This window comes from Kitasatospora sp. NPDC058063 (assembly GCF_042885395.1).
Lineage (GTDB): Bacteria > Actinomycetota > Actinomycetes > Streptomycetales > Streptomycetaceae > Kitasatospora > Kitasatospora lactacystinica.
This window is the reverse complement of the sequence record NZ_JBHVSD010000033.1, coordinates 1-48,596: the sequence shown is the minus strand read 5'-3', so window position 1 is coordinate 48,596 and position 48,596 is coordinate 1. Positions and strand designations below refer to the sequence as shown.

Annotated in this window: 43 protein-coding genes; 15 read left to right on the top strand and 28 right to left on the bottom strand. The window is 72.8% G+C overall.

Annotated elements, in window-relative coordinates; all coding sequences use genetic code 11:
* Window positions 1–347 precede the first annotated feature (347 nt).
* The 20 genes from ACFVUY_RS38080 to ACFVUY_RS37985 form a co-directional block, all read right to left on the bottom strand.
* The gene (locus ACFVUY_RS38080) at window positions 348–848 is read right to left on the bottom strand and encodes a hypothetical protein (RefSeq protein WP_387736682.1); all 501 of its coding nucleotides are present in this window, start codon (window positions 846–848) and stop codon (window positions 348–350) included.
* Between the two features lie 80 nt (window positions 849–928).
* Window positions 929–2,110, bottom strand: a complete 1,182-nt coding sequence (locus ACFVUY_RS38075; protein ID WP_387736681.1) for a hypothetical protein — start codon at window positions 2,108–2,110, stop codon at window positions 929–931.
* Window positions 2,111–2,209: 99 nt separating this feature from the next.
* Window positions 2,210–2,551, bottom strand: coding sequence for a hypothetical protein (locus ACFVUY_RS38070; protein ID WP_387736680.1), 342 nt, complete (start codon window positions 2,549–2,551; stop codon window positions 2,210–2,212).
* Between the two features lie 124 nt (window positions 2,552–2,675).
* Window positions 2,676–3,590, bottom strand: a complete 915-nt coding sequence (locus ACFVUY_RS38065) for a hypothetical protein (protein WP_387736679.1) — start codon at window positions 3,588–3,590, stop codon at window positions 2,676–2,678.
* A gap of 132 nt (window positions 3,591–3,722) precedes the next feature.
* Window positions 3,723–4,280 carry a hypothetical protein gene (locus tag ACFVUY_RS38060; RefSeq protein WP_387736678.1) on the bottom strand — a complete coding sequence of 186 codons (558 nt, stop codon included), beginning with the start codon at window positions 4,278–4,280 and terminating at the stop codon, window positions 3,723–3,725.
* 96 nt (window positions 4,281–4,376) lie between these two features.
* The gene (locus ACFVUY_RS38055; protein ID WP_387736677.1) at window positions 4,377–4,931 is read right to left on the bottom strand and encodes a hypothetical protein; all 555 of its coding nucleotides are present in this window, start codon (window positions 4,929–4,931) and stop codon (window positions 4,377–4,379) included.
* 23 nt (window positions 4,932–4,954) lie between these two features.
* Window positions 4,955–5,275, bottom strand: coding sequence for a hypothetical protein (locus ACFVUY_RS38050; RefSeq protein WP_387736676.1), 321 nt, complete (start codon window positions 5,273–5,275; stop codon window positions 4,955–4,957).
* 94 nt (window positions 5,276–5,369) lie between these two features.
* On the bottom strand, window positions 5,370–6,197 hold the full coding sequence (locus ACFVUY_RS38045) for an AAA family ATPase (protein WP_387736675.1): 828 nt from the start codon (window positions 6,195–6,197) through the stop codon (window positions 5,370–5,372).
* A 146-nt stretch (window positions 6,198–6,343) separates the two neighbouring features.
* Window positions 6,344–6,688 carry a hypothetical protein gene (locus ACFVUY_RS38040; protein ID WP_387736674.1) on the bottom strand — a complete coding sequence of 115 codons (345 nt, stop codon included), beginning with the start codon at window positions 6,686–6,688 and terminating at the stop codon, window positions 6,344–6,346.
* A gap of 59 nt (window positions 6,689–6,747) precedes the next feature.
* Window positions 6,748–6,930, bottom strand: a complete 183-nt coding sequence (locus ACFVUY_RS38035) for a hypothetical protein (RefSeq protein ID WP_387736673.1) — start codon at window positions 6,928–6,930, stop codon at window positions 6,748–6,750.
* Window positions 6,927–7,712 (bottom strand): hypothetical protein, encoded by a 786-nt coding sequence (locus ACFVUY_RS38030; RefSeq protein ID WP_387736672.1) that lies wholly within the window; start codon window positions 7,710–7,712, stop codon window positions 6,927–6,929. The genes ACFVUY_RS38035 and ACFVUY_RS38030 overlap by 4 nt, the downstream gene beginning before the upstream one ends.
* Window positions 7,713–7,736: 24 nt before the next feature.
* Window positions 7,737–7,883, bottom strand: coding sequence for a hypothetical protein (locus tag ACFVUY_RS38025; protein ID WP_387736671.1), 147 nt, complete (start codon window positions 7,881–7,883; stop codon window positions 7,737–7,739).
* 163 nt (window positions 7,884–8,046) lie between these two features.
* The gene (locus ACFVUY_RS38020) at window positions 8,047–10,377 is read right to left on the bottom strand and encodes a hypothetical protein (protein WP_387736670.1); all 2,331 of its coding nucleotides are present in this window, start codon (window positions 10,375–10,377) and stop codon (window positions 8,047–8,049) included.
* A gap of 14 nt (window positions 10,378–10,391) precedes the next feature.
* Entirely contained in the window at window positions 10,392–10,802 is a 411-nt protein-coding gene (locus ACFVUY_RS38015) for a hypothetical protein (RefSeq protein ID WP_387736669.1), read from the bottom strand.
* Between the two features lie 8 nt (window positions 10,803–10,810).
* The gene (locus ACFVUY_RS38010) at window positions 10,811–13,249 is read right to left on the bottom strand and encodes a hypothetical protein (protein WP_387736668.1); all 2,439 of its coding nucleotides are present in this window, start codon (window positions 13,247–13,249) and stop codon (window positions 10,811–10,813) included.
* Window positions 13,250–13,578: 329 nt separating this feature from the next.
* On the bottom strand, window positions 13,579–14,112 hold the full coding sequence (locus tag ACFVUY_RS38005) for a hypothetical protein (protein ID WP_387736667.1): 534 nt from the start codon (window positions 14,110–14,112) through the stop codon (window positions 13,579–13,581).
* 304 nt (window positions 14,113–14,416) lie between these two features.
* Complete coding sequence (locus tag ACFVUY_RS38000) at window positions 14,417–16,177, bottom strand: DUF2637 domain-containing protein (protein WP_387736666.1); 1,761 nt, start codon at window positions 16,175–16,177, stop codon at window positions 14,417–14,419.
* 443 nt (window positions 16,178–16,620) lie between these two features.
* Entirely contained in the window at window positions 16,621–17,442 is an 822-nt protein-coding gene (locus tag ACFVUY_RS37995; protein WP_387736665.1) for a hypothetical protein, read from the bottom strand.
* Complete coding sequence (locus ACFVUY_RS37990; protein WP_387736664.1) at window positions 17,439–17,777, bottom strand: hypothetical protein; 339 nt, start codon at window positions 17,775–17,777, stop codon at window positions 17,439–17,441. The genes ACFVUY_RS37995 and ACFVUY_RS37990 overlap by 4 nt, the downstream gene beginning before the upstream one ends.
* On the bottom strand, window positions 17,777–18,433 hold the full coding sequence (locus tag ACFVUY_RS37985; protein WP_387736663.1) for a hypothetical protein: 657 nt from the start codon (window positions 18,431–18,433) through the stop codon (window positions 17,777–17,779). Before ACFVUY_RS37985 ends, ACFVUY_RS37990 begins: the two co-directional genes overlap by 1 nt.
* Window positions 18,434–18,714: 281 nt before the next feature.
* Between ACFVUY_RS37985 and ACFVUY_RS37980 the strand changes: the two genes are divergently transcribed.
* The 15 genes from ACFVUY_RS37980 to ACFVUY_RS37910 all read left to right on the top strand — a co-directional run bounded on the left by ACFVUY_RS37980 (window position 18,715) and on the right by ACFVUY_RS37910 (window position 32,364).
* Entirely contained in the window at window positions 18,715–19,455 is a 741-nt protein-coding gene (locus ACFVUY_RS37980) for a GntR family transcriptional regulator (RefSeq protein ID WP_387736662.1), read from the top strand.
* Between the two features lie 178 nt (window positions 19,456–19,633).
* Window positions 19,634–19,930 (top strand): helix-turn-helix domain-containing protein, encoded by a 297-nt coding sequence (locus ACFVUY_RS37975; RefSeq protein ID WP_387736661.1) that lies wholly within the window; start codon window positions 19,634–19,636, stop codon window positions 19,928–19,930.
* A 207-nt stretch (window positions 19,931–20,137) separates the two neighbouring features.
* Window positions 20,138–21,106 carry a hypothetical protein gene (locus ACFVUY_RS37970; RefSeq protein WP_387736660.1) on the top strand — a complete coding sequence of 323 codons (969 nt, stop codon included), beginning with the start codon at window positions 20,138–20,140 and terminating at the stop codon, window positions 21,104–21,106.
* A gap of 16 nt (window positions 21,107–21,122) precedes the next feature.
* Window positions 21,123–21,686, top strand: coding sequence for a telomere-protecting terminal protein Tpg (gene tpg / locus ACFVUY_RS37965; protein WP_387736659.1), 564 nt, complete (start codon window positions 21,123–21,125; stop codon window positions 21,684–21,686).
* Between the two features lie 4 nt (window positions 21,687–21,690).
* Window positions 21,691–23,427, top strand: a complete 1,737-nt coding sequence (gene tap, locus ACFVUY_RS37960) for a telomere-associated protein Tap (protein ID WP_387736658.1) — start codon at window positions 21,691–21,693, stop codon at window positions 23,425–23,427.
* 87 nt (window positions 23,428–23,514) lie between these two features.
* Window positions 23,515–23,937, top strand: coding sequence for a hypothetical protein (locus ACFVUY_RS37955; protein WP_387736657.1), 423 nt, complete (start codon window positions 23,515–23,517; stop codon window positions 23,935–23,937).
* Between the two features lie 3 nt (window positions 23,938–23,940).
* Window positions 23,941–24,441, top strand: coding sequence for a hypothetical protein (locus tag ACFVUY_RS37950; protein WP_387736656.1), 501 nt, complete (start codon window positions 23,941–23,943; stop codon window positions 24,439–24,441).
* Between the two features lie 242 nt (window positions 24,442–24,683).
* Window positions 24,684–25,322 (top strand): hypothetical protein, encoded by a 639-nt coding sequence (locus tag ACFVUY_RS37945; RefSeq protein ID WP_387736655.1) that lies wholly within the window; start codon window positions 24,684–24,686, stop codon window positions 25,320–25,322.
* A gap of 81 nt (window positions 25,323–25,403) precedes the next feature.
* On the top strand, window positions 25,404–26,918 hold the full coding sequence (locus tag ACFVUY_RS37940; RefSeq protein WP_387736654.1) for a hypothetical protein: 1,515 nt from the start codon (window positions 25,404–25,406) through the stop codon (window positions 26,916–26,918).
* Between the two features lie 188 nt (window positions 26,919–27,106).
* Window positions 27,107–28,042: a hypothetical protein gene (locus tag ACFVUY_RS37935; protein WP_387736653.1), complete on the top strand. Its 936-nt coding sequence runs from the start codon at window positions 27,107–27,109 to the stop codon at window positions 28,040–28,042.
* 622 nt (window positions 28,043–28,664) lie between these two features.
* Window positions 28,665–29,378 carry a hypothetical protein gene (locus tag ACFVUY_RS37930; RefSeq protein WP_387736652.1) on the top strand — a complete coding sequence of 238 codons (714 nt, stop codon included), beginning with the start codon at window positions 28,665–28,667 and terminating at the stop codon, window positions 29,376–29,378.
* Window positions 29,379–29,395: 17 nt separating this feature from the next.
* On the top strand, window positions 29,396–30,400 hold the full coding sequence (locus ACFVUY_RS37925) for a hypothetical protein (protein WP_387736651.1): 1,005 nt from the start codon (window positions 29,396–29,398) through the stop codon (window positions 30,398–30,400).
* Between the two features lie 222 nt (window positions 30,401–30,622).
* Entirely contained in the window at window positions 30,623–30,937 is a 315-nt protein-coding gene (locus tag ACFVUY_RS37920) for a hypothetical protein (RefSeq protein ID WP_387736650.1), read from the top strand.
* Entirely contained in the window at window positions 30,934–31,647 is a 714-nt protein-coding gene (locus ACFVUY_RS37915) for a hypothetical protein (RefSeq protein ID WP_387736649.1), read from the top strand. Before ACFVUY_RS37920 ends, ACFVUY_RS37915 begins: the two co-directional genes overlap by 4 nt.
* A 39-nt stretch (window positions 31,648–31,686) precedes the next feature.
* Complete coding sequence (locus ACFVUY_RS37910) at window positions 31,687–32,364, top strand: hypothetical protein (RefSeq protein ID WP_387736648.1); 678 nt, start codon at window positions 31,687–31,689, stop codon at window positions 32,362–32,364.
* 97 nt (window positions 32,365–32,461) lie between these two features.
* Here ACFVUY_RS37910 and ACFVUY_RS37905 read toward each other — a convergent pair whose 3' ends face one another.
* The 8 genes from ACFVUY_RS37905 to ACFVUY_RS37870 form a co-directional block, all read right to left on the bottom strand.
* The gene (locus ACFVUY_RS37905; RefSeq protein ID WP_387736647.1) at window positions 32,462–33,742 is read right to left on the bottom strand and encodes a 3'-5' exonuclease; all 1,281 of its coding nucleotides are present in this window, start codon (window positions 33,740–33,742) and stop codon (window positions 32,462–32,464) included.
* A gap of 226 nt (window positions 33,743–33,968) precedes the next feature.
* Complete coding sequence (locus tag ACFVUY_RS37900) at window positions 33,969–34,445, bottom strand: hypothetical protein (protein ID WP_387736646.1); 477 nt, start codon at window positions 34,443–34,445, stop codon at window positions 33,969–33,971.
* Complete coding sequence (locus tag ACFVUY_RS37895; protein ID WP_387736645.1) at window positions 34,445–35,428, bottom strand: hypothetical protein; 984 nt, start codon at window positions 35,426–35,428, stop codon at window positions 34,445–34,447. The genes ACFVUY_RS37900 and ACFVUY_RS37895 overlap by 1 nt, the downstream gene beginning before the upstream one ends.
* Window positions 35,429–35,718: 290 nt before the next feature.
* Window positions 35,719–37,296, bottom strand: a complete 1,578-nt coding sequence (locus ACFVUY_RS37890; RefSeq protein WP_387736644.1) for a hypothetical protein — start codon at window positions 37,294–37,296, stop codon at window positions 35,719–35,721.
* Between the two features lie 251 nt (window positions 37,297–37,547).
* Window positions 37,548–38,165 (bottom strand): hypothetical protein, encoded by a 618-nt coding sequence (locus ACFVUY_RS37885; protein WP_387736643.1) that lies wholly within the window; start codon window positions 38,163–38,165, stop codon window positions 37,548–37,550.
* A 142-nt stretch (window positions 38,166–38,307) separates the two neighbouring features.
* Window positions 38,308–39,417, bottom strand: coding sequence for a hypothetical protein (locus ACFVUY_RS37880; protein WP_387736642.1), 1,110 nt, complete (start codon window positions 39,415–39,417; stop codon window positions 38,308–38,310).
* 77 nt (window positions 39,418–39,494) lie between these two features.
* Window positions 39,495–42,254, bottom strand: a complete 2,760-nt coding sequence (locus ACFVUY_RS37875) for a hypothetical protein (RefSeq protein WP_387736641.1) — start codon at window positions 42,252–42,254, stop codon at window positions 39,495–39,497.
* A gap of 415 nt (window positions 42,255–42,669) precedes the next feature.
* Window positions 42,670–47,166 carry a hypothetical protein gene (locus tag ACFVUY_RS37870; protein ID WP_387736640.1) on the bottom strand — a complete coding sequence of 1,499 codons (4,497 nt, stop codon included), beginning with the start codon at window positions 47,164–47,166 and terminating at the stop codon, window positions 42,670–42,672.
* Window positions 47,167–48,596 lie beyond the last annotated feature (1,430 nt).

Sequence of the window (48,596 nt, the reverse complement as noted above, 5' to 3'; positions counted from 1 at the left end):
GCTCCGGGGACGGACCGTCAGCTCAGGCCCTCCTCAGGGGATGGTCCAGCGCATCCAAGGCGCTGGCCACGGGTGCGGGGGCGGAGCACGCCGCGCCCAGCCAGGCACGGCGGCCGGGTCCGCGTTGGTGGGACGTTGACGCCCGTCCCCGGTGCCGAGCCCGATCACGCGGTCCGCGTCGGAGGGTGGGGCCGAACGTCGCCGGTGGCTCGGCAGGGCAACCGGGGACCACGCTCCGAAGGGGGGAGACCGAGGGGGGCCGGCCGGACGCGACCGAGCCCCGCACCCGTCGTGCTGGGATGCGGGGCCCGCAGAGCGTCACGTCGGCCGTGAGGGCGCCGTGCCGATCAAAAGGCGGCAGCAAGGGCGGCCGGGCCGACGGTGACGATCGCGGCGACGCTGAGCAGCGAGGACCAGATCAGCAGACACATCTTTCGCTTGCACAGCACCGAAAGGCGGCCGAGGCGGTCGAGCCGGTCGTCGGCGGCGAGGGCGTCGCGCAGGGCGTCGCGGTCCTCGCACTGCGCCCAGCGGATGAACCCGCCGGAGGCGTCCTTGGCGAGATGCGGCAGGACGACGAAGAGCGCGAGGATCGCGCCGGTCACCATGGTGAACGTGCCGGTGGCGGCGAGGGGGAACGAGAAGGGGTGAACGGCGTGCATCGAGGCGACGGCGTTGATCAGGACGCCGTCGGTCGCGAGCAGCAGACTTGCTTTGGTGTTGGTGTTTCCGAGCTCCACGGCGACCCTGTCGAGCTCGCGGTCGAGGAGCTGGTTGAACGCGGTCGTGTCGATCGTCGGCTCCGCCTCGCCGGTCTCGGTCCGTTGCTCGGTCGTGGTGGTGTCCACTCGGGTTTCCTCTCCTGGTGGGTGTCGGTCAGGGCATCGCATACCGGGCCGATCCGGGCGCGGCCCGGCCCGGGAGCGGCTCAGGCGTTCTCGGTGACGAGTTCCTCGACGTAGGCGAGGAGGTACGGGAGCTGGTCACGACGAATGCGGTGCCTGGTGGTCGTGTTGGGCCACGTGAGCAGCAGCGGGAGAACGTCGCTCGGGTCCTCGCGGGCGGGGTCGAGGTCGTCCAACAGCGTGCGAACGTCGCCGTTGTGGAGCACTGCACCGCCGGGGGCGGTGGCGATGTGGTCGTTGTCGTCGGGGTGGTCGGTGTCGCGCAGGGAGTCGAATTCGTCGGCGAACGCGCGGACGACCGCCTCCTGAGCCTTCGTGGCATTGCCGGCGAGAACGGTGTACAGGTCGCTGACGGTGAGAACGAACGGCCCGTCCGGGCCGTGGGTACGGCCGCAGACGGTCACGCGCGGGTCGGCGGCGAGGAAGCGGTGCACTCGGGTGGTGGCGCCAGGCTTCTCGCCCCTGTCGGACGCCGGGGCGCCGCATGCCGTGCGCTCCGCGTCGTCCACGTTGCTGTGGACGTCGTACTGGGCGCACCGGACGGTGGCGGTTTCGGCGTGCTGGTTCTTCGTCGCTCGGGTGGCGGGGCCGTCGGCGGCCGGCACCGGGGTGGCCCGGTTGCACGCCCGGCAGGTCTCCCCCTGGCAGTTGTTGCAGTCCTCGGTGACGGGGCTGTTGAGCCAGGCGTCGTACGCGTGGCGAACGTAGGCGCGCTTGCCGTCGGACCGGTCCCACTGAAGCGACCAGGGAGCGAAGTCATCGACGATCTCGGCCGGGTGGCGGCGGTCGAAGTCCATGAGCCTGAAGGCGGCCCGGTCGGCGGCGAGGCCGCGGTCGATGGTCGGCCGGGCCGACCATCGGCGGTCGGTGACGGCCGCAACGCGGAGCAGTGCCTCGCGCCACTCGGTGGCGGAGGCCCGCGGGGAGAACGCGGGCCGGTGCTCGGGGTCGAGCTCGGCGAGGAGCTGGTAGGCGGTGGCGGCCTCGGCGTTGAGGTCGGGGGCCTGGGCGTAGGCGTCGACCGGGATCGGGCCGTTGACCGTGTTCGCGGTGTCGGTCTCCCGTTCCTGCTCCTCGCGGTCCAGCTCCTTCATGTAGGCGACGTATTCGGCCTGGTCGGCCTCCTCGTACGCCTGGTGCATCGCCTCCAGCTCGGCCTGGTGGGCGTCGTACTCGGCCTGGTTGTCCACGTTCTCTCCGGTCATGTTCACGCGTTGTGCCTCTCAATTGGTGCGGTGCTTGGGGTGCTGCTCGGCTGAGTGCCTCGCAGGGCGCACGGCGCTGGTCCGTCGCCCGGGTGGCCGTCAGGCGAAGCAGGCAAATTCGTCGGTCACGTCGGCGCCGCGCAGGTCGAGGACCTCGATGTTCCAGAGCTCGCCGCGGTCGGCGGCGCGGCTGGCGATCCGGCCGACGCGTTCGACACCGGCGCGGTTGAGGGTCTTCGTGTGGCGGCCGGTCTCGGTCTCGTACCGGAGGGTGTACGTGGGCTCGGGTGCCGGGCCGAGGTAGCTGCTGATCAGGAAGCCGGGGATCTGTGCGGCGCACTCGGCCCAGGACGGGCGGTCGCGGTCGGAGGGGATGCGGGCGAGGCCCTGCTCGATGCCGGTGGGGGTCTTGGCGAGGTAGGCGAGGACGTGCACGCGCATGATGGCGGGCTCCTTCGACGGGTGTGTGATCAGTGGCGGCCTACCTCTCGGTGGCCGCAAGCTCACATTAGCGCAAGTTGCGTAACTTTTGCTAGTCGATGGTCTCGGTGATTCGGACGGCCCGTCAGAGGGCGTGGTGCGCGTGCCCCGCGATGTCGAGTTCGATGTCGAGCTCGGGGGCCTGCGGGCAGTAGGTGCCGCCGTCGCCCGCCGAGCGCCAGGTGCGGACGCTGCCCGCGGGGCCGTCCCAGACCAGCGCCGCCGAGCACCACCGGCACGCGAAGCCGGCCGCCGGCAACTGCTCGGTGGTCTTCCCGTTCGGCTGCGGGGCGGTGTGCCGGTCCGGCACGGGCCCGGCCGCCGCCGTGGTGAACTGCTGCACGACGACGATCACGGTCGGCGCGCTGGCGCCGCTGTCGTCGAGGTCGTCCTCGCGGGCCGGCCGTTCGGTGCGGGCGTAGGCGGAGGGCACCAGCAGCAGCCAGGCGCCGGCGGTGACGGCGGAGGCCACGGGCCGCGTGTCGGCGGGGCCGGCCTGCCACGCGGCGGCAACGGTACCGGCGGCCAGCGCGGCGAGGGCGAGGCGGCCGGCGAGACTGCCACGGAGGGCGGACAGGTACAGCACCGCGGCCAGCAGCAGCCAGGACCAGCCGAGGACGGCCGGGGAGGCCGGGAGGCCGGCGGCATGCTGGTGGAGCCAGGCCCCGACGGGACGGCCGACCGTGGCGCCGAGCTGGTGGGCGGCCTGACCGACCGGCGAACGGCCCAGCCAGCGGGCGTCTCGAACGGCCTCGGCCACGATGGCGCCGATCAGCCCGCCGGCCGCCACGGCGGACAGCGCGGACGCCGCAACGGCGGCAGCAAGGCCGGCGAGCCTGCGGGCCCGGCGGATGCCGGGGGTACGGGCGCCGGCGCACCAGGCGCGCCAACGACGGTGCACGCGGCCGGCCGCGGTTCGCACCGCGGGGATCAGGTTCCCGGTGATCCAGTTGCGGGCCTGCGCGGAGAGGCTGGGCAAGGTGGTGCTGGGGGCGGGCATGGGTAGGGTCCGGCCTTTCGGTGAGGAGGACTGAGCGGTCGGCGTCCGGCCGGCCGCCGGTGGCGCCAGGCCGGCCCCGCGGGCGGGGGCGTACTGGCGGCACCGGCGAGGGGCCCGGGCAGCCCGCCGGCGTCAGACCGTCTGGGCCTCGGCCCGCGGGGCGGCCGTGATGACGCGCATGGCCCGGCCGACCCGGGTGGACCACCAGCGCAGGCCTTCGGGCGTCATCTCCGCGTCCATGCACATGATCCGGTTCAGCAGGTCGTTCAGGGCGGCCCTGGCCGTTTCGGCGACCTCGCCGGGGTCGACGAAACGGGCCCCGGTCAGGTCCCGCATGATCTCCTGCACTCCGATGAGAATCAGCCGGGCCTCGGTCTCGCAGGTTTTGCCGCCCGCGGCCGTCCGCAGGTCGACGAGGGTCATCGTCAGGCGCGTGCGGGTGGATGCGGCGAACTCCTCGGCGAGCCGCGCGAGTTCGAACATGCCCCGGGCGTCGTCGGAGGCCTGGCGGGCCGCGGCCCGCTCCGCGGAGCCGAGGCCGAGGCTGGGGCGGTCGGCGTCGAAGTGGTCGCGCCCCCTGTCGAGCTTGTCGGCCTCGCGGGCGAGGAGGACCTCGCGCCACGTGGCCCGGTTGGCGGGGTCGTTGAGGACCGTGTCGAGCTCGGTCAGCGAGGTGAGGGTGTCGGTCATGGCGGTGCCTCCCTGGTGGTGGGTGCGGTGCGGGCGTGCTGCCCGCGCCGTCTCCGGGTCCGCTGGGGCGGGTCCGGCGGCGACGCGGACGGCACGTCAGCGGTTGCGCTGGCGGCCGACCGAGCTCGCGGTCGCGGTGATGTTGGCCGTGACGTTCGTGGTGATGTGGGTGACCACGCCCGCCGGCCCGGCCTGCTGCCCGCGGCCTCCCTGGGCGAGGACCCAGCCGATGACTCCGACCCCGAACACGGCGGCGAGCGCGAGCAGGAAGCGGGCGGCGGCGTCGAGGCCGGGGGCCGCCTGGCCGATGCCGATGCCGACGCCGGCGGTCCCGATGCCGACCGAGCCGGTCACGATCGAGGCGCGCAGCCACAGCGGGGTGTCCGTCCACGCGGAGGCCTGCGCGGGGACGGGCTGCGGCTGCTGTGCGAGGGGCTGGGGCACGGGCAGCACGAAGGCGGCCGGGGCGTAGTGCTGCGGGGCGTGGCCCGGGTAGCCGGCGGTGGTGATCAGTGCCGGGGCGGCTCCGGGCTGCGGGACGACCAGCGCCACGGGCGGGGCGGCCGTGGTGTGGGCGGTGGTCAGGCCGGCGGCGGCGAGGATCTCCTCGACGGTCGTCGGGTACGGGGGTGGTCCGGGGTGCTGGGTCATGGGTCGGCGCTCCTGGTGGTCGGTCAGGCGTGGACGGGGTTGGTGCACGGCACGGTGTGCCGGTGCGGGAGGTGCAGGCCGCAGCAGTCGCGGCGCTCGACGCTGACCCGGCGCGTGCCGCGGCAGGCGGGGCAGTCCCGTTCGCGCTCGGCCCGGGCGCGGGCGTCGAGGGCGGACTGACGGGCTTCGGCCAGGGCGGCCCAGGCGCGGGCGGCGGCGAACCGCGTTTTGGCCGACTGCGCGCTGCCTCGGTTGAGTGCGCCCTCGCCGTGCTCGATGTGGTGCAGGGCCATGTCGAGCGCGTGCGCGACGTGTTCGGCGGTGACGTGGTCGGGGGTGGGCATCGCGGTTCTCCGTGGTGGCTGGTCGGTCGGGGTGGGGTGGTGCTGGGCGCCGGCCGCGGCACGCGGGGCGGGGCCGCGGCCGGCGGTCGCCGGGTCAGTCCTCGAACCGGTCGCAGACCGTGCACAGGGCCTCGTGCTCGGCGTTGCCGGCGTGGGCGGCGGCGAGCTGGGCGAGACTGTGCACCGGGGTCCACGCGGGGCCGGCGCAGCCCTCGGTGTCGCAGGTGGCGCGGGCCTCGAACCGGTGGTCGTACGGCTCGCCGTCGGCGTTGTAGCGGAGGAGGAGCTCCTCGCGGCCGGCGGCGAGGGTGGCGGTGCGGTACTCCGGATCCCGGCTCGGGGTGTCCCAGGTGATGAGGCGGGCGGCGGCGCTGCCGAACACGGCCTCGATCTCGTCGGTCTCGACGCCGTGCTGCTCGATCAGGCGGCGCAGGATCAGGGTCACGGCGGGCAGGGCGGCGGCGCGGACGACGGTGAACCCCTCGGCGGCGAGGTCGGCGGCGGCGATCTGCGCGTGCTGGCGGGCGAGGACATCCACGGGCACGCGCCGGTTCTCCGGCCGGCGGGCGTTGCGGGTGAGCGCCTCGGCGAGCGGAACGTCGAGGACCAGAGCGACGGCCGGGGCCTTGTAGCGGCGGGCGTGGGCGAGGAGCCACGCGCGGTCGTCGGGGTCGGCGCCGGTGGCGTCCACCACGGCCGGCAGGCCGAGGACCAGCCGGGCCTTGAGGCGCTCGAACACCAGGTGCCAGACGTGCGGGTCGGCGCTCTGGTTTCCGGCGTCGCCCGCGACGTCCTCGCGGACCTGGTCGGCCGCCACCACCCAGGACGGCGGGAACATCGCGGACAAGGTGGTCTTGCCCGATCCGGCGCAGCCGACCAGGGCGATCAGGGCGTTGTCGGGCAGGCCGAGGGACTTGAGCATCCGAGGGTGTCCTTCCGGGAGGGGCCGGGGCGCCGGGTGCGTCGGCGCCTCGCGGCCGGTGGGCTGTGGTGGTGCTCGGCGGTGACCGCCCGGCGGTGTCCGGCCCGGGTCGCGGGCGGGCACCGCCGGGCGGCGGCCGTGGTGGGTCAGAAGTTGCGGGGCTCGCCGAGGGCGTCGGCGACCTCGCAGGCCGCGTCGTAGGCGATGGCGCGCAGCGCCTTGTCGGCGCCGCGCAGCAGGACGGCGCGCTCGGCGTCGCCCTCGGCCTGCTGGGCGTAGCCGAGGCGGTTCGCGGCGTCCTCCATCGCCTCGGCCTCGTTCCAGAAGCGGCAGTTGTTGAGGTAGTCCACGGCGTCCCGGGCGAGCTGGACGAGCTCGGCGGGGGCGGTGGGGATGCCGTCGCCCGGCTGGCGGCCGGCGAGGTAGGCGAGCGCCTTGCCGTGGTTGTTGGCGATCGTGGTGAACGTCGGGGTGGTCTTCGTCTCCGGCATGTCGGGGTCCTCTCGGTGGCGGGCCCTCCGGGCGGGTGCGCGGCTGGCCTGGTGGTTTGTCAGCGGTGCCCGGCCTTCCAGCAGGCCGGGCAGAGGTCTCGGCCGCCGGGCTGGCGGCGCCAGCCGTCGCGGCGGCGGAACCGGCGGACCTCGCTGGCGAGGGAGGTCTCGAACGGGGTGTGGGTCTCGGCTCCGCAGTTGGGGCCGTCGCAGCGGATGAGCGCGATCCGGACCGCGGTCACACGGCGGCGCGGTGGGGGGCCCAGGAGCGGAACAGGGCGGGGCCGGTGCGGGGGCTGACCAGGTAGCCGGTGCCGGGCATGTCGGCCGGGACGGCGGCGTGGGTGCGGCCGAGGAGACGGCCGATCTCGCCGCCGCGCAGCGCGATCAGGGTGTTGGCGCTGAGGGTGGCGTGCAGCCGGCCGCCGAGGGTTTCGAGGTAGTGGCCGCGGTAGGCGAAGCGCAGCGAGACGCCGCCCTTGCGGCCGTGGGCGGCGAGCTCCTCGACGTGGCGCATGCTGCCGGGGTCGAGGCGGACCAGCTCCCACATGGTGAGGGTGACGGTCACGAGCGGTTCGGTTTTGGTGGGCTCGTACGGCTCGGGCCAGTTCGACAGGGCCGCGAAGCGCATGCGGGCGATCCTGGCGGCGTCGGCGAGGAGGTCGCGGGTCTGGTCGGGGGTGCAGGCCCGGCGGTCGAGGGCGGGGCCGGGGTAGTCGTCGAGGTCCTGGTCGAGGTCCTGGTCGAGGCCGGCCGCCCACGAGCGGACGAGCGGCGAGACGGACTCGGCCGCCCACAGGTGGGCGAGGATCACGGAGGCGCCGGCGCCGGAGGCGCCGACGATGCCGAGGTGGACGGCGCCGTGCTCGGTCCACAGCGGGACGGCGGCCGGGGTGCCTGCGGCGGTGCGGCCGATGGTGACCGTGCCGGCCTCGGGGTCGAGGAGCTGTTCGGCGGCCGGGCGGGCCTGCGGGGTGCGCAGCGTGTCGAGCTGCTCGCGGGTGTGGTCGAGGGTGAGGTCCACGGGTGGGTTCTCCGTTCGGTGTGGTCAGAGGAGGTCGGCGGCGATGACGGCGGCGGCGATGAGCAGGTGGAGCGTCAGACCGATGAGGATGAAGAGGCGGACCATCTCGTCCCGGTGGTGGTCCTGGGTGTGGGCGAGGAAGCCGAAGAAGCCGAGCCAGTTGTCGTTCATGGCTGGGGCCTTTCTGTGGTGGCGGTGTTTCCCGCGGGAAACGGCGCGTGGGGGTCGGGGCCGCGTGGTGGCGGGCCCGACCCGGGGGCCGACAACACCAACATTAGCGCAAGTTACGTAACTTTCGCTACTTGCTTGTGTCGTCGGCCTTTCCGAAGCCCCGTCAGACCCGAGCCGGCTGCCGGGTCAACTCGTACGTGTTGTGGGCCACCTTGGTCAGCTTGCCGGCCTCCGCGAGCTCGCTGACCGCGTTGTTGATCGTGCCGGGCGCGAAACCGCTCACCGCATTGCGGATCTCGATCCTGCTCAGCGGGCTCTTCGTGGCGAATGCGGCCTTGATCTGCTCCCGGAGACTGTTCTCCTCGTCCCGCTTCACCGCCAGCACCGCCGGATCGTCACTGTCGAGGTCCTCGTCGTCCTCGTCCACGTCCGGGACGGCCGGCGCCGGCACGGCCGCAGCACGCGGCGCAGCGCTCGCCGCCGAAGCGTCGCCTTCGTCGGCAGGCGGCTCCCAGCCGTTCGCCGGGCGGTCGAGGTAGACCGGGCCGGCGGCCTGGGCCGACGCATCGTCGAGGGTGGGCGGCGCATCCGAGCCGTACAGCTCGACCAGGTCCATGTTCAACCCTGGCCAGCGGTCGACCCTCCACACCCGCATCAGCGTCGCCCGCCCGCCGGTGAACAGGTAGCCCATGCCGGCCGTCGACTCGCCGTCGTCGTTCGCCGTGCCGGCGAACCGGGCGGCGATCTGCCCGGCCGGGTAGATCCGTTCCGGGATGTTCTCCAGCGCGAACCCGGCCGGGGCGATCCCGTCGAGCCCCATGCTTTTCGTGCTGCTGCTCATCACGCGCATCATGACGCACGGCCCGTCTTTACCCTGCTCACGGATGGCGTTCTCGTCGCCCAAGTCGACCAGGTGCAAGCTCTGCACGCCGAGGCGGATGCCCACGCCCAGCTTGCGCCCGGTCTTCTGCACGTCGGCGATCAGCGTCGCCGCCAGCCGCTTGAGCTCCGGGTTCGGATGGGAGAGCAGACGGTTGATTTCGTCGCAGCTGACGTTGAGCAGCGGGTACGGGTCGTTGATGACGAAGCCGGACCGACCGAGCGAGATGTTGATCCGCTCCCGGGCCTTCAACACCCGCTTGAGTGCCTTGAGCATCCGGATCGCGCCGGCCTCGCAGCCGACCATCCAGTCCACCCGCCCGCAGGCTTCCGGGAGGGAGGCCCCGCCTTGCAAGTCGATCACCCACGACACGACGCCATTGACTTTCTCCGCGGCGAGCACGTGACCGAGCAGCACCGACTTGCCCGCGCCGGTGCAGCCCGCGTCGATCCCCCGCAGCGCCCCCTTGTCCGGGTCGTACAACGGGAACAACGCCGGCGAGCCGTCGTGCTGGACACCGATCCGGATCCGCCCCCGCGAGTCCATCACGAGATCGTCCCGGGTCGCCTTGCGGACGTCGAGCAGGGGGTTTCTCCTGTACACGCTGATCAGCGCGTCCCGGACACCGTCCGTCTCCACCACGACGCACGTCGGATCCGTGATCCCCAGCGCGGAGCACAGCGCGCCGTGATTGACCGTCACGGTCGTACCCTGCTGCGCCTGACCGTGGAGCACCAGCCGGTTGCCCTCCGCGCGCCTGCCCACCAGGGCGAGACCGGGAGCGGCCTTGCCCGGCGCCGAGACGTGGATCGGCCACATCGCCTCAAGGGTGCTGGGGACCGGCGCCGCCGCGGCGGCCTGCACGGCGCTCGGCGCGACGACCAACCGCATCCGGCCCGGCCCGCTACCCGCGATGCCCTCCCACGTGACCCGCTCCACCGGGCAGTCGAACAGGGCCGCGAGGCTGCGAACCTGGACGTTCGGCACCGGCCTGCCGGGCTGCGCCACGACGATGCCCTCGAAGTCGGGGCCGCCGCCGAGCAACCGGACGGCGGTCAGTGCGGTGCCGGCCGCGATGCCGCGCTCGGCGCCGGCGTACTGCGCCCAGAAGTGGGAGATTCGGCCCTCGTACGTGGCGGGCGTCGGCAAGGCCTGCGCGGCAACCGCGACGGCCGGGGCGGCCTCGGCGGCCACGGCCGGCACACCGCCCCGGGTGATCGGAATGCTGCGCGCGATCGGAGCCATCCACCACATCAGCGCGCCCCACACGGAGGCGGCGAGGGTGTCCTCCCACCAGGCCCAGCCGATCACGTACTGCATCGCCAGATACAGCGCGCAGCCCGTCACCGGGGCGATGAACCGCTGAGCGACGCGCACCGTCCGCCGGTGGTCGTCGCTCTTCGCGCTGATCCACATCACGAGGCCGGCGACCAGGAGCACGGCGAAGGCGATGATCGGCGGCGCGAGCGACTCGACGTGCGAGGCGGCGGCGATGGCCACCGCCGAGGCGAGGTAGGCGCCGCGCTCGACCCGCGCGATCTTGGCGGCCTCCGCCGGGGTGACGGTGAGCGGCGCCGCGTCCTGCTCTTCGGGGGGATTCTCTGCCGGGGACATGCGTCTCCTCCTTCTCAACGGGTCCGGTAGAAACCGGGCAGGGCCATCGGGTGCTCACTGGTCTGGGCCAGTTCGTAGATGCCGCGGTACTCGGCCTGGTGCTCGCCCTGCGCGGTGTTGGCGGCGGCCGAAGCGGCGTCGGCGGCGGAGACCAGCGTCGCCGCCGACTCGGAGACGCCTTCCAGCCTCCCGGCGACCTCCTCGATCCTGGCCAGGAACACCGGAGCGACCCCGGCCGGGCCGCTCAGGTCGACCAGCTTCCTGGCCGCCCCGGCGTCGCTCTCCATCTGCTTGCGAGAGCTGTTCACCGCCTCCGACAGAAAGGCCATTCGGGCCCTGAGCCGGAGCAGCTTCCCCTGTACCGCCATGAATTTGAGGACGCGGTCGGCCATGCCCTCGTCCGCCCGAATGTCGATCTCTTCCATAGGTCTTCCTAGCTCTCGTTGTGGACGGCCGCACTCGGCGTCGACAGCCCGACGTCGGCCGTCTGACGCTGGATGGGCTTGTACTGGTTGAACATGGCCCCCTCGGCGACCTCGGACAGCTCCGCGGCGGCGAGCGACTGCTCGCCGATGCCGGCGATCGACTGCGCCATCTCGTCAACGCGCCGGATCATCCGGTCCACCGCGCTGTTCGTCCGCCGCCCGACGATGTTGTGCTCGACCACCAGCTCGGTCTTGAACTCCTCCAGCGAGCGGAGCAGCCGCTCGGCCCGCCGGATCAGGGCCTGAGTGCCCTCGTGCCGCTTGAACGCGCGCTCGGTGATAGCGGCCAGCTCCAAGCAGCAGTCATCGATGGTGACCTCGGTCTCGTGCTGCGGGGCGATGGCCTCCTCCCGCCCGACGATCGCGCCGACCAGCCCGCCGCCCGCGGCCGGGCCCGCCGACGGCGCCACCGCCACGGCCGCCACGACGGTCCCACCCCGTGCGGCCGACTCCGCACCGCCCCCCTTGGCGAGGGAAACCGGGGCAGCCGGAGCGGGGTCGACCGCCCCCTGCGGATTGCCGCCGGCCCCGACCGCCGTAGCAGACTCCGCCTCACCGTTCGCGGTCGAGACCGACACCAGCACAACCGGCGCCGTCGCAGTCGCAGTCGCGGAGGCAGGGGGCTGGGCGGTACTCACGACCGGCGCAGGCACAGAGGCAGGAGGCTGGGCGGTGCTCACGGGCGGCTCCGGAGTCGGGGTCGAGCTCGGGGTCGAGCGTGGCGTCGGGATCGGGTCAGAGGTCGGGCGAGGCTCGGGCCGAAAACGGGGGGGACGGGGCGGCGGGACGATCACACGGCCGGTCGCAATCGCCGGGCGGGGCCGCTCCGGCTCGCTGCGCCGCTTCCGGGACGGCCGGGGCATCTCCTCGACGGTGATCCGCTCGCCCTCAGTGGTGCGGTCGCGGTACCAGCGGGCGCCCTCCGAGTCGGCCGCCCAGGACGCGAACGACGAAGCGTCATCGCTCGGCGGGGGCGGCGGCGGAGAAGAGGGGGGAGGCGCAGTGCGCCGCCTCCGTCCCCACCAGCCGCCCGCTTTGCTGCCCGATCCGGCCTCGGTCGTACTGTCGCCGCCGGAGGGGTGGGCCTTGGCCGGGCGCTTCTTCCACAACCATCGGCGCCCACCGGCAGCGCGAGGGGCCGAGGGGGCGCCGGCGCTGCCGGCCCCCGCCTTCGGCGTCCTGCTTCCGCCCCCCGCCTTGCTCGGCCCTTTGAGCTTGCCCGGACCCTTGCCCGACTTCCGTCCCGCGCCGGACTTTCCCGCACCGCCGGAGGTAGCGCCCCTGCCGGAGCCGCCGCCGGCCCCCGGGCCGCCCGACTTGCCGCCGGAGGAGCCCGACGCCCGGCGCTTGCCGGATCCGCCCGAGCCGCCGGAGGTCCGGCCCTTGCCCGACCCGCCGCCCGGCTTCTTCCTGTCCGGGCCACTGCCGGCGGCGGTCTTCTTGTCGGGCTTCCCGTCCGAGCCGCCGCCGGGGGTCTTACCGCTGCCGGCTCCTCCCCCGCCGCCGGACTTGCCCGGCTTCCCGCTGCCGGCGCCGTTCCCGCCGGACTTGCTGTCGGACTTCTTGCCCGAAGCAGAATCGACACCGCCGCCCGGCTTCTTCCTGTCCGGGCCACTGCCGGCGGCGGTCTTCTTGTCGGGCTTCCCGTCCGAGCCGCCGCCGGGGGTCTTACCGTTGCCGGCTCCTCCCCCGCCGCCGGACTTGCTGTCCGACTTCTTGCCCGAACCAGAATCGACACCGCCGCCCGACTTTCCACCGCCGGAACCAACCGACGACGACCCCGACGTTCCGCCGCTGTTCTTCTTTCCCGACCCGGAACCGAAGGGATTCCACCACCGCTTCTTGTCGGAATTCTTCCCGGCGGCCGATTCGCCAAATTCGTGCGCGGGCTGGATCTTCTTCTTTTTCTTGCCCGACTCGTCCGAATCCTTGCCCTTTTCCTTCCCGTCGCCACGCAGCGAGGCAATTCCGGAATGGATCCCTCGCATGGCCGAGACGGCGATTCCGACCACAGCGGCCATGGAAAGTGCGACCAGTGATGCCGCGCCCTCCTGGTGCTGCCCGTCATTTCCGGGGCTCGCGACGGAATTCGCAAGAAATGTGTCCGGGACGAATCCCGGTGCCGGTGCCGCCGGAGCGGGACCACCGGAAACCGGGGCGGTGCTATCCGCTCTCACCGGCATGGCAGTCCCGGTCGCCATTGCGGCCAGTTCCGCACGGGCGATGGGTCCGGCCCAGCGGTCAGCGGCGGCGGGCCCGGCCGGCGGGTCGGGCGCGGTCGTCGGGGCCGGGTCGGCGGGCACGGGCGCGGCCGGACGGTCCGGTCGTCCGAACCCGATCCGCGGGAATCGGATGACCCTGCCGTCACCGTCGTTCCGGTCGGTCACGGCGCCTCCAATCAGTTGACAGAGCGTGATGGGGTGTGGCACCCTCGCGCGCGCGCGTCGCGCGCGCGCTTTGGGGCCCCGCCCGGGACGTCCCGGGCGGGGTGATGATGATGATGACGATCACCCGGAGTGATTCACGTAGAAGGCGTTGAGGAGCTTCGACAGCTCCTCCCACACCGAGTCGTCGCCCTGCTTCGCCCGCTTGTTGGCCAAGGACCTGACCTGATCCCACTGCACCTCAGCGGATCGCTTCCACGTCTGGACGCTTCCCTGCCGGTCGTTCCAGAAGTCGGCGATGTTCTGTTGCGACCGACGGTCGGACGGCCCGTTCACTGCGCCTGCTGCTGCGGGAACTCGCGGTAGATGTTCCACGGCTCACCGGCGCTGGCCTCCGGGACCGCCTGCGGCGGCGCCGTGGGCGGGGCCGGGCTGAGGAACGTCCCGGAATTGAAGTTCAGCACGTGCGCATTCGGGGCCTGGGAATTCGAGGCCTGCCCGTTCGGCAACTGCGCGGGCTGCTGTGCCTTCTGGAGTTCCATCGCTGCTTTCTTCTCGCGCTTCTCCGGCACCTTCGTGACGTTGTTGTTGAACGCGCTGTAGAAAGCCTGGTTCTTCTTCGCGATCCGACGCGACAGCCTGCCCATCTTCCGGGCGTGCCGGGAGACCTTCCACGCTCGCCACTGCTTGGAAAACGTGCCGTCGCCGTCGATGTGGAGCTGGGAGAGGTGGGCGCTCATGCGGTCGGCGATCTGCTCGTAGTGCAGGGCGTCCTTTCCGTGGATCTGCCGCTTGTCGTTGGTCAGCGATTTGAGGCCGGCGTCGGAGAAGATGGCGTCCGGGGCGGCGTCGTCATCGTCGTTCATGATGGCCTTTCCTCATTTCTGATCGGGGCCGTTCGGGCGGGCTGGGGGCTTCGGTGGGACTGTGTGCGGCGGCCTGGCGGGCGGAGAGCCCGCCGGGGACGCGGGGCCTCGGCCGCGCGGCGTGCACGGCGGCGCGGAGGAGCCTCGGTCGTGGCATTGCTCTCGGATGGAACCGACGGCCCGAGTGCGCAGATTTGGACATTAGCAGAAGTTACGTAACTTCTGCAACATCGGACAGTGCTTCACCTCTGCCCGCGGCGGCCGGGCCCCCGGAAGGGGTCGGCCGCCGCGGGACGGGCGGGAACTACGCCGGCTGCATCGCGGCGGCGGCGCGCTCCTCCAGGATCACGCGAGCGCGGTCGCGACGGTCCTGGGCGGTGCCGTGCGGCAGGCCGAGCTTCTCCACGATGTAACTGATCGTGACGGCCTTCTCGCCAAACCTGCCGATCATGTCGGCGACGATCAGCGCCTGACGCTCGGCCGGCGTACGACGGGCGGCATCGTTGGCTACGGACGCGGCCTCAAGAGCCTCGGCCATCTCCTGCTCCAGCCGCGCCGCGCTGGCCGCAGCCTCGGCCGCGAGCGCCTTCTCCACGGCCGCCAGACGCTCGGCCTCGGCCTCGGCTACGACGGCCTGAGCGCGAATTACGGACGCGGACTCAAGGGCTACGGCCGCCTCCTCCACGGCTACGGCCTTCTTACGGGCGGCCTCCGCAGCAGCGGCGGCATTCTGATCCCGCACCATTTGCAGCCGAGCGAGCTCGGCATCGTGAGCAGCCTGCGCCTGGGCAGCCGCGCTGGCCGCTTCCTGCTCCCTACGGACGTCCTCCGCCTCAGCCTGACGCTTGGACTGGACCGCCTGACGCTGCAACTGCTCGCGCTCGATCTGGGCCCTGACCTCAGCGTCTTCCGCCTTGCGGCGAATCTCGGAGGCCTCGGCGTCGGCCAGCGCCGCCGCCTTCGCGGCCTCGGCCTTGGCCGCGCCGAGCAGCCGCTCGTTCTCCGCCGTCGTCTTCGCCTGCTGGACCTGTAGCTCCAGCTCGTGCTGTCGTACGACCGCCTCGGCCGCCGTACGGGCCTCCTCCTGGGCCTTGGTGAGCTCGGCCTCGGCGAGGAGCCTCTTCGCTTCGGCCTTCATCCTGGCGGCGTCGATCTCGGCTTGCCGTTCGACCGCCGCAAGGTCCGCCGCGGCCTTCTCCTCCTGCAACCGTAGGGCGAGTGCCCGCTTCCGCTCCCCGGCCTCGTGCGCCCGTAGGGCGTCCGCGGCCGCAACGTCCGCCGGCACGTCGAGACCCTCCTCGATCGTGAGCCCGAGGCGGGCGAGCTTCCACGCCATCAGCGCGTCCGTAGGAGCGTCCTTCTTCCACTTCTTCCCGTGACGCTGAGTAAGGATATGGCGGTAGACCTCGCGGCGCCTGAACAGTTCGAGCGCCTCCGTGTAGGACGTGATCTCCCACAGCAACATCAACCGGACCACCTTGGCCGTGCGAATCGGGTCCATGAACCAGCGCGAGAGGCGGGCACCCTCCATCCGCGGACGCTGATGGATCGCGTCGAGCTGCGCCGCGTAGACGTGGGCAGCGACCTCGCTGAAAACGACCCAGAGGCCGGCGAGAACGGCGTGCCCGACTCGGCTGCCGGTGTTCCCGGCGGCGTCCCAGTTCAGCCAGATCGTGACGGCCGCTCCCGCACGGGGCACCCACCTGACCCACCGGGCCGGGCGGTCGACGCGGATCAGGACCAGGTTGAGCAACGAGAAACCCAAGATGCTCAGGTCCAGACCGACCGGGAGCATCCACGGGTGCGTCCAGTCCCAGCCGCCCTGACCGGCCGGCGCCTTGGCCTTCTCCTCCAACGCGTTGTAGGAGGAGGCCAGGCCGATCCCGGACACACCGACCGCTACGACGGTGGCGAGTACGGCGAGGACCCAGTCGGCCACCGAGAACCGCAGGGCGTCCCGCGCCTGTTGGGTGTCCGGCCCGGCCTGGGCGGGATCGTAGACGGAATCGGCCGGGGCGGTCACGGGCACCGCCTCGCCGGCCTCAGTAAGGGTCGTCACAGTCACGGGTTCTGCTCCTGATCTGGGGGCACGTTGTGCCCGAAAGTTTGATCGATATCGGTTAATGATCTCTGCCCGCCCCAACAGGCCGACAACCGGTCCCCCGCGGCGCAGCGGCGCAGCCCCGCGAACGCGGGGTGGCCCCGGTGTCTCCGAGGCCACCCCGGCCGGGCGGTCAGCGCTCACTTGCCCCCGCCAGTGGACGGCGCGGGAGGGCTGGACGGCTTCGGGGCCGACACGGGAGCGGTCCCGTTGGCGAACGCGGCGCAGATGGAGGGGTCAGCCACGGCCGCCCCCCGAGGTACCGGAGCCGCCGGAGCCGCTCGAACCCTGCTGCGACTGACTGCCGGTCAGCAGAGCGGAGTTGCTCGCGGTGGAGCCTCCGAGCGGGCCCGACATGTGCTGCTCCACCCTGCGGGCCAGCGAGTCAGCCGCGGCCGTCGTGGCGCTCACCGCTCGACGCCGATCATCTCGGCGAGCGCCGCGAGCCGGACGTCGAGCGCCGCCACGCGGGCCGCGATGGCGAACTCGACCGCCTCCGGGTCGCGCTGGTAGCGCTCGGCGTACGCCTCCCTCTCGGCCTGGTCGACCTCGGCGGCGAGGATCACGTCGGGGCAGTCGCCCTCCTCGACGTCCTCCGGCTGCGCGCAGCCGCAGGTGCCGTCGTAGTGGCGCATGGTCGCGCCGTCCGTACGCGGGACGGTGATCTCGCCGGCGAGGATCGCCCGCACCGCTGCCTGCATCCGCTCGGCGGCATCGCGCTGCGGCCAGCAGGCGACGTCGTCCGCGGTGATGCCGTAGTCGGCGTGCTGAACGGTCGCGGCCCTGTCGGCGGTGGAACCGGTGGCGGCGGGCTTCGGATCGGCGTAGACGCTGCCCTCGCCGACCTCGAACCGGTCGAGCTCCTCCGGGCTCAGCATCGGGCCCGGGTGCATCGGGTCGTCGCTCTCGACCGTCGCGGCGAGGTGGGAATCGATCCGCTCGCCGCCGAGCACGCGGTACAGCCACAGCAGCGCCGGCGACGGCGCGACCGCGCCGAGTTCGTCGAGCCGGCTGCACGCCCGATTGTTCGCGTCGATCGCGCGGTCCACCATCACGGCCGCCGTCTCGGCGGGCCGGTGCAGATGCAGCCGCTCGGCGGCGACGCTCACCGCGCCGGCGCCGAGCCCGGCCGCGACGGTGGCGGTCTCGACGGCCCGCAGCCCGGCGAGCCGCAGCACGCGGTGCTTGAAGTGGGGGGTGTAGATCGAGGGGAGGTTCGTGGTGGTCACAGCTCAGCACTCCTGTGCGAGACGGGACGGGGGGAGTTGGCCGCTGCACTTTCCGCTCCCGCGCACTTCACGGGTCGGATGGCTCGGGCGGCCGGGCGATCGGGGAGCAGCTCGGCGGGGTAGTCCCGGCCGGCGCGGCGGTGGCCCGCGAGGGCCGCGTCAAACGCGGTCGGGCTACTCGTCCATGCGGAGCGCATCGCGGCGCACAGCGCGTCGAGCTGGTCGTCGTCGAGAAGCGCGCCGCCCGCGGGGAACCCGGAGGAAGCGAGAACCTCGGCGGTGCGGGCTACGGAGACGCGGCGGCGGTAGCGAGTGGCGAGCGTCAGCTCGCCCATCACGCCTTCTCCGGCACGAGCGTCCCGTCCGCGCGCTGGTAGCGGTACCGGTAGCCGCTACGGAAGGGCGAGTGGGCCTGCACGCCGCGCAGCTCGGACGCCGACCACGTCGGGTCGTCCGGCTCACCGGCGGTGCGGTCGAGCTCGGCAAACTCCGCCGCGCGGGCGGCGGCCCGGCCGAGGCGCTCCTCGACCTTGGCGGCGCGACGCTTGCGGGTAGCCTCGGCACGCCGGGATCGCTCGGCCTCCTCGGCCTCGATCTCGGCGGCCTCATTCTCCAGCCGGCAGCGGACCGCCTCCGACTCGACGATCACCTCGGCCTGCACGACGGCGAGCTCCAGCTCGACGTCGACCTCGACCGCACCCTCCGGGTCGGGGTGGGTGTCGAGGATCGCGCTGGCGGCCCGGTCGAGGTAGACCTCGCGGGACTCGCCGTCACGCTGCTCCCAGAGCTCGGCGTCCACGCCGGTCAGGCCGGCGAGGTCGGCGGCGAGCTGCTGGTCGAGGTCGGCGCCGGCGAGCCACCGCTCGGCGGGGGCGGCGCTGGTGGCCTTGGCGATGCGGGCGGCGAACGGGCGACCGGTGGTGGTCGAGTTCGAGCCGTTCCCCGGGGCGGTTACGGTCCGCTGGGCGGAAACCGGCATGATGGTGCTCACGGTGATGCCTCCCTGGTGAAGTCAGGTGAAGGTGCCGCCGAGCAGCGGGCCGGCGGTAGGGTCGCCGAGCCCGCTGCACTCTTTCCCAGGCGCATCGAGGGTAGGGTCCTCGAAAACTCCCAGGTCAGACAAGCGACGGTGCACGCCACCGCATCGCTACCGGGAGTTGCCTACCGGTCGCTGGCGGCGACATGGATGAGCATGCAGTGTGACCCGAGGTCTTGTCAATGCTCCGGTGCAATGGGCTATGGTGGTGTCCTCACCGACCACAGGGAGCCTGTATGTCCAGTCAGGAAGGCCCGGGCGGAGCGACCTACAAGAGGATTGCCGACTACTACAGGCAGAAGATCCTCAGCGGCGAGTTCCCTCCCGGCACCAAGTTGCCCACGCTGCGCGAAATCATGGAGGAGTGGGGGGTCACCATGTCGACCGCTTCCGCGGCCATGGCTGAGCTGCGCCGCGAGGGTCTGACGATCGCCCGACCGCGCCACGGAACCGTGGTTGCCGAGCTGGGAAGCGCCAGCGTCGCCATCCGCGTCCGGACCTACGCCGCCACCGGCCGAGCGCTGGGCGCTAGGGAAGAGTCCCGAATTCTGGAGATCGGCACGACGGAGGCGGAAGAGGGTATTGCCCTCCGACTCGAAATCGACCCGGGCAGCCTGGTGCACGTGCGGCAGCGACTCGTCAGCCGCGATGGCGCCCCCGCGCACGTGACCAGCTCCTACTACCCGCCGTTCATCGTGCAAGCCGCACCGGAGCTGACCGAGCCCGTTTCGACGGGTGGCTCCCGCGAACTGGTCGCCGAACGCCTCGGTGTACCTCAAGGGCACGCGCTGCAAGAGCAGACCAGCCGAATCGCCACCGCGCAGGAGCGGGAACTGCTTGAGCTCACGGATCCGGCCGTCGTCACCCAGGTCATCCGCACCGTGTCCCTCAAGGATGGCCGCGTGATCGAGGTGGCCGTGAAGATCGTTCCCGGGGCCACCGTCTTGAAGACGTCCGAGTCGCTGGCCACGGAGTAGCGCCCTTCCGGGCCGGCGCGGCAGTAGTGCCGCGCCGGCCCGGAAGGTCATCTAAGTACCTGCACTCAGGACCGACGCGATCTTCTGCGTGAAGATGGTTCGGCGTGTTGCAGGAAACGAACCGCCCCCATTCTGGCAGTATGAGCATCGCTCATAGTTCATGAGGGAAGGCCACGGCATGAGCTCCAGTGCAGAGAACTTCCGCGACACTGTCGCGAGCCTGCTCAACGCCACCGGCGAGACCCAAACGGTCCTCGCCGGGGCGTTGGGTATCACGCAGGGACAGGTGTCCCGGAAGCAGAACGGGTCGGCGGCGTACACGCTCGACGATGTCGACGCGATCAGCGCCCACTACAACATCCCGGTACCGGAATTGATGTGCGGCCCGACCCACGCACTCAGCAAGCTGCCCCGGTCGCGAAGGGCCGCCCTCATCGGTGGCCGACAGCAGGTCCTACACGTCGTCCCGGCCTGAGCTAGCCGGAGTCACATTCTCCAGAAATGACGAAAGCCCCGGCCGGGTTGCTCTCCGAGAGGTGCGAACTCTCGGGCCGGCTTGGGCTTCCGTTGACCCTGCTCAAGGTCTGCTGCCAGTGTACCCGGGGCCTCCCGAGTGCACCGCGCCAGCAGGCCGGAAAGGCCGATTTCCGTGCCCCCGCCGCGCCAGCAGCAGCACCGGGAGATGAACCCGGACGACTGCACGTCTTGCCGCACCGTGTTCGCGGCTCTTGAAGAACACCAGCAACACGCCGCGGACCCGGACACCCCGCTGACCGCCGAGGCCATCGGACAGGCGGCCGGCCTCGGGAAGCGCGCCGTCCGCGTGCACCTCGCACACCTCTGGGCGCACAACCGGATCGAGGGTGACCGTCGCACCCCGAGGACCGGCTCCACCGCGGCCGAGCCGGTCCTCCCCGGCGCCGTCGACTGGGCGTCGGCCGTCGTGGCCCCCGACCCGACCTGCGCACGCTGCCTCATCGCGCTGGCCCGGCTGGGCTGGGAAGGGCAGATCAGGGCCGAGGACCTCGCCCGTGAAGCGGGCGTCAGCCTTCGCAGTGTCGAGCGGCACCGTCCCCATCTGATCGCCGCTGACCTGGTCGAGTTCCGGCCGGTGACGGACATCGACCCCGCCAGTGGCCGCATCAAGCGGAAGGCGGACCGGTTCGTTCTGTTGTCGCAGTTCACGGCGGCGCCGCTGGCCAGCGAGGAGGAGCTCGCCGAGGTGCCGGCGCGGGCCGCGCGCGTCGTGGATCAGGTGCACTGGTTCAACGGCGCCCCGGATGAACGTGCCATTGCCGAGAGCTCGGTCCGCTGGTTCTTGCGCAACGGCTGGCCCGAGCATGCGCTCCTGCGGGGCCTCGACGCAGCGCGGGACCGCAGGGCGTTCAACCCCGGCGGCTACCTGTCGCGGCTCCTGAGAAAGCTGCCACCCCAGCACGTTTTGCCCGCGCGCGAGGTCTACACCGGGCAGGGATCGCCGCGGATGGCGGAGTGTCCGGTGTGCAGGAATTTGTTCAGGACGGCGATTCCGGGCCACCCGCTGTGCGGCCCTGGGTTCTGCCGCGAGGAGGCCGCCATGACGGCCCAGTCCATCCCCCCACAGGGCGTAGCGAGGGGGACTATCCCCGTACGCGCAGCCAAGTCCGCCTGAAAGGAGTCAAGTTCACATGACCGACATCATCGACGCCTTGAAGGCGAAGTTCTCCGGCGACATCCAGACCCGCAACATCGCGAAGACGGCACGGGGCCGGTTCAACGCCCTGGTGCGCGCCGAGACGCCGAAGGGCGGGAAGCCGGACACCGCGAAGCTGGCTGAGCGGCTGGGCGTTTCCCGGCGGCAGGTGCAGCGCTACCTCAGCGGCAAGGCGAACATCGGCGGCGCGAAGAAGCCGACTTTGGACCGCTTGGAGGAGGAGGTCCGCAGGGACCACCAGCCGCGGGTGTTCGCGAGGGTCAAGAAGCAGGCGCAGCGGCATGGGATGGGGGTGCAGATCCGGGCTCAGGTCGGGTTCCGGTCGGCAGCCGGAACCAGTGATGACGGGCGGATGCGCCAGCTGACGGAGAACGTGCCGTCGCACCTGATCGGCGACATGTTCGACGCCTGGCGCGAGGGCGATGAGCAGCGGCTTCGGGAGTTGGTCGCGGAGGGCCTGGCCGAACAGTATTTCGTCGCCCCGTCCGGCGAGGATCTTGAACTGACCGACATCGACAACATCAGCTTTTGGACGTGATGACATGCAGACCACTACCTCTTTCACTGCTCCGCTTGTCGTCCTTGATGTCGTCGGCGGTGCGCTGGTGGCGTACCGGCCGGACGTGCAGCTTGTTGGGCTGCCGGCCGAGGTCGCCGATCTGGCGTCGCTGGCCGAGTGGGCGCTCGCCTACGGGTTGGGCGCGCCGGGGATCGGCCAGTTCGGCGAGGAATTCGGTCCGCTGCTGGTGCTGACGGAGGCCGCGACCGAGTTCGTCGGGCTGCCGGCCCGGTTGGAGGACCGCTGGAATTTGCGTCTCGCGGACGACCACCCGGCCCGTAAGGGCCTGGTCGAGGCGGGGTGGGAACTCGGCCGCGCCGGCCTGGCCCCGTGGACGCTCATCTTCAAGGGCCGTACCGAGTGCAGGTTCGCCTTCCTTCCCTGGGAGGCGTTCTCTGACATGACCCGCTGGGGCGGGATCGGGGAGAGCGGCGACCCGGCGGCGCTGGCCTACGTGCTTGGGCTTTTCGCCGAGCGGGTGATCCCGCCGACCGGATCGACCGCGGCGACGTCGCTGGAGTTGATGACCTCGCTCCGGCCGCCGAGGCGGTTGGACTGGACGGGTGGGCGGATGCGGCGGGTGCCGGTGCCCGGCTCGCTGGTGCGGGCGATCGACCCGGCGCCGCCGGAGGCGATCGACGCGCACCCGATCGCGGCCGGACGGACCCCGGAGCAGTCCCGCAACCCCCGGCACGTGGTGATGGAGGAGCCGCTCGTCTGGTTCCGGGAGCCCACCGAGGCCGAGCAGCAGCTCGCGCACGTGGTCGGCCTGGACGTCTGCATGGCGTTCGGCGCGGCCAGCAACCGGCTGGAGATCGGCCTCGGTCCGGCGGTGCACACCGACGGGCCGCGCTTTGACAAAAAAATCCCTGGGGCTTGGCTGTGCGATTTCTCCGGGGTGACGCTGCGGGCGAAGGACCTGGTGACGAAGGAGTGGCGGGACCTCCCGCCGGAGTTCCCGTCGCCCTTCACGCCGGACGGCAAGGCGCCGACGGGCCCGGCCTGGTACGAGACGCCGACCCTCGCCTACGCGGTCGAGCTGGGCGTCGATGTGCAGCCCCTTGAGGGATACCTGCGAGTGGAACCGGCAGAGCCGGACCTGCCGGTCTCCGGCGGCTACTTCACGCTGTGGTACCAGCGGCTCCAGTCCGCCTACATGGCCACCCTGGCGGACCTCGGCGTGACCGAGGGCATGGGCGAGAAGGAATTCCTCGCGGCGATGGCGAGCATCGGCGAGCGCGACCCGGAGGCCGCGGCACTGCTGCGGGCGATCAAGCAGGTCGCCAAGGGAGGTGTCGGCAAAATGGCCGAGAGGCCGCAGGGCAAGCGGGAGAAAAACGCACCGTGGCCGGCGTTGAAGCGGCCGACGTATTCCCCGCACGCCCGGTACACGGTGATCTCGGCGGCTCGCACCGGCGCCCACCGCAAGGCCGTCAAGACCTGGCTTGCCACCGGGGCCGTGCCGCTCGCGGTGCTGTCCGACTGCTGGGTGTACGCCTCGAACGTCCCGTCCGCGCTCGCCGTGGTGCCCCGGAAGCCGGACGGGACGCCGCTGCCCGGCGGGTGGCGGCTGGGCCCGAACCCCGGCTACGTCAAGGAGGAGGGCACCAAGCCGATGGCCTGGTACCTCGACCTGATGGCCAAGGGCCGGAAGGTGGGCAAGGAAATCAACCCCGCGCGTTTCATCAAGGGCACGGACGCCCTCCTCGACGGCGAGTAACGCGTTTCGCCACACAGCAGTTGAGAGATTCACCAACCCTAGTGCTGGAGATCTTCATGACCGACGTTCCTAAGGACGGGGCGGACGATGCCTGAGCGGTACATCGCGACGTTCGAGGTGCCGCCGCCCGAGGCCAAGCACCGTACGCCGGACTACAGCCGGAACGGCTGGGAGGTCTGCGCGTACTCGAACCTGAACCCGGGCCCGATCGGGGTCGTGTCGATCGCCGTGACCGAGGAGGAGACGGGCCGGGAGCAGACCGACGTGATCCTCACCGTGGACCCCGCCGCAGGGTGCAGCGTTCGCACACGGGTCCACCACTCCCGTGTGGTGTGGGGCGAGGACCCCGAGATCCCGGAGGTCCACCCGGCGTACACCGACGCCGAGGGAGTCGGCGAGGTGCGGCTCAGCATCTACGGGACGTGGGCGCGCCGGGGGATGGCCGCGGCACTGCGGGAGGCTGCCGAGATGCTCGAAGGCGCCGAGCTGCGCCTCCCGCCGGCGGTGTAGCCAGTGACCGGCGACAGCAACACCGGATGCACCACCGACCACTACTCGGTGCCCGCGCGGTGCACCCTGCCGGCCGACCACCCCGGGCCCTGGCACCGGACCATCCATCCGGACAGCAGCCGCACCCTGCGGTGGTCGGTCGGCGACGGCGTCCACCACACCCAGGAGTGGGAGCCGGACAACGACCCCGGCGGCGCGGCGGATGCCGGGGAGTGGGTCACCTGGGACTACGTGGCACCGCAGTCCGGGCCGGGGTCGACCGTCTCCGCCGACGACCTCGACCGGCGCGCCGCGGCTCTGGTGAGCTACCACTTCCCTACCGGTCGTGTCCGGCCCGGGCCCGCCGGAGTCGAGTCCGAGTGCGGGTGCGGGACCTGGTACGCCGGCCACCACAACGGCCACTTCGGCCGAGAGGTGTCCCTCCTTGCCCGCAGCTTCTTCGACCTCGGTCTCCGTGAGGGCACCGCAGCCGGCGGCCCGGCCCGCACCGGCCCCTACATATAAGGACAAGGGGAGCGCTCGCACCGGCCGTACGGAAGTCGAAGGCCGGTGCTCCCCACCGGTCCCGCAGCCCGTCGTGAGGGCGGCCCCGATGCTTGTGCATCGAGTGCCGCTGCACCGCCTGGCCCGGTCGGAATCGGGCACTTCCGGTCGATCACCGACCGTGCTGCTCTGGCCCCGGCCCGTTGTCGGTGGGGCCCGCTATCGTGCTGCTCCACGATCGTGGAGTTTGTCCGGAGGAAGCTGTGAGCCATCCCCTTGAGCACCTGCGGGCCCGGTTGGAGCCGGGCGCGACGTACACGGTCCGGGACCTCGCCGAGCTCCTGGGCGTCTCGACTCAGTCGGTCCGGGTCCTGCACCACGGCGGCTACCTGCCCGGCTCCACGTGGACGGGGATTCCGGGCCGGGGCGGGGGCCGGCACACCTGGTCGGGCGAGCGCCTGCTCGCCTGCCTCGGCATGGACCTCGCCGCCCTGCCGCCGCTCGACCACGACCGGTACGGCCCGGCGACGCTGTGGCGCCTGGGCTGCGGGTGTGAGGACTGCACGGCGTGGCACGCGGCCAGCACGAAGGGGTACCGGCACCGGGACGCCGAGGAGCGGTTCCCCTCGGCCCTGCGCGAGGAGCTCCTCGCGCAGGTGCGGGCCGGCACCGATGTGCAGTCCGCCGCCAGGGACGTCGGCCTGACGCACCACCACGTGTACGGCTTCGCCCGGCTCGACGCCGAGTTCGGCCGACGCCTCGATGAGGCGGGCGAGGCACTGTGCGTGTCCGCCGCCGACTCCCGCTGCGGCACCCCCGCCGGGTACCGGCACCTGTCGTGCCGTGGCACGGCCTGCCGCCGGGCGCATGCCCCCGAGACCCGGCCCCAGACCTCGAAGTAGCTCCACCCGCCCGCCCCGGACCGGGGCGGGCGGCACCAGCTCGCGCCGCCGCCCGGCGGCCGGTCCATCCCGGAGGCTCCTGTGTCCGACCCCGAGCTCTACGAGATCACGATCCCGCCGACCGATGAGGGAGCGGTCAAGCCGTGGCGCAAGCTGCTGACCGGCCTTGACGAGTCCAAGCGGGGCGGCTTCGTGTGCCTCGGTCCGTGGCTGGAGTCCGGCGCGGTGTACCAGCTCCCGGCCGGAACGCTGATCGTCGGCGTCGACCGCACCTCGGACACCGCACGGCGGGTGCGCCTGTGGCGGGTCACCACCCGCGGCGAGCTCACCGTCGCGCGGGACAGCACGCTCAAGACCTTCGCGGCGGAGTTCGGCGACGGCATCCGCAAGACGCTGCGCACGGCGCTCATCAAGTACCCGCCCACCGGGCAGGCCCCGCGGATCGTGCAGGCGGGGGCACCTGTAGCCCCGGAGCCCAACCGGCGCGACGACCGCTGCGCGCGGTGCAACAAGATGGTGCGGGCGGGCGCCGGCCTGCTGCTCGGTCGGCCCGGCGCCCGCGAGGTGCAGCACAAGCCGGGCGAGTGCCCGCCGCCGCGCAACCAGCGCGGGCAGGCCTGCACGACGTGCGGCGGCTGGGTCGACCCGGGCGAGGGAGTCCTCGACAACCCGGCCGTGGGGGTGTGGCGGGTGCGCCACGACGGGCAGTGCCCGCCGGAGGCCGAGCGGGTCGCGCCCCCGCCGCCGCCGCGCCGCCGCAATGAGCGGGCCGACCGGTGCGTCCGCTGCCGGCAGGAAGTCGGCGAGGGCGAGGGCTGGCTGATCCCGCCGTCCGTACCCAGCGGGTACTACACCGTCGAGCACGACGGCGCCTGCCCGCCCTCCCCCGCCGAGGGCTACCAGACGTGGACGATCACCGCCGGCGTCCCGGGCCGCTTTCACCCGGTGCCCGGCGCGTTCTGGACGACCGGCCACGTCGAGCGGGTCGAGGTCCACGAAGGCGGCGGGACCAACACGGTCCCCGAGGAGGCGCCCGGCCGCCGACCCGACCGGCACGGCAGGGTGTCCATGATCGGCGTCGTCGTCGGCGAGGACCGGCCGGTCTACTGCCGCGACGAGGACGGCGACCAGCCGGCCGACCTCATCGGCGTGGACGGGTGGCTCCACACCGGGCACGTCCGCGTGGCCACCGCGGAGGAGGCCGCACCGCTGCTCGCCAAGGAAGCCGAGAAGGCCGTCGACCAGGAACTCAGGGCGCGCGCTGGGAGGCTGCTGTCGTGGCGCTACCCGCGCGGCAGCGCCCGGTACCTGCCGGCCGCCGAACTCGACCAGGAGCTCGCCGGCGCCGAGCTGGTCGAGCTGCGCCTCCGGCCGGCCGACCACCCCCGCGGCCTGTACGACCTGTACCCGGATCAGGTGTGGATCGCGGAGGGCCGCGACTGGGTGATGACCAGCTCGCACAACGGGGCGGACGGCGACGACTGGTCCGCGATCAACTGGCACCGGCACATCGCTCTCCTGCACCCGATGACCGACGATCTCCGCCGCCTGGTCGCCGACCTGACGGCCCGCTACGGCACCGAAGATCCGGCCTGACCGGCCTCAAGCCGACCCGTTGCGCGAAGGGCCCCTCAGGTGAGGGGCCCTTCGCGCATTCCCGGCCGGACCAGAAGGCCGGCCACTATTGGGCCCCAGGTCACCCGAATAGGCGATATCGTTTATTGACAGAGCAAGGGCCCGGGGTCAACAATAAGCGATATCGCCTATTCGGAAGGAACGAGAGCATGGCGCACTACGAACTGACCTACCGTCCGCCGACCGGCCGGGCCCGCACCGAGACCCTGGCCGGGGACAGCGTGACGGACGCGATCAACGGCAACCTCTCCGTCCTGCGGGACATGGGCCTCGGCAACGCCGCTGGCCTGCGCATCCTCCGCACCGAGATCGAAGACCTCAACTGGGAACCCCGCTACCAGCTGTCGTACCCGAGCGGGAGCGGCGTCGCGCTGAACTCGAACGGCGAGCCCATCGTCGCCAACGAACGCGACCCGCGGTTCGCCGTCCACCTGCGGATCTCCGGCGCGCTCGACGCCCTCGGGCGGACCGGCGAGGAGAAGACCGTCGTTCTGTACGGCCGGGAGGCGCAGACCCCGGGGCGCGGTCGGCCGAGCATCCGCGGCGCCGCTCACGTCCGCTTCGGCGAGGACCTCCTCGCCCAGATCGACCAGTACGGAGGCCGACACGGCTACGACCGGGCCACCGCAGCCCGCGCCCTGACCGCCGCCGGACTCGTCCACACCGGGCACCAGGCCGAGTACCGCGCGTTCGAGCAGCCTGCTGGACTGCGGGGAGCCCTCCGTGAGGCCGATGAGTGGCTGGGGGACAACAAGAACTTCGCCCAGGACACGCACTACCCCGCCGACGAGCGGGTGTACAACGGCACCGCCTACTACGCGTACGTCAACGCGACCCGCAAGGCCCTGCAAGCGGCCCGCGACGCCTTCGCCGCCGAGAAGCTCCAGGCCGGGCAGGACTACGCGCAGGCGGAGCACACCGAGCCCGAGGGCTCCAAGGCGCTGGCCAACGCATGGGGCCGCACGATGGGAATCGACACCACCGACCGAATTCTCGAAGCGCTCCAGGCCATGCTGCCGATGGACGCCTACTTCGTGATGGACCGTGCCGACCTGGACGACCCCACCGAGGACCTGAACTCATAACACCGGACTCACCACGGCGACGAGGACGGTGACCAGCCGGCCGACCTGATCCGCACGGACGGGTGGCTCCACACCGGGCACGGCGACGACTGGTCGGCGATCAACTGGCACCGGCACATTGCTCTCCTGCACCCGATGACCGACGACCTCCGCCGCCTGATCGACGACCTGACGGCCCGCTACGGCACTGGCGACCCGGCCTGACCACGGCCACCCGAGCAGCAACGCGAGAGGGGCCCCGCACATGCGGGGCCCCTCTCGCGTTGTCGCGACGCCTGTCGCACCCTGCCGGACACCACAGCTGCTATGCGCTGTGAGCTGCAAGGACGGCAGCCACTCCCCCACGCTTCTCCCATCGCGACAGCCTGCCGCAGCAGCCGCAGGCCCTCCGCCCGGCGCGGCACGGGCGGGCGTCGACTCCGAGCCAGCCGCCACGAGGCCAACGGCACTTGCTGCCCGACGGCACGGTTCCGCGCTGCACGCCGGCCCCGATTGGTGATCGCGCCGCTCGTCGCCGGGGAGGCCGAGGGGGACGTCGATCCGGTGGCCGATGCGACGTGCCGACGTCAAGCCGAGGGCCGATGAACTACGGTCCGCGCGCCGCGGCGGATACGCTTCCGGCATGACGGCACCCACGATCAAGCTCCCGGCCCAGGGCCGACGCGTGACGTTCATCGGCAAGGGCGGATCAACCAAGACTCACAGCTTGATGCACATCCTCGGCCACTGGCGGCGAATGGAACTCCCCGTCGGGGCAATTGACTCCGACGAACCTGGCGAGGACGAAGACGGCTCGCTGTACACCTGGCACCAGATGGGCACCCGTACGACGCCCGAGGGCAAGACGGTTCATGTCGTCCCCGGGATGAACGTCCGCCCGCAGTACAGCGCGCTGCGCCTGGCAGGCGAGATCGCGAACTCGACTCCGCCGGGCGGCATCCTCGGCATCGACACGGGATCGTGGAACAACCGCCCCGGCGGCATCCACCACAGCGCACTGGCCATGTCGGATCTCGCGGTGCTGTGTCTCCAGCCACATGAGGGCGAGCTCAATCGCTCGGCGTCGGTGTGGGCCGCCCTCAACTATCTCGAACAGACCGGCGCCCGCCGGCCGGAGCTGGTCGTCCTGTTCACCCGGACCCACCACAACGCAAAGTCCACGGCCGACGTCCGAGGCACCATGACCCGCGCCGGAATCACGGTGCTGGAGAACACCGTTCCGAACCAGATGGGCGAAGACGGGTACAGCAGGGCGTTCGGCAAGCCGCTGCACTTGGAGGACGGCGACCCCATGCACCTGATCGCGGTCGAGATCGCGGAGAGGATCGCGGCGTGAGCGGAGGGGGAAACGCCATGGACGATATGTTCGCCGCCTCCCTCGCCAAGCGGGGCCAGGGGGCGAACGTGCTGCCGCAGCAGGGAGGCGGGGCCGTTCCACCCACCTTCCTGGCGCCGGGCGATTCGGCCGCCAACCGGGAAACCGCGCCAATTGGCGTGGAAGTGTTCGATAAAGATTCGAACACTCGGCTTGTGGTGACGCAGCCCCCAGGCAGCACCGAGGCTGCCGCCGAGGCTTCGAAGGGCGGCAACAGCGCCACCCCGACAACGCCTCTCACTCCCGAGGAGGTGCTCCAGCTCACCCAGGCCGAGAACCGGATCAAGGCTTTCGGCAAGGCCGCGGCCGATGCGGGCGAGGCCTACGCAGAGATCCGGGACAACCATCTCCAACGGCACTACGGGCTGACCTGGGCGGAGTACTGCCCGAAGTTCTGGGGCCTGTCCGCATCCCAGGTGGACCGCTTCATCCGGGCCGCGCCCGTGATGCGCGCACTGGGCCTCCCGAACGAAGCCACCGCGCGCGAGCTGAGCGGCATGTTCGAGAACTGGGGGGCCACCTCGACGCAGGCCGTGTGGCAGGGCGCCGTAGAGGGAGCGGGCGGCAAGGGCACCGCCAAGGCCGCTCGCATCGCCGTGCAGAGCATCACTGAAAGCCTTGAGGAGGGGGCAATCCCGCCCGACCCCGGACGGCTGTCACAGATGGCCCGGAAGGCAGTCGAACAGGCCGTCACCGTCACCAGCCCGCGCCCTCCCCGCCAGGGTTCAGGCCCGAGCGCCCGCCCGAACACCGCTGGCGACGACCGCCCCGCCAACGACTCGGAAGCCAGCCGCAGCGCGGATGAGAGTCGACCCGACACCACCCCGGGGACCGCGTGGATCATCCCGGCAGAAGCTCTGCGGGAACTCACGGACCTGATCACCAGGAAGGCCCAGGCCAAGGGGACCGCCCCCGGCGAAGAGATCGAGTACGTACTCGACGTTCTCCTCCGGCACTACGACGCCGCAGCAGTGCCCGGGTAGGACGTCCTGCCGCGAAGCAACAGCCCCGAGGCCGACAGGCCCGGGGCTGTGCTGTTTCTGAGCGCCGGCCGCCATCGACGGGCACGCGATCGGCGTCCACTCTCAACGGGGGCGGTGGTGGCGCCGGGCGTGCTGGCGCCGGTGTCCCACGCGGGGGACGTGCTCCCGCTCGACGGGCGGGGGCAGATCGGTATTCGTACACATGTACGAGATAATGGAGGTATGCACCGCCGCACCTCTCCGTTCGATGCCTCCGGTCCGCGCACGTGGCGCGACGTCCGCCGGGTCTCCGAGGGCGACCTCGCCGCCGCCCCCGGCGCCGTCCTGCCGGACCTGGTCGCGGTGTGGATGCTCTACGCCGACATCTGGCACCCCGCGGTGCTGACCGGCTGGCGCCTGCTGCGCCGCCCCGACCGGTGGGCGGCCCGCGTGCAGTGGGCTCCGGACGCGGAGGCGTGGGTCCACTACAAGGGCGGGGCCCTGAAACCGGTGCTGCCGCAGCACGACACCCCGGCCGACACGGAGGACAGCCGGTGACCGCGCCCGCCCCCGTGCCCGGGCGGGCGGCGCTCGCCGAGCTCCTCGCGGAGACCAGCCCGGCCGCGCGGCGCGCACGGGTCGAGGCGCAGACGCGGCCCGTACTGCCCGCCCTCGCCCTGCTGCTGCCGGACGGCCGGCTCCCCCGCGGCGAGACGGTCGAGGTCCTCGGCAGCGCAAGCCTGCTGCTGGCGCTGGCCGCGGGGCCCGCCTCGGCGACGGCCGCGACGTGGTCGGCGGTCGTGGGGCTGCCCGACCTCGGCCTCGCGAGCATGCGCGGGTACGGGATGCCGTGGGAGCGCACTCTCCTGGTGGACGACCTCCCAGGGGAGCAGTGGGGCGAGGTGGTGTCGATCCTGGCCGGGGCCTGCGATGTGATCCTGACCGAACCGCCGGCCACCCTGCCGGGCCGGCAGGTCGAACGGATCGCCGCCCGGTTGCGCGCGACCGGAACGACGATGCTGACCTCCGGCCGGTGGCGGGGGGCCGCGCTGAGCCTGAGCACGTCCGATCCGGTCTGGTCCGGCCTGGGTGAGGGGTACGGGCAGCTCTCGGGGCGTGAGGTGACGGTGCACTGCACGGGGCGCGGGAAGGCCGCCCGGGGCCGGAGTGCGCGGCGGCTGCTGCCGGACGGGTTCGGCGGCGTGAGCGCGGTGGAGTCGGCGGCCCGTGTCGAGCCGGTGGCGCGGATCGGGCTGGCGTCGGCGTAGTGCGGCCGGCTGCGGTCGGGAATGCGCGACGCTGGAAGGGTGCCCACGCGACGCCAGGCGCCGAACTCGGTCGCCGTTCGTCCGCCGGTGCCGCTGATGCAGCCCCGGCCGGTGCCGGTGCTGCCCGCCGAGGACGGCATGCCCGGCGGAGTCGTGTACGAGATCAAGGTCGATGGCGTCCGGTGCTGCGCGGCGCGCACCGAGGCCGGGGTCGAGCTGTGGTCGCGGCGCGCGCGGCCGTTGCACGAGCGCTTCCCCGAGGTGCTGCCGGCACTGGCGGAGCTGCTCGCACCGGGGGTCGTCCTCGACGGCGAGCTGTGCCCCTACCGGGGTGGACGGCTGGCCTTCCCCGAACTTCTTCGCTCGCCGCGGGCGCGGGCGGCGGACGGGGTTGCGGTGAGCTACGTCGTGTGGGACGTGCTTGCGGTGCCGGGCCGGGACGTGCGCGGCCTGCCGTTGGTCGAGCGCCGCGATCTCCTGGCGGAGGTGCTTGTCGGGGCTCGGCCGCCGGTGGAGCAGGTCATGTCGACCCGAAGTCGGGTGACGGCGCTCGGCTGGTATCTGGTCACGTCGGCTCGCCAACTGTGGCGGCTGTGCGTGATGCCTCCCCGCGTCGGCACGATCCGTGCGGGTGGGACCGAACCCGCCAAATGGTGCACCCCTGGCGATACCGAACCCGCCAATCGATGCACCCCCACCGACCTGCCCCTATGCTGATTGCTCATAGTTCAAGCGCTTTCGTCATAGGCTCAGGTGGCGGGTGCGGCAGGGCTGCACCGGTCGGCGCAGCCCACCACGCACAAGGGCCCGGCGGTCAGGCCGGGTCGGGGGCTGCCGCAATTTCGCGGAGCCGGTCGGCGACGGCGCGGCAGTCGCCGCCGGCACGGTGGCCGCCGTTGAGCCGCTGCCACCGGTAAGAGCCGTAGTGGTCGTTCCACTCACCGGCGAAAATCGCGTACTGCTCCATGGCGCACTCCTCCCACCGCTGCGCCTCGATCCACTCCTCGATGGCCGGGTGATCGTGCCAGTGCGAGGAGATCAGCGGCGGGTGGAGCGGGGTGTTCTCTCGGTGCCAGAGGTCGAGTTCGTGGCGCAGCCGGCCGCGGTCGTAGGACCGGTTCCAGATCACGATGCGGCGCCCTTCGAGGATCCGGGTCAGCTCGGGCAGCACCTCGCCGAAGGTGGGATGGCCGGCGACGTCGGCGTCCGTGATTCCGTGGATCGCGGTCGCGTCCGGCGGGATCGGCTCGCCCGGGTCGAGGAGCGTGTCGAGGAGCTGCTCGCCGGCCGCGCTGTACACGGCGATCTCCACGATCCGCGCCTCGTAGTGCAATCCGGTCGTCTCGGTGTCGAGGATGGCGGTCATCGGGTCGGCGAGCAGCTCGCGGGCCCAGGCCCGCACCGGCTCGACCTCGGGCCAGCGTTCGCGGTACTCGCGGCGCTCGGCCTCCTCGCGTTCGGCCTGCCGTGCGGCCTCGCACGGCTCGCAGACCCGGGGGCTCCACCAGGCGTAGAAGTCGGCGGCCTTGGCGGCGGCGACCTCCTCGGCGGTGGCGGTCTGCACCGTGCAGCGCGGGCAGGCACGTTCTTCGAGCGCCCGCACGACGGCCCGGGCCCGGTCGAGGTGTTCGGAGCAGGCCGCGCACCTGCCGCCGTACCCCGCGCTGTCGGGCTGCTCCCACACGGTGGCGCAGCGGTGGCAGGTGCGCCGGTACAGGTTCCGGTCGGCCTCCCGGCACGGGGCGCACCAGCGGGCCTGGTGGCCGAGGGTGTCGATGCGCTGGAGCGGCAGCGGGCCGGCGAAGACGGCTGCGCAGGCCCCGCAGGTGCGCCGTTCCTTCTTGGCCTGCTGCTGGGCCGCAGACGGGCGCTTGGCGATCGAGTCGGTCGGGTCGTACAGCGCGACGTAGTCGCGACCGCGGCGCGGCATCCACATGTCGAGCCAGGCGGCCGGCTTCTGGTCCTTGAGGACCCGGCGGCCCTGCTCGCCGAGTTGGGCCGCGGTGAGCAGGGGCTCGGGCGCGGTGCCGGGCTCGTACACCGGGGCGCCCTTGTGGGTCTCGGCGGGCTTCGTTCGGTCGGGGGTGGAGGTCATGGGGACCGTCCTTTCGTCGAATGGCACGAAACGTGACATAACTCCCAAATGCCCGTCAAGTACCTTGATTTGCAATGAAGTTGGGCGAATACACCTCTTACTGCGCTCGCGTACGCGAGGGAAATTCACCCGGCAGAGGGACGCTGCGCCCCGCGCTTCGGGGCGGTGACGACAACGGCGCCCGGCCCCATTGCGGGGCCGGGCGCCGTTCGGTTCGGCGGTCGGGTCAGTCGCCCGGGCCGCGGGTGTGGGCGACCATCGCCGCGAGGGTCTGCTGACCGGGCACGCCGCCGATGATGACCGGCACGCCGACCGGCCCCGGGTTCTCGGGGGTGCAGTACGAGCACACCGGGTGCCCGCCGCAGGAAGCGACCTCGGGGTCGCGCTCGGCGAGCGGGTTCGGCGTCCATGACGGCCGGGGCAGCGGCGCGTGCGGCAGCACCCTGGCGCCGTGCTCGTCCCACTCCAGCCGCACCGGCTCGCGCTGCTCGGCGGAGCCGGGCCAGGTCCGAACGGCATGCCGCCCGTCGTGCCCCTTGTCGAGCACGCAGTGGTGCGCGTACTCGGGCGGCGCCGGCGTCCAGCACTCGGTGCGGGGCCAGGTCAGGTCTCCGGCGCGGTGGTCACCGGCGTGGGTCGGGTACTTCTCGCAGAGCGCCACCCATCCCGGGGCAGGTACGGCGCAGTCCCTCAGGCGCGCCATCACAGGGCCGGGAAGTCGTCGTAACTGCGCTGCCAGTCGAGTCCGGCGTCGCGCTCCCCGTCGAACGGGTCGTCGGGGCCTTCCGGCGGGGAGACGCCCGAGAACTGTCCCTCACCCGAGGCGGGCCACGGGTCGAGGTCCTCCTCGTACTCGGGTCCCGGCTCGGGGTCCGGGTCGTGGTCGTCGTCGCGGTAGTCGTCCGGGTCCGGCTCGAACTCGCCGTCGAGGCCCTCCTCGGCCCCGCCGTCGTGGTCGTCGTCCGGGGCGCTGCCGAGGTAGTCGAGCGCGGCCCCGCCGTCGTAGTCGTCGCCGTCGTCGTCGCCGATGAGGTCGCCCTCGCCGTTGTCGTCGAGCTCGGGGAAGCTCGGGTGACGGACGCCGGGGTAGACGACGGTCGCGTTGCTCGCGGTGCCCGACCCGTCCGGGCCGGTCGCCTTCTGTCGCTCGCCCCATGGGATCTCGGGCAGGACGACGTCCCACTCGATGATCTCGCCGCATCCGGTGCACGTGTACTCGTCGTGCCAAGCGGTCACGGAGAACAGCGACCCCGGGTAGCGGTCGGTGTGGACGAGCTCCCCGTCGCACCCACCCTCGGTGGCCCGGCCGTCCGGGCCCCGGCCGTACGCGCAGCGGGTGCCGTGGTGGCACGTGCCGGAGCAACGGCAGGGAAGGCCGGCGCCGATGGGGCACCACGTGGCCTCGGCGCGGGCGCGCCGGGCGGGGGTCGCGTCGGTGGGCAGCACGCTGACGCCGAGTTCTTCGACGGTGACGCCGGCGGCGGCCTCGGCGGGGGTGGGCTGGCGGGTGTAGGCGATGGCGAGGACCTGCTCGACGGGGGTCGGCTGCGCGGCGGCGGGCTCGCGGCCGGCTGCGGCGGCGCGGACCCGGTTGAGCGCTTCGTGGTAGCGGATGGGCCGGCCGGCGGCCTTCTCGGCCTTCTGGAGCTCGCGGGCTCGCTGCTGGATGGTGTCGCGCTTGGACACGACGACTCCTCTCGACTCCGGGCCGTGGCCCCCACGCGGCGCGCCCGGATCGGCGGATCGTCAGAGATGGTGTCGCGCGCGGATCCCGCAGGACCTTCTACCGGCGTCCCGGCGGCGTGGGCGCTCGGGGCGGTATGGGCGTCGGCTCCGCCCGGGGCAGTCTGCTGCCCGTGGAAGCAACTCTAGTCGTCTTGTGCGCAGCATTGATGCGGAACGGCACTGGATGGCACTGCGCACCACAAGGTGGTGGCCGGGGGCGGCCCGGGAGGTGCGGGCCGCCCCCGGCGCGGTCACGCGGTCAGTTCGCGCCCGAGGTCGGCGAAGAAGTGGGCGGCCCATCCCGGGGTGGTCTTGTCGGTGTCGGCCATGCGGCCGAGGAGTTCGGCGAACTCGCGGCCGGTCATGGCGTTGACGTGGTCGCGAACGGCCTTCGGGGCGCGGCCTCCGGCGATCTGCTGGGACCAGCCGGTCACCGCGCGGAACCCTGCGTGCAGTGTCTCGACGCCGGGGCCGCCGGGCTCGGCGGCGACGAACAGTTCGGACACGGCGTCGGTGATGAGGGAGTGCCGTTCGTCGTCGGCGAGGACGTCCTCGGGCAGGGTGTCGAGCAGCAGGGCGGCCAGTTCGGCGCCGATGGTTCGCGGCTTCGGCCCGGCGGCCTGGTTGGCCTCGGCGGCCGGTTCCTCCTCCGCCCGGGCGGCGGCGAGAAGTTCGCGCATCTCCTCGGCGGACAGGGCCGGGGTGGTGCTGAGCTCGACGCGCTCGGCGTCGGTGACGTGGGCTACGGCGCCGCCCGGGAGGCTGACCAGGAGCGCGCCCGTCGTGGGGGCCCAGCCGGCGACGATGCCGCGGGTCGGGCGGCCCGTGTCGTTGTGCAGGAGGACGGGGGCGTTGGTCGCGAGCGGGGCGCCGTTGCGGTCGGTGCGCACGGGCTCGATGGGGTGCTCGGCGGCGGCCGGCTCCTCGGTGGTCGCGGCGGCGCCCGCGTGCAGGGTGGTGATCGCGGCGGCGATGCCGTCGAGGACGTCCTCGGCGGCCGGGCCGGCCGGGGTGGCGGTGGGGGCGCTTTCGCGCACCCCCTTGCCGGACTTGCCGGAGCCGTTCCTCACGTCGATGAAGGGGTGGTGGCCGGTGTAGCGGACGGAGACGCGGAAGGGGAAGGGGCCGGCGGCGAGCTCGGCCTCGATCCGGTCGGCGTGCTCGGCGATCAGTTCCTCGGCTCGGCGGCTGAGGACGATTGCGTACGTGTAATGCCGCTCGCCGTTGCGGTAGAAGCCGCTGATCCGGAAGTCCTTGCCCTTGCCCTGCGCGAGGCCCAGGCGCTTGAGGGTGCGGGCGAGGGCTTCCGAGGGGGTGGCGGGCCGCTCGGCGGCGATGGCGGCGGCCGAGCGCTGGTCGCCCGGGGCGGGGGTGTGTCCGGCCGGGGCCTTCGCGCAGACGTGCACGGGGTGGTTGACGGTGGCGAGGCTCTGGGCCTCGGCGACGGCCTCGGCGAGCTTCTCGGCGCGGTAGACCCGGTACAGCTCGTGCCCCTCGGTGAGCTCGCAGTCGCAGCCGAGGTGAAGCGACGTCAGCTCGCGCCACCGGATGATGCGGATCGCGTCGGCGGACGGGGAGGGCATCGGGGCGGGGTAGGCGGTCCAATCGCCCTGAGAGACAGGCTTGCGGGCCTCGGTGGTCCCCCACGTGTAGGTGAGTTCGAGCACGATCTCGCCGGCGGCGGCGAGGGCCTCGACGGTGGGTCGGCTGATCCCGTTGCAGGAGAAGGCCGCGCCCTTGACGCGGATGGTGGTGAGCGCGGCGCGCATGGCGGCGGTCAACGGGGCGGTGCGCGGAGCGGGCTTGTAGAGGCGGGACTTGCTGAACACTGGGCGGTTCCCTTCGGCGCTTCCCTGGTCGGCGAAGCCACCTTAGCGCAAGTTACGTAACTTCTGCAATCGGTCGATTCTGGCTGTCGCACCCCTTGTCGCGTCAGCCCGCCCGCTGCGCCCTGCTATGCCCTGTGACCTGCGACGACGCCCGCTGCCTCCTGCCGCATGCGGCATCGCGACAGCTCGGGGGGCGACCCGCCCTCCCGGTGGTCGTGGTGGCGGGCGGGACGGCGAGCGGCGGGCGGGCGTCAGCGGGTGAGCGGCACCTCGGTGATGGTCAGTCCGTTGGTGTCGAGTACGTACTCGTCCTCGCCGCGGCCGTTGTTGTGGGCGAGCAGGGCGGAGGGAGGGGCAACGACGCGGTAGAGCCGGCCGGTCACCGGGCGGCGTGCTCCGGTGCCGGTGGCGTAGCCCTCCGCGACAGCCCGGCGGGTGGTCCACGACCAGTCGTCCCGGCGCCTGGGGATGCAGCCGCGCCAGAGCTCGACCGGCTCGGCGGGGCGCTCGGCGCGCCGACCGTCCGCGGTGAAGCCGGCCGCATCGAACAGTGCGCGCCACCCGTCGTGGCCGAGCGCGGCGTCGGGGTACTCCGCCATGCTCCACACCCGGCCGAGGTGCGCGGCGAGGGTGTCCTCGTTGATCACCTCGCCGAGCCAGGCGTCGAAGATGAGGGCCGGCCCGTCGAGGCGACCGGCCATGAGAAGCAGTTCGGCGAAGCGTTCGGCGTCGAGCTGCTCGCCGAGCTCGACGGCCTCGGTGACGGCGGCGAACGCCTCCTCGTTGAGGTCGCGCGGCGCGTGCACGGGCCCGGGCTGGTGGTGCGGCGCGTCGGCGGGACCGGTGGCGTTCGACATGGTCGAGGTCATCCTCTCGATTCGAGGACCGGCGGACCGCCGGACCCTGGGGTGTTGGTCGACGGTGGCAGTCAACCGGAGAACGGGACGGGGCGAGGTACGAACGGGGCCCCGCCCGGAGTTGGGCGGGGCTTGGAAAGCCCGCGCTACGCGGCTACGGCGTACCGCTCCGGGTTCTGGCGGCCGGCCGCAGCCCGGTAATGGTGATCTTCGGCGTCCAGTCCTTGCGCTGCTCGACGGTGAACTCGTAGTCGTCGGCGAGGGCCTCGGCGGCGGCGATCATCTCGGCGCGGCGGGCGTGCCGGGCCCGGTACGCGTTGCCGCCGTCGCGGTCGTGGCCGGCGCTCCACCCGACCACCCACTCGCCGGGCTCGCCGCGCCGCACAGTCAGCCCGCTGCCGGCGTCCGGTGCGCCGTCGCGGGTGGACGCGAGCGGCAGGCCGGCGCGGCGCAGGGCGGCGCGGATCGTGGCGGTCGACGGCAGCGCCGGGGCGGCGGCCGCGGTGGGGGCCGGCAGGTCGAGGCCCTGGCGTTCGGCTTCGGCGCAGGCGAGCACCCGCAGCACGCCGGCGCCCGGGCCGTCAGTGACGACCAAGCCGCGGCCGGCAAGGACAGCGGCCAGGCGCTCGGGGTCGTGGTGGCCGACGTGGAGCCACACGCAGCGGGCCGCGGAGTCTCCCGAGGTGGAGAACCCGCCGCGGTTGCGGGCAGTGCGCACCGCGAAGCCGGCCGCGCCGAGCAGCCCGGACACCGACGATGCAGTGATGCCGTACGAACGGGCCTTGCGCCGTGCTTCCTTGCGCCGGTGGGTGACGCACGCCGGGTCGTTGCATTCCTCACCCCGGCGCTTGGCGTGCAGGTTGAGGTGTCGGGAGCGGCTGTTGCCGGCGAGCCGCTCGGAGCGCGGGCACGTCTCGATCGTGGCGGGGTCGTACCACCACGGCTGACGCTGCGCCCGGGTCGCGTCGAGCGGGGCGTCGTCGAGGGCGTCGAGGCTGGCGCGGGCCAGGTCGAGGAGCTCGGCGAGCTGCTGGCCGTAGGAGCCGGGAACGGTGGCGCCCTGCTGCTCGGCGGCCGGGGTGCCGGGGGCGTACTCGCCGACGATGACGACCGGGGCGCCGTACGGGCCGGCGGCAATCCCGGTAAGGGTGCGGCCCTTGTAGATGATGGCGCCGGCCGGCCGGGCCGCCGTGGTGCGTGTGCTGTTCCAGCTGCGCCGGGTGAGGCGGGAACCGGCGGCGGCGGGGCGGGGCGCGGTGGTCATGGGGCGGGTTCCTCCGTGGTGTCCGGGTGGTGGGTCGGGGCCCGGGGCCGGCGCGGTGGCCGGCCCCGGGCGGGTGGTCAGGTGGTGGTGGAGCGGGCCGGCTCGGTGACCGGCGCCGTGGCCGCGGCGGGCTTCTTGATCCGGGGGTAGGCGGCCCGCTGCTTGCTGGTGCTGTTCATGGCGTCGCGCTCGGCGTAGGTGACGACGCCTTCGCGGCGGGCACGCGACATGAGGCGGTAGGCCGTGGTGCCGGCCTCGGTGGCGACGATCTGCCGGCGGTGCGGCCCGTCGTCGGCCGGCTCGACCAGGCCGCGCGCCCACAGGTCCTTGACGCGCTCGCCCAGGACCCGACCCGAGGGCCACGCCATGTCGTCGAGGTAGTACCAGCCGCCCGCGTCCTCCCACACCCGGCCGCGCAGACTCTCGCCCAACACCTGGTGCTGGTCGATCGAGAAGCCGAGCGCGGCGGCCTGCTCGATCTGCTCCTCGGTCAGAACGTCGGAGGGCCGTACGTGGCGCTGCGCGTGCAAGCGGGCGTTGGTCTCGGCGTCCGCCCGGTTGTCCCACGTGCCGGGCTGGCGCTCCCATCCGCCGCTGTGGCGGGAGCACTCGACGCCCCACTCGTACGAGTTGACGTCGCAGTCCACCACCCGCACGAAGGAGGGCAGCGGGCCGAGCCCGTCCGGCCGCATCCGCTCTTCGAGCAGTCGCGCCCGGGCCTGCGCGGCGCTCTCACCCGGGGTTGGCCCCGCCAAGGCGGGCAGCGTCGTGCCGGCCGGGGCGACAACGGGGTTCTCGCCGTCGCCGGCGGGCAGCTCGACGACCGGGCTCGCGGCGGCGTCCCGCTCGAAGGAGTCCCGAACGCGCCGGAGCCAGGCCGCCGGCCGCACAGCCGGCCGCAGGGGAGCGGGTTCGGTGGCGGGGGTGGGGGCGGGCAGCGCGGCGGCTTCCCGCTCGACCGCGTATCGGGCGATCTGGAGCCAGACGGTCTGTCGGCCGGTACCGGTGGCGGTGTGCAGGGCCTCGGCGATCTGGTGGGCGACGCGGTCGGCGGCCTTGAGGTCGGGCAGGTAGTGACCCGTCAGCCACCGGGCGAGCAGCCGGGCCGCGGCGTCCACCAGGGCGGGCAGCTCGGGCACGTCTTCGACCAGGTCGCCGCCGGCCGTGCCGCTCGTCGCCCCGGTGCGCCGCTCGATCTCCCGGCCGGACAGCCAACGGGCGACTCGCCGCCACGTGCCGAGCCGACCCGTGCGGGTCGCCGCCAGCAGCGCCGCCGCGGCGTCGTCGACGGCCCCGGGCTGCGCCCCCTCCTCGCCGGCCCGGCTCAGCACGGCGACCGCGTCCGGCGCGGTGGTCTCAATCGGAAGCCCGTCCGCGAAGATGGAGCCGATCAGCTCGCGCGGGTCGAGCGCCTCGACGCCGGACTTGCGGCCGGCCGCCAGGATGGCGCGCGCCGCCTCGGCGGCGGCCGGCGGCAGCGGCTCATCCACGAACAGCACCACCTCGGCGCCGGCCGCCGGCGCGGTGGCCGGCTGCTCCTGGTCGTTCTCGACGGCCTCCGCCTCGACGACGTCCTCGACGCTCTGCTCGGCCTCGGCCGGCGGGGCGGCGTAGAACGCGCGCTCGGTCGGCTCGGTGGTCTCCCACCCCGCGCGCCGCAGCACCCCGGCCCACGTCTCGAAGTTCGCATCCCACTCGCGCGCGTCGAACGGCAGGCGTCGCGGGTCCGGACGGCTGTTGCCGATTCCGCGGGTCTGGCCGATCATCACCCACACGCCGGGCCGATCAGCCTTCCGCGCCCGAAACCCGGTGTTCGCGGTCGGGGTGGCGTTGACGTCCGGCACACCGGCCGCGCCGAGCAGCTCGCGCACCTGCTCGACGGCCGCACGCTGCGCCGCCTCCCGCTCGGGGCCGTAGTGGTAGGCCTGCTCCGCGCGGCGCTGCTCCGAGTCCGCGTCGTAGGCCGCGCGGTCGGCGGCGGCCTGCTTCCTCATGGCGTCGGCCTGCTCCCGGGTGATGAAGCAGGACCCGGAGACGCGAATCAGCTCGGCCGGCTCCTCGACGGCGGGCTCGGCCGCGGGTTCCTGGGGCTGCTCGGCCTCGACGGCGGGCTCGGCGACGATGCGCCGACCGTCGATCAGCACGGCGTGGCCGGAACGGCGGGCGCGGAAGCCGCCGGCGTCGAGGGCGGTCTCGATCGAGGCGAGCGCCTCGCCCCACCGGGCGGCGTCGTCGGTGTTGCCCCGACGCGGGGTGATCCGGGCACCGTCGCGGTGAATGACCATCGGGGCGCCGGTGGCGCCGCTGGTGCTGAGCATCCATCCTCGGCCGGTGTCGTCGGCCTCGGGCAGCCCGGCAGCGGTGAGGGCGGCCTCGATGGCCGCGGGGCCGGTCTCGGCAGCGGTGCGCGCCTCCGCCCACAGCCGGCCGACCTCCTGCGCCAGGCGCTCGCAGTCGACCGCCGAGATCACCAGGGAGCGGCGCGTCAGCGGGCGGCGCGGCGTCGAGCGGGGGACGTCGGAGAGGACGGCCTCGACCGTGTCCTCGGCGTTGGACATGACGACCTCGACGGTCCCCTCGACCGTGCCGGGCGCCACCCACACAATCGCGTCGGCCGGGGCGCCGGGGATCGTCATCCGGCAGTCACCGACGGCGCGGAGCTCGACCAGCTCGCCGGCGGCGATGGCCGCGGTGATCCGGCGTCCGGCGGTCCCGGGGCTCACGTCCAGCAGCCGGCCGGCGCGGCGGCCGGCCTCGGTGCGGGTCATCAGGTGGCCGGCCGGGATCTCGCGGTAAGCCGCGGTGACGGCGTAGGCGGTGGCGTGCGTCTGCGTCATGACGTCCTCTCAAGTCGGGTGCTGGGCCGGACCCGGCGGGTCCCGCTCGATGAACTTAGCGGAAGTTACGTAACTTCCGCAACTGAATGTGTCGCGCCAATTCACTGGCCGGACACTCGAAGATCAAAAGCGCCGCACAAGCTGTCGCGCCCCCTGTCGCGACCCCTGTCGCGCTGCGCCCTGTCGCGCCCTGTGACCTGCGCGAACAGCCTCGAACCTCCACCCCTTGCCCCGGCGCGACAGGGGCAGCGACCACACCTGCCCAGGCGGAGCCTTGTCACCTGTTTGCCGAGTCCCTGTCAAGTCTCGGGAGTTCTCGGGGAGCTCGGCCGAGGCTCTGTCGAGGAGGGGTTGAGCCGGTGGTCCGGCCCCCACGGCGCGTCCCTCCGAAAGGCGCCGCGGGAGCCGGACCGGGTCACCGGGAGCGGGCCCGGTTGTCGCGGCGGCGGCCGGCGCCGCGCCGTACCCGGGCGGGCCGGCCGCTGCGCCTGCGGCCGTCCAGGCCTCCACCGGCCTGCCCGCCCGCGGGGGCCGGAGCGGCCTCGGCGGGCACCCCCTCGACCGTCTCCTCGACCCCTGCCGGGGCCGGCGCGCCGGGCGCCTGCCCGATCCGGGCGAGCACCCGCTCGACGACTGCCTCGACGATGCGCTCGAACGCCGCCTCGACGGCCCGCTCGACGACCGCCTCGACCCCTGCCGGGGCCGGAACCCCCGGGCGGTCGGCCCCGGCAGCAGGCGGGCCGTCGACCGGTCGGGCAACGGCGTCTCGAACCTCGACCTCGGCCGCGGCGCGGACGACCGACCGCGCCGGCACCTCGACCACCAGGGCGGCGGGAGCGACCGCCGGCCGGGGCGCGACCGGGGCACCGGCGAGCCGCTTGATCCGTTCAACCAGGATGGTGCCCGCCTCCGCCGCGGCACGCTGCTGCGCGTGCTCGCGTACCGCCGCGAGCGCCTCCTCGACGGTGTCGAAGTGCCCGAGGCTCGCCAGGCGCGGCAGCGGCTCGCCGATGCGCGCCATCACCGACCAGCGCAGCCGCCGGCACACCTCGTAGCCGAAGCCGTGGCGGTCCCGCAGCATCCACCACGCTTGAGCCCACCCCGGATTCATCGCCTCGACGCTCTCCCCCTCGACCAGCCGTCCGGGGAACTCCGGGTCGGGGCCGCGCTCGGCGCGCCGCTGCGCCTGGATCGCCTCGCCCGCCTCCCGCCACGCCTCCCGCCCGGCCTCGTCGGTGATCCGGTAGGCCATCCGCCGGGCGATGGCCTTGGTACGCGCCTCGATGTCCTCGGGCGTCGGCTCGGCGGCGGCCGCGGCGCCGGCCGGCCAGGGCAGCGCCGGTCGCGCACTGGCGGTGTCCCTGTCAAGTTCTCCGGAAGTCCGGACATCCTGCGCGACCTCGACGACGGGCCGCACCTCGGCCAGACGGGCGGTCACGGGGTAGGTCTCCCCGTCCAACATCACCCAGCACAGCCCATCGGTTCCCCGGAGCCCGAGGTACTCGCCGGCCTTCCCGCTTCCGGTGGTCACCCGCTGGCGGTGCCTGTACGGCGCCGCCTCCCGCTGCTCCCGCTCGGCCGCCAGCTGAGCCAGGGTCACGCGAGGGATGCCGCCGGAGAGGTAGGGGGAGCGGCGGAGCCGGGCCGCCTCCGCCGCCCGGGGGTCCGCCGGCGCGGCGGCCGGCTCCTCGACGGTGGGCTCGACCGCGGCCGGGGCGACCGCCGGTCGCGCACTGGCAGTGTCCCTGTCAAGTTCTCCGCACGTCGGGGAAGTCTCCCCCGCCGGCTCGATGCACCCCTCGACCACCGCGGCCGCCTCGACCAGCGCGCCGAGCGCCCGGTGTTCCGGCAGCATCAGCAGCACGTACGGGGCGGGGTCGCCGGCCTGCCGGCCGCGGGCAACGGCGGATCCGTTCGCCAGGAACTCGATGCCCCGCAGCGTGACCGGGCGCGAGAAGGCGTCGGGGTAGAGCGCAGGCTCACCGGGCACGATCGGCAGGGCCCGGCGAACCAGCCGCACCACGCTCCCCGCGTCGACCGACTCCCACGGCACAAACGTCCACCCCTCGGGCGCCGCCGTCCGTCGCTCCCACCGGCGCGCCCGCTCCGCGGCCACGTTCGCCCGCAAGTCGACCATGCCGACCAGCCGTTCCGCCGCCGCGCGCTTCGTGGTGTGGCCCGTCGAGCGCTTGTCGCCCGTGCCGGTGGCGTACCACGACCGGCCCCGCTTCTCGACCCTGCCGACCCGCCGACCGTCCACGCTCACCGGGTATCCGTCCTCGCCCAGGGGACCGAAGCTGTACCGCGGCTCGACCGCCGGGGCGGTCGACTCCTCGACGGTGGGCTCGACCGCCGCCGGGGCGTCCACCGGTCGCGCGCCGGCGGTGTCCCTGTCAAGTTCTGCGGAAGTCGACGAACCCTCCGCCGCCGGCGGCTCGACCGCGGACTCGACCACTACGGCGGCCGGCTCCTCGACGGCGGGCTCGACCGGGGCGGGCGCCGCGGGACCGCCGATGGGGTCGACGTCCGGCTCGACGCCACCGCCCGGGGTGTCGTCCCCGTCCGTGTCGTCCGTACCGGTGTCCGTCTGCGGCCCGTCCACGCCCACCAGCGTGCCGAGCGGCGCGGCAACCCCCTCGATCGTCTCGGTCCACATCACCCGCAGCACGTCGGCGATGGTCGGGTCGATCCGGCCGCCGCGCGGTCCCTTGCGGTCGTCCGCCCACACCGCCCACCCATGTGCCTTGTGCACCGAGTACCGGCCGCGCGAGACGTTCCACACGAGTCCGAACTTCCACGCGCCCCGGTCGGTGGTCCCCTTGATCGTGACCAGGATCCGCGACGAGTAGCCGGTGTCCGACGTCTCGCGGGTCATGTGCCATCCCATGGTGGCCGCCGCCGACCACAGTTCGCCGATCGACGCGGGAACCGGGTAGGCGGGCTCCCAGACACGTCCCGGAGCGATCGGCGCCGCCACGGTGCGGGCCACCGCCGCGCGGGCGTTCTGCCGCTCCTCGCGCACCTTCCGGAGGCGGTCCGCCTCCGCCGCCGCGGCCCGCGCTGCCACGTCGCGCCGCTCCCGCTCCGCGGCCCGTTCCTCGCGCTCGCGCACCTGTCGCGCGCGGTCCGCCTCCGCCTCCTCCGGGGTGGCGGGGGACAGCCGGTCGCCGCGAACGTCAACCGTGCCGTGCGCCGCTTCCTGCACCCGGAAGCAACCGTTGCGGGTGTAACCGAGCACCGTTGCGACGTACGGCTCGTTCGCCGTGCCCGCCGCCGGCCCGACCCACACGTAGGCGCCGCGCTCGAACTTCTCGCGCCCATCTGCCGGCCGCCCCTCCGCGTCCGCCTCATAGCGCGCCCGCGCGTCGGCACCGGCCGCATGCGCGGACTCATCCGACGCACCCGCGGCCCGGGCCGCGCGGTACGCCGTACGGGCGATCTCCCCGCGCCGCTCCTCCTCCGCCATGAGTTCCTCGCGCACCGCGGCGCCCGCGCGGCCCCGGACGTCGAGCCCGTGACGGATCATGAGGAGTCGGCGCAGTTCGTCCGTGTCCGCGTTCCACTCCGCCACGGCCGCGAGATCCTGCGCCATGTCCAGGGTCCGGCCCCCGCTCCACGCACCCCGACCGCACATCAGTGCCCACGCGCGGGTGGCAATGTCGCTGATCTCGTTGCGCTGCGGACGGGCCCCCGGGGCGAACAGCGCGGTCCCGCGCTGCGCCGTCTCCGCAATCTGCGCCGCGCGCTGCTGCTGCCCGGCGTCGTCCGTGTACTGCGCGTGCTCCGCGAACTCCTCGGCAACCGCGATGACGGCCCGGTCCGTCTCGCGGCGCAGCGCGAGCGACGCGCGGATTTCGGCGGCCGTAGCCTGCCCGCACTCGGACTGCCACGCGTTCCAACCCTGCCAGTAGGTCATGCCGGGGGCACCGCGCTTCGCCCACCACTCACTGAACCGGACGTCCGCGTCACCAATCGTCTGGATCACCGCGCCGGCGAACTTCCGAGCGTCGGCGGTCGGGTTCGCGGCGCGCCACTCACGCTCGCCGGCCTCCATCTCCTCCATGACCGCGTTCACGTAGGGGGCGCACAGCGCTTCCGCCTCCGTGTCCAGGACCGCGGACTCCAGCGCGTCAGCCTCCGCCGCACACGCCTCCGCCAGCACACGGGCCCGGCCGGCCAACTCCGCGGCCCGACGCGCGACCAGGGTCCGGTTCTCGTCCGCCGCCTCCGTGATCTCCCACCGGAGCGCGCGCTCAATGTCGTTCACCCGCACCGACCGGCGGTCGAGGCGACGAAACGGCCCGAACGTCGCGTCGTCCACCGCATCCACCCACGCCGGAACACTCTCCGCCCGGAGACTGAGGTCCCCATCCGTGCCGCACTCCCGGAGCGGCAACCAGTGTCCAAGCAAGCCCTTGATCCGGTCGCGAACGTTGCGGCCCCGCTCGTACGCGGTCCCCGCAGTCTCGCCGTGCGAGTCCGTCACCTCCAACCACTCCGCCGCGCTACGCCCCTCGAACGTCGTGCCGGCCGCCTCCGCCGCGGGATCCACCAGGACGGCGGTCGCGCGCTCAACCCACGCGGTGACCTCTCCCCACTGGATTCCGTCGCAGTCGAGTTCACCGTCGCGGTAGCGCTCCGCGTCGTCCCACCGGAACCCGCCCTTTCCGTTCTCCCGCCAGATGCACCGCAGACCCGCGGCCACGCTCGCCATGCCGAGCCGAACCCGCCCGGTGAGGCTCACGGCCACCCACCCCATGCCAACTTCGGGGGTGACGGACCATCCGGCCGCCGCCGCGCTGGCCGCGAGCTTGGACAGGTTCCGCGGGACAGTGAGGCCGCGGGCGGTCACCAGCGTGACCAGTTCGGCAAGATCAGCAACAGCGGCAACGGCAATGGACGTAGCGGTCACGGATGTTCTCCAGTGGTCCGGTCGGGGCCGGCTGCCCCAGTGAGCGGTACGAGCTTCACCTTAGTAGAAGTTGCGTAACTTCCGCAACGGCCTATCTCGACCCCGCCGGACACCTTTCGGGACCGAACCCGCCACGGGGTGCACGGCACGACCGGCGAACCCGCCACGGTGCACAGGGACAACCCCGAACCGAACCCGCCACCCCGTGCACCGGGCCGGCCGCCGTTCCCACCACCCCGTGCACCCTCGACCGAACCCGCCACCCCGTGCACCGGGCCGGCCGCCGTTCCCACCACCCCGTGCACCCTCGACCGAACCCGCCACCGATGCACCCCACTCACCAACCCGAACCCGCCACCATGACACCGGGCCAACTGCCGTCACAGCAAGGGAAGTTGACCAACCCCGCCACGGGGGTGCACGGCCGCCGCCGGCCGAACCCGCCACCCGGTGCACCGGGCCGATCGCCGTTCCCGCCACCCCGTGCACCCCCTCGACCACCCCGCCACCCGGTGCACCCCCGCCGACGGGCCGAACCCGGTACCCGCGCAACCCATCGGCACCGACTCAACTACCCTTTCTGCAAACCGAGTTGAGCGGACCGGGCTCGACCGCCCCGCGAGTACCGGCGGGCCACCGGCCGTTCCCGCCACCCGGTGCACCGGGCCGGCCCCACACCGAACTCGCCACGGGGGTGCACGGCCCTGCCCCCGAACCCGCCACGCGGCACACCATGCGCCGGAGAGGGTCCGGCCGAAACGCGCCCGAGAAGGGGTCTAGCCGCCGCCCTGACGGCCGCACATGTCGAGTGAGTCCACCAGTGCCAAGCAGCCCCAGAGCGCTCCTATGGGGCCGCTGTGCCCGTTCTCGCGGGCATCGGCCTTTCGGGCGGGTCTGTGGATAAAGGGTGCATGGTTTGGCGGGTTCGGGGCTGACCAGGGAGAACGCACCGAACCCGCCACCCGATGCACCGTCAAGCCCTGCTCCCTGTAAGGGTCAAAACCTTCATAGTGACTATTACTCGAACAGTCAGATAGGAACCGTTTTCATCTGACTACACATCAGAAGTGCTGTTTTCGCAGGTCAGCACCGAACCCGCCAAACCATGCACCCCCCTCCCCGTGTTCGATTTCGGAGCTGTGGAAAAAGGGTGCATGGTTTGGCGGGTTCGGTAAACGATCTTGAGTGGGAATCGAGGTTAAAATCGAGCGAAAACCGGCCTTGACCTGCGGGAATGTCAGTTGTCCACAGGGGTGCACGGTTTGGCGGGTTCAGCCTAGTTAGGGGTTGGCTTTTCACGACCCCGCGAAGCGGGGTCGATGGCCGGCCGCGAAGCGGCCGGCCTGGGCTAGCCGAGGGGCCGCGAAGCGGCTCCATAGCATTCCGCGAAGCGGAATGCAAGTCTAAGGCTGCGAAGCAGCCTTAGGACC

Bases quoted from the DNA above. Each gene is read 5' to 3' on its own strand.
- ACFVUY_RS38025 (WP_387736671.1), bottom strand. From the start codon at position 7,883: ATGAACGACAACTGGCTCGGCTTCTTCGGCTTCCTCGCCCACACCCAG.
- ACFVUY_RS38020 (WP_387736670.1), bottom strand. From the start codon at position 10,377: ATGTCCCCGGCAGAGAATCCCCCCGAAGAGCAGGACGCGGCGCCGCTC.
- ACFVUY_RS37885 (WP_387736643.1), bottom strand. From the start codon at position 38,165: ATGACCTCGACCATGTCGAACGCCACCGGTCCCGCCGACGCGCCGCAC.
- ACFVUY_RS38060 (WP_387736678.1), bottom strand. From the start codon at position 4,280: ATGACCGACACCCTCACCTCGCTGACCGAGCTCGACACGGTCCTCAAC.
- ACFVUY_RS37875 (WP_387736641.1), bottom strand. From the start codon at position 42,254: ATGACGCAGACGCACGCCACCGCCTACGCCGTCACCGCGGCTTACCGC.
- ACFVUY_RS37980 (WP_387736662.1), top strand. From the start codon at position 18,715: ATGTCCAGTCAGGAAGGCCCGGGCGGAGCGACCTACAAGAGGATTGCC.
- ACFVUY_RS37880 (WP_387736642.1), bottom strand. From the start codon at position 39,417: ATGACCACCGCGCCCCGCCCCGCCGCCGCCGGTTCCCGCCTCACCCGG.
- tpg (WP_387736659.1), top strand. From the start codon at position 21,123: ATGACCGACATCATCGACGCCTTGAAGGCGAAGTTCTCCGGCGACATC.
- ACFVUY_RS38040 (WP_387736674.1), bottom strand. From the start codon at position 6,688: ATGCCGGAGACGAAGACCACCCCGACGTTCACCACGATCGCCAACAAC.
- ACFVUY_RS37935 (WP_387736653.1), top strand. From the start codon at position 27,107: ATGGCGCACTACGAACTGACCTACCGTCCGCCGACCGGCCGGGCCCGC.
- ACFVUY_RS37970 (WP_387736660.1), top strand. From the start codon at position 20,138: ATGAACCCGGACGACTGCACGTCTTGCCGCACCGTGTTCGCGGCTCTT.
- ACFVUY_RS37975 (WP_387736661.1), top strand. From the start codon at position 19,634: ATGAGCTCCAGTGCAGAGAACTTCCGCGACACTGTCGCGAGCCTGCTC.
- ACFVUY_RS38065 (WP_387736679.1), bottom strand. From the start codon at position 3,590: ATGCCCGCCCCCAGCACCACCTTGCCCAGCCTCTCCGCGCAGGCCCGC.
- ACFVUY_RS37990 (WP_387736664.1), bottom strand. From the start codon at position 17,777: ATGGGCGAGCTGACGCTCGCCACTCGCTACCGCCGCCGCGTCTCCGTA.
- ACFVUY_RS37955 (WP_387736657.1), top strand. From the start codon at position 23,515: ATGCCTGAGCGGTACATCGCGACGTTCGAGGTGCCGCCGCCCGAGGCC.
- ACFVUY_RS38045 (WP_387736675.1), bottom strand. From the start codon at position 6,197: ATGCTCAAGTCCCTCGGCCTGCCCGACAACGCCCTGATCGCCCTGGTC.
- tap (WP_387736658.1), top strand. From the start codon at position 21,691: ATGCAGACCACTACCTCTTTCACTGCTCCGCTTGTCGTCCTTGATGTC.
- ACFVUY_RS38050 (WP_387736676.1), bottom strand. From the start codon at position 5,275: ATGCCCACCCCCGACCACGTCACCGCCGAACACGTCGCGCACGCGCTC.
- ACFVUY_RS37900 (WP_387736646.1), bottom strand. From the start codon at position 34,445: ATGGCGCGCCTGAGGGACTGCGCCGTACCTGCCCCGGGATGGGTGGCG.
- ACFVUY_RS38015 (WP_387736669.1), bottom strand. From the start codon at position 10,802: ATGGAAGAGATCGACATTCGGGCGGACGAGGGCATGGCCGACCGCGTC.
- ACFVUY_RS38005 (WP_387736667.1), bottom strand. From the start codon at position 14,112: ATGAACGACGATGACGACGCCGCCCCGGACGCCATCTTCTCCGACGCC.
- ACFVUY_RS38075 (WP_387736681.1), bottom strand. From the start codon at position 2,110: ATGACCGGAGAGAACGTGGACAACCAGGCCGAGTACGACGCCCACCAG.
- ACFVUY_RS37930 (WP_387736652.1), top strand. From the start codon at position 28,665: ATGACGGCACCCACGATCAAGCTCCCGGCCCAGGGCCGACGCGTGACG.
- ACFVUY_RS38070 (WP_387736680.1), bottom strand. From the start codon at position 2,551: ATGCGCGTGCACGTCCTCGCCTACCTCGCCAAGACCCCCACCGGCATC.
- ACFVUY_RS37920 (WP_387736650.1), top strand. From the start codon at position 30,623: ATGCACCGCCGCACCTCTCCGTTCGATGCCTCCGGTCCGCGCACGTGG.
- ACFVUY_RS37905 (WP_387736647.1), bottom strand. From the start codon at position 33,742: ATGACCTCCACCCCCGACCGAACGAAGCCCGCCGAGACCCACAAGGGC.
- ACFVUY_RS38055 (WP_387736677.1), bottom strand. From the start codon at position 4,931: ATGACCCAGCACCCCGGACCACCCCCGTACCCGACGACCGTCGAGGAG.
- ACFVUY_RS37925 (WP_387736651.1), top strand. From the start codon at position 29,396: ATGGACGATATGTTCGCCGCCTCCCTCGCCAAGCGGGGCCAGGGGGCG.